The organism is Shewanella sp. GD03713, assembly GCF_029843705.1.
In the GTDB taxonomy this organism is placed as follows: domain Bacteria; phylum Pseudomonadota; class Gammaproteobacteria; order Enterobacterales; family Shewanellaceae; genus Shewanella.
In genome coordinates this window covers 2,650,214-2,707,884 of the sequence record NZ_JAOCIW010000001.1, presented here as the reverse complement: position 1 = coordinate 2,707,884, position 57,671 = coordinate 2,650,214, and the positions used below count along the sequence as shown (strand labels likewise).

Here is a 57,671-nt window from a genome sequence, read left to right as displayed (position 1 = left end):
TGCCTGAAACTCCTGTAAACGGTTGGCGGGATCGACCGCTAAATCGGGGTTTACGTTGTAATAATCTTTAACCGCATAGGGCGAACCGGCGCGGCCTTTAACCACATCTGGATCATCGTGACTTACGCCAATTGCGCTGTAATCGCCAATTAAGGCGTGGTGGGGCACACCCGTATACCACACATGGGTAACGCCTAAGTCTTTGATACTTTTGAGCGCTGTGTCATCAATATCATTAAATTTACCCACACCGTTTTCGCTAATCGTGCCCCAAGGTTTATTGGTGGTGTTTTTATTGCCATAGAGTCGGGTAAAAATTTGATAAACAACGGGCTTAAACTTGTCTGCTTGCTCGCCATTGTGACGGGCTGGCAGGATATCGCCTTCGGCCACATTTGGATTGGCTGCCATGGTTTTAGCCGCCACTGCTTGTAACGCCGTAGCTTGAGTGGTGATTGCTGGGGCGGCCATGGTGCAAAAGGTGCTAATGCTGCTGAGGGCTAATAGGGTTAATCCCTGTTGCCAGCGATAAGCGCGACGTTTGCTACTGTTAGATAATAGAAAATTCAACCTAGGTTCCTTTACTGACTTGGCGGCCAAACTATGGCTTGGCCGCGCTGTTAGCTAAGTATGTTTAGCTGTTTGATTGTGTATGGGTTATTGGCGATTAAGCTCAAGCAACATAACGCCAGCATGTGGCAGAGTAACTGATTGATTAAGCTTGAACTTATCCCCTGTGAAGACTGAGTTTGCCGAGCTATTGCTCGCCAATACCTTACGAAAGCGGCTTAACTCCAGCGTTTGTGCTTGGTCATTCTTGTTGTAAATCACCATCACTTTATCCGCATCGGCTTGGTAGCAGGCATTGCCCGCTGTGGCATGTTTAGCGACGCATCGAAATTGCACATAAATGCCGTTTTGCGGCACAAAGTGCAGTAAATCGCCCGTTTGCAGCGCGGCTGAATGTTTACGGTAATTGAGTAGGGTGCGTACAAACGCAAGCGCTTGTTGCTGTTTTGCGTTTAGCCCTTTACCGCTAAAACCGCTTACCTTGTTATTGGCAAAGCCACCCGGAAAATCGCTACGCACTACACCGTCGTGGCGGCCTTCGGTTGGGCTGGTCATCAATACTTCTGTGCCGTAAAACAGCTGTGGAATGCGTTTGGCCGTTAACACATAGGTGAGGGCCATTTGGTACAGCGGCAGGTTTTCTTTCAGCAGACTATAAATCCGATTGGTGTCGTGGTTGCCTTCAAAGAGGACTAACTGGCTTGGGTTAGCATACACCACATCATTCGCTAACATCTCGTAAAGCTTGATAAAACCAGTATCCCAGCCTTCGGGCTCGTTTAGGCTTTCAACCAGCTTTTCATAGAGCGGAAAGTCCATCAGGCTAGGTAAATCCGAGCGATAGCCATCGGCATTGATTTTGCCTTTTTGCCAATAGGAGACGGTAATGGGATTGGCGGTCCACTCTTCGCCGACAATATTAAAATGTGGGTATTCGGCCATTAAGGCCTTTGACCATTGGGCTAAAAAGGTTTTATCGGCGTAGGAATAGGTGTCTTCGCGAATACCCGAAAGCCCTGCGTATTCCACCCACCAAATGCTGTTTTGAATTAGATAAGTCGCAAGCTTAGGGTTGCGCTGATTGAGATCGGGCATCGAATCGACAAACCAACCGTCGACAAAGTCACTTTTATCCTGTGTGTCGGCGTAGGGATCTTGCACTGTGGTGCGTCTATGACTGGTAAAACTCGGGCTGGTAGAACTAGGGCTGGTAGAACTAGGGCTGGTAGAACTGGCAGCTTGAGCCGTATTAGCATCAGTGACATTGGGCTGCAGTGGGACATTGAGCCAATCACTGCTCGGTAAATCCTTTAACCACCAATGGTTTGAGCCAATATGGTTAAGCACTACGTCTTTAATCACCCCAAGACCATGCTGTTTGGCCTCTGTGACTAACTTTTGGTAATCCTGATTGCTGCCAAAACGCGGGTCGACCCGATACAGATTGGTTATGGCGTAACCATGGTAGGAGTATTGGGCTTGGTTATTTTCAAGTAGTGGGTTGATCCACAGCTGGGTGACACCTAATTTGGCTAAGTAATCTAAGTGCTGGCGTATACCTTCGATATCGCCGCCATGGCGACCATCGGAATTATCAGGCGCCGCATGCTCGAGCATATCGGCCTGATTATCATTGCTTGGGTTGCCATTGGCGAATCGGTCTGGGGTGATAAGGTAAATCACATCTTTATTGCTAAAGCCTTGGCGTTCGCGGCTGCCATCTGCCCGCGCAGCTAAAGTGTAGGGCAGTTGGAAGAGCTGCTTGTCGCCTGCGACAATGCGGATATCAAAGGTCTGCGGCTTGGCTTGGCGCAAATCTAAATTGATAAACAAATAATGGGGATTATCCGTCTGCTCAATCCCTTCAAACACCACATCTTGGCCAGTAATCTCAACCTTAAGTTGCGTAGCATCCGCGGGCAGTGCATTGCTGTGGAGCATCAGTTGCAGCTTAGGATTATGCATGCCCGCCCACCAAGAAAGTGGTTCGATTGTTAAAGGTGCCGTTGAGCTCTCTTCTGTAGGAATAAGGTTTGCTGATAATAAAGCTGCAGAACCAATAGTATCTGCTTGTGTATTCCAGCTAAATAGCAGACTAATGCTAAGTAAAAGATGTTGTCGTTTTAAGATCATAAGTGTTCCTTACTTCCTAACAAGTTGAGAATGCGTAGTACCCTTCAAGTAAATGTTAACCGTATGGCATTAAACCAACTGTGCGAGATATTGCTCATGAGTTGGCATTTTACTGACGCTATTATTTATTATTGCTCTGATATTACTAAAAAATTCAGCTAAGTCTTGTTGTTCAATCGTGTGAGCTAATGGATTAAAATCCTGGGGAATTATCCCTTGACCTAGCATGACTTGAGCCCAAGCCATTTCCGTGAAGAGTTCTTCTTTATGCCTGAAAATTGAGCCGGTTTGATTAAATAAGGTAATTTTTTGCTGCAAACTTTCAGGTACTTGCATCCGTTGACAGGCGTGCCAAAGAGAGTCTTGATTCGATACTGATCTTTGATTGAGATGATAGTGCAGGATAATAAAATCCCGGATTTGTTCGAATTCGAGTTGAGATTGGCGATTAAACTCATCCACATTGGCTTGCTCAACACCTTGGTGGGGAAAGAGTTTCGTTAATCGAATGATGGCCGATTGCACTAAATGAATACTTGTAGATTCAAGGGGTTCTAAAAAGCCACTCGATAGACCAATCGCTACACAATTATGTTGCCACTGCTTTAGCCTACGCCCAGGAATAAATGATATTTTTTTGGGTTCACAGAGTGGCTTGCCATCAAGCGTCGACAGTAACTTTGCCTTTGCTTCGTCATCACTCATGTAGCGACTAGAGTAGACAATGCCATTTCCCGTTCTATGTTGCAGTGGGATCCGCCATTGCCATCCCGCCTCATGGGCAATGGCTCGTGTGTAAGGGGGGATCTCAGCGACTTTTTCACTGGGTACCGCGAAAGCACTGTCACACAGTAGCCAATCTTGGTAACTCTCATAGCCAACATTAAGTGTTTTTCCAATCAAAAGGGCGGCAAAGCCTGAGCAATCGATAAAGAAGTCGCCCTGGACTTCTACGCCAGAGATTAGACTGAGGCTAGCGATATGGCCATTTTCACTGCGGTTGACAGTTTCAACTTTACCTTCAATACGTTTTACACCCGCTTTTTCACTATATTGTCGCAGTAATTGAGCGTAGCAAGCGGCATCAAAATGATACGCATGAGTTATCCCCGCTAAAGGTGAGTGGGGAATATGTTCAATAGCTTGAAATTTATGGTTTATTGCAGCCTGGTAATTGAGCGAGTAATCCCAAAATGCGGTGATAGTTTGGGGTTTTGTACTTAGCCAATAGTGGTGGAATTGAGTAAACCCTATGTCTTTGCCAAAGTTACCAAAGGCATGCATATAGCTATCACCCTGACTCCCCCAGTGCTCAAATTGAATACCGAGTTTAAAGGTGGCATGGGTTGCTTTGATAAATTCGTTTTCGGGGATCCCTAGAACACTGTTGAATAATTGCAGTGGTGGGATTGTGGCTTCACCAACCCCAATGGTGCCAATGTCAGCAGATTCTACAAGGGTAATATTGAGGGTTTGTTTAAATAACTTGGCGAGAAGTGCTGCCGTCATCCAACCCGAAGTACCGCCACCCACAATGACAATATCTTTGATTTGACCCATGGTTTAGCCCTTCGTTAATTAAGTAGGCTGATGATTTAATAGACATGAGAGGGTGTGACAAATATAAAAAGAAAAGCCTCTGCAATAATTGCTGAGGCTTTGCTGTCACTGTTAGAACTTATAGTTGGCGCCTAACATGAAGTTACGGCCATAGTTTTGGTAGTCACGTACTAAACGTTGGTCTGAACCTGTATAAGAGGTGAAAGGTTCATTGGTTAAGTTGTTGACTTGGAAAAGAACCGATAATCCGTATAGAGACTCTATGCCGCTCTCGCTGAAGTCATAGCTGACTTGAGCATCGACCACGGTTTCCGCTTTAATGTTCACGTTTTCACGTTGCAGACTGATCTTAGTCACTTCGCCGAGGAAGTCACTGCGGTAACGAGAGCTAATACGCGCTTCAAAGCCTGAGTTTTCATAATAAACGGTTGCGTTTAAGGTCTTTTCAGACAAACCAGGTAGAGTTGTTGGTGCACTGCTTGGTGTCTCTTTCACCTCACTGTCGTTGTATGAACCACTTAAGACTGTACCGAAACCACTTAGCACATCTGCAAACATGCCAAAGTCTAATGACACTGCAGCTTCAATCCCTTGAACATAACCACCTTCACCATTTTGTGGTTGGGTGATCACACCGATTGGATTACCTGGTACGCCTGGGAAGAGGGTACTGAAGTCGAAATCCACTTTTTGATCATAGACATAGTTTTCTAGGTCTTTGTAGAACACTGCGACAGAGAAGTAGCCTTGATCGCTAAAATAGTTTTCATAACTTAAGTCATACTGACGTGCTAACCAAGGACGAAGTTCTGGGTTACCCGCGTTACCTGTCCAGTTAACGCCATCATTTGGATTTTGGTTATAGCTGTAGTTCAAGTTGGCATTCATCTTATCCATACGTGAACGAGTCAAGGTACGCGCCGCGGCAAAACGTACGACTTGGCTATCTGCTACTTCAAAGCTTAAGTTTAAGCTTGGTAGCCATTCGACATAGGAATCACCTGCCGTGCGTGGTGTTAATTCAACAATCCCATCTTCGACTGTTGCAACTGTACCGTCTGATGATTGATCGGTATACACAGCTTGAAGGCCAGCATTACCAGTGAATGGAATACCAAATACTTCAGACTCTAGATTCGCTAAGACATAACCCGTTGTCACTTTTTCCTGTACTGCCCAAGAGTTAGTGGCACGAGATAAGTCTACATCGGCGACGTCGGTCTCGATATAGTTGCCGTCATTATAGAATGCTAATGAGTCATAGCTCAGTACATCACCCATACCAAAGAAGGCGAGGGATGTTGGATCGAGTAGGTATTTGTCAGGAACCGTCATCGTATAATCAGCTGAACCATCATAGCCTTTTAGCGTTAAATAGTAGCCTTTGTCGATTTTGGTTTTATCACGGTCGGTGCGGTTAACACCAAACTCAATGCTGCGAACCGCGCCACCATCGAGAATGTATTCAGCACTTAGACGGAAAGACTTTAGTTCATCTTCAATTTCGGGTTTGTTAATAAAACCGTCCTGAGTATTGGCGCCAAGTGGGCTACCCCAACCGAGAGGATCGCCAAGTTTGATAACGTTTTTATCTGCATAATCCAGGTTGTGATCAAAAACATATCCACCTTTGCCATTGTAGGCAAAGCTTAAATCATCCACTGCCCCTACACCTGTGCCGCGACCAGTACCTGAGTAGCTCTCCATACCAATGTCGGTACGATTGGCTTTAGACAGGGACAAGTCCGCTTCAAGGTTCCAGCTATCGTTGATGCTGAATTTGTTGTTCCAGCCGATAGACAAGGAATCTGCATCACGTTTATTTACGTCGTTACGCACAACGACTTCAGCACCTTTGATGACGCCTTCAGTCACTAAGCCATCGACAGTTGTCGTGGCAACCACTCCGCCGTTAGTTCCCCAAGCCGCGGGGATCTCAATACCACGTAGGCGTTGATCATCGACAAATTTTGAATAGTAAAGATCGAGAGTCGAGTGGAAACGATCGTTCGGAGCGTACTCTACGACGGCCAGTACGCCATCACGTTCTAATTCGCTAGAGCGGACAAAAGGTTTAGCTCCACCTAACACGCTATCGCCATTGGCATTTTCAGGATAACCCCAAGCTTGCCAACGTTCTTCTTGGTTAGGTGATACCATGCGCGCATAACCGACTGCCACACCTAAGGTATCATCGGCAAATTGGTCAATATAAGAAATGCTACCGCGATAGCCTTTATCGTCAGAGCCGCTGTTAAGGGCACCGAGATCGTTCATCTCGCCACGTACAGCGACAGCAATTGTTTGCTCACCATGTGCAAGAGGGCTAATCGTTTGCATATCGACGGTACCGCCGATGGCTTGCGCCATTACCGAAGCATCTGGAGTTTTATAAACAACTACGCGGTTTAATAATTCGGATGGATATTGGTCAAACTCTACACTACGGTTATCGTTAACTGAGGCTTGTTCACGGCCATTGAGTGTTGCGGTTGTAAAATCAGGTCCCATACCACGGATTGAAATCACGTTCGCACGACCATCTAAACGTTGTGCCGATACACCTGGTAGACGGGCAAGTGATTCTGCAATACTTACGTCGGGTAATTTACCAATGTCTTCTGCTGAAATCGCTTCAACAATAGAAGATGATGACATTTTTAAAGATTGAGATTCTTGCAGGCTACGGCGGATACCTGTTACTTGGATGACTTCAATATTGTCATCTTGTGCTGCGGTTGTTTGTGCAGTCGCATCATCTGCTGCGTAGGAGTGCATACTGGCGCCTGCAGCAACGAGTGCTAAGGTCAGCAAGCTGGGTTTAAATCGCATCATTTCTATCTTCCCCTTGAAGTCGCTTTTTACCGCTTATGTAGAGCGTTTTATCGTTATTACCGCATTGTTTTTGCGGCCTTTTTTTGGTATCTCGGCGCTTAATTGACTGCATAAGTGCTGCGTTTATGACCAAATTGTTATGCAACGGTGAAGATACTACTCCCGAGAATCTTGGCGTCACAATATTGTGCATACGTATTCAATAGGTCATTGGCCTGCCAAAACCGGCATTTCGGCCAAAAAAACTCCGATTTTATCTCCGGCTATTTCAACGCAACCTTATGTTAGTAAAGGGTTAATTTTATCTTAATAAGACAAGTCTAATGATAGTCCGTTTTGCATACGTATGCAGGCGTATTGAACCTTATTTCCCTGTTCACGTATGCTCGTTGCCACTAATACAAGCCGTAGCGCCTTTACTCCGCAGTAACATGATTGTAACTGCTCATGAGAGAGTTTTTGGGTTAGCGCGCTGAAGAATAAGGATAAAGGGGCAATATGAGTGAGTTAACTTGGTGGCGTGGAGCCGTGATCTATCAAATCTATCCACGTAGCCTTTTGGATACTAATGGTGATGGCGTTGGCGATCTGCGCGGTATTATCACCAAGTTGGACTATATTGCCAGCCTGAATGTGGATGCCATTTGGATTTCGCCGTTCTTTAAATCGCCCATGGACGATTTTGGTTACGATATCAGTGACTATCGTGAGGTCGATCCCTTATTTGGTTCAATGCAGGATTTCGATGAGCTGATTGAAAAAGCCCATCAACGCGGCATTAAAGTCATTATTGACCAAGTGCTAAGCCATACCTCAGATCAGCATGCTTGGTTTTGTGAGAGCCGCGAGAGCCGCACCAATCCTAAGGCCGATTGGTATGTGTGGGCCGATCCTAAGGAAGATGGAACGGCGCCAAACAACTGGTTAGCGATTTTCGGTGGTTGCGCCTGGGAGTGGGAACCGCGCAGACAACAATATTATCTGCACAACTTTTTACGCAGTCAGCCCGATATTAACTTCCATAATCCTGAAGTGCGTCAAGCCGTGTTAGATAATGTGGAGTTTTGGTTGAAGAAGGGCGTCGATGGTTTCCGCTTAGATGCGATTACCTTCTGTTATCACGATGAGCAGCTGCGGGATAATCCGGCCAAACCTAAGGATAAACGCCAAGGTCGCGGATTCAGTGAAGATAATCCCTATGCCTATCAGTACCATTACTACAATAATGATCGTCCGCAAACAATTCTATTTATTGAAGAATTGCGCCAACTGATTAATCGCTATCCGGGTGCTGTGACCTTAGGCGAAGTCTCCGCTGAGGATTCTCTCGCCGTGATGGCTGCCTATACCAAGGGTGAAGACCGCTTACATATGGCCTACAGTTTTGAGCTGCTGACCGATGACTATAGCGCCGCTTATATTCGCCAAACCGTCGAGGCACTCGAAGCGAGTATTGGTGATGGTTGGCCTTGCTGGGCGATTGGTAACCACGATGTGCAGCGCGTCGCCAGCCGTTGGGGACGGGGCAAGCAAACCCACGACATGGTGAAAATGCTTAATGCCATGCTCAGCTCACTTCGCGGTAGTGTTTGTAGTTACCAAGGGGAAGAGCTCGGCTTAACCGAGGCGCCAATTGAATACCATGAATTGCAGGATCCCTTCGGTAAAACCTTCTGGCCGATGTTTAAGGGCCGTGATGGTTGCCGCACTCCGATGCCGTGGGAACAACGCGCCGATTTTAGCGGCTTTAGCCAAGTGACACCTTGGTTGCCTGTGGCGAATGCACACAGAGCACTGGCGGTGGATGTGCAGGAGGCCGATCCCGCTTCAATGCTGCAGGGCTATCGTCAGTTCCTCGCGTGGCGCAAAGGCTATCCTATTTTAATCGAAGGGGAGATTGAGTTCCTCGACGCGCCAGAACCCTTATTGGTATTTGTGCGCACGCTCGGTGAGCAAAAGTTACTGGTGTGCTTCAATCTGTTAGATCAGGAAATTGAATGGTCACTGAAGGAGCTCAACCTACAGCAAGAAATTACCGGTCACGGGTTGAAAACTGCGCAAAGGGTCGCCGACACATTGACATTTTCGGCCTACGCCTGCTTTTATGCGCTGTTGAACTAGTTTTCAACCGCGCATAACATCACTTCGGATGGGCAGCACAAATTCATTGTGACTGCCTGTCGTGGAACGAAAACGCCTAAGGGACATTCCCTTTAGATAATAAAAACATGATTAGAGAGCACAACTATGGCGTCATCTATAAACACCAGCAGCCACACGAGCAGCGTGAGTGAGGCGGGAAACGGTAATTATCGTTTTGCGTTAGTCTCATTGACCTCACTGTTTTTTATGTGGGGCTTTATTACTTGTCTGAACGATATTCTGATCCCCCATCTTAAGGCGGTGTTTTCACTCAATTACACCCAAGCGATGTTGATCCAGTTCTGTTTCTTTGGCGCTTATTTTCTGGTGTCGATCCCTGCGGGGCAGCTGGTTAAACGACTCGGCTATCAAAAAGGCATAGTCACAGGGTTAGTGATTGCGAGTATCGGCTGTGGTTTGTTCTATCCCGCCGCGTCCTTTGCCACCTACGGATTGTTCCTCGGCGCACTGTTTGTCTTGGCCTCAGGGATAACGATTTTACAAGTAGCGGCTAACCCCTATGTTAACGCGCTAGGTAGCAGCCAGACGGCATCGAGCCGCTTAAACCTGACGCAAGCCTTTAACGCGCTAGGGACCACAGTTGCGCCATTTTTTGGCTCGATTTTGATTCTGTCCGTTGCAGCCACGGCATCCTCTGAATTAGCGCAAGCCAATGCCGAGGCGGAAGTGGTTAAGCTGCCTTATTTGCTGTTAGCGACCGCCCTTGCAGTACTGGCGGTGATTTTCGCTAAGCTCGATTTGCCGGTGATCCGTGAACACAGTGAAGCCGCTGCGGGCGAAGTACAAACCCATTTAGGCAAGACTAGCGCGCTGCAAAGCACCCATTTGGTGTTAGGTGCGGTGGGGATTTTTGTTTATGTGGGCGCAGAAGTGTCGATTGGTAGCTTCTTGGTTAACTTCCTCGGCGAATCACACATCGTCGGCATGCCAGAAGAGCAAGCGGCCCATTACATCGCCTATTACTGGGGCGGCGCTATGGTCGGGCGCTTTATCGGCTCGGCGGTAATGCAAAAAATTCCTGCTGGCACAGTGCTGGCTTTCAATGCCTTGATGGCGGCATTGTTGGTGCTGGTGGCGATCACCAGCAGCGGCACGTTGGCGATGTGGGCGATTTTGGGCGTGGGATTATTTAACTCCATTATGTTCCCCACTATTTTCAGCTTAGCGCTGCGTGACCTCGGTCCGCACACGTCGCAGGGTAGCGGTATTCTCTGTTTAGCCATTGTGGGTGGTGCGATTGTGCCATTGTTACAAGGCGTATTAGCCGATAACTTAGGCATTCAATTGGCCTTTATTCTGCCAGTGGTGTGCTACGGTTTTATCCTGTTCTATGGCGCGAAAGGCTCTAAGATGTAACGGCATTGGCCGATTCGATAAAAGCGATCCCCATGGATCGCTTTTTTATTGGACTTTTTTGCCTCTAAAAGGCGACTGGGCATCAGTTTACTTGCGTATTAGTGCCTGACCTCCTATGATCCCTCGGTTTTATTACTCACGGTGACCTGTAAATGTTGAATTCTCCGCTTTCTGCCAGCTCGAATGAATTAGTGATCAGTATCTTAGCTATGGTACTGAGCGAAGGAAAACCCTTAGACCGGGCCTATTCTCAGCATTTTTCGGGGTTAAAGTTAGTACCCGCCGAACAGGCGCGTATTGCCACTGTGACGGGCGATATTTTGCGCCGGTTAAATCTGTATTGTTTCTTAGCCGAAATTAAGCCGGAAGAAATGGAGCGTTTAGGCTCCAAGCTGCTTAATGTGTGGCATTTATTCCACAAGCTAGAACTGCCTAAGATGCAGTATTCCTTGCCAGTCGATGCCGAGCGTTTAGCCGAGCGTATCGAGCAGGCGCAGCGCCAACCCGTACTTTGGCACGGTTGCCCAGAATGGTTAGATGCTATGGGTCAAGCCCAACTTGGTGCATCTTGGGAGAAGGAGCGCGCCGCCTTAAGCACTCCGCCTAAACGTTTCCTGCGGGTCAATGGTCTTAAAGTGAGTCGTGATGAGCTCGCGCAAAAACTGGCGGCCGAGTTTGTCACCACCCAAGCGGTGGAAGGTGTAGATTCCGCCCTTGAAGTGACCTCTGATTCCGCGCTGTTTCGCACTAACAGCTTTAAAGACGGTCTATTTGAGCAGCAAGATGCGGGCTCACAACGTGTGGCCGCCGCGCTCGATGCCAAACCGGGAATGCGAGTGATCGATGCCTGTGCGGGAGCGGGTGGCAAGACCCTACATATCGCCGCGCAGATGCAGGGCAAAGGCCGTTTATTGGCGATGGATGTGGAGCAATGGAAACTCGACAACCTCAAGGAACGCGCCCGCCGTAATGGTGCCCACAATATCGAAACCCGATTAATTGTTGGCTCAAAAACAATTAAACGCTTAAAACTCAGCGCCGATCGTGTACTGCTCGATGTGCCTTGCTCTGGCCTTGGGGTTTTAAAGCGCAATCCCGATGCCAAATGGCGTGATACCGCCGAACGTTTGCCGGTACTGATGGAGCTGCAAAAGCATATCTTAAGCAGTTATAGCCGCATGGTGAAGGTTGGTGGCATTGTGGTGTACGCGACCTGCTCAATTTTCCCCTGTGAAAACCGCGGCCAAGTGGATGCTTTCTTAGCGGAAAATCCCAATTTCCGTTTACTCGAAGATGAAACCATCAGCCCCGCCGAGACGGGTTTCGATGGCTTTTATTTAGCAAAACTTGAGCGAATTCAAGAATAAACCCGCGTTTTATCCCGCCACTAAAGCACGTTTTCATCCATCATTGAAAAGTTGCTTTAGTGCGCCTAAATACCTAAAATTCACCCCTGATTTACAAAGATTGTTCATCTTAGTAAGGTCGTTAACTTAAGCGCTAAATGACTAAGGGATGTATGGACGAAGGAATTGCGGTTACGGGCAGTATCGGCGAGATTAATGCTCAATTTAATCAAAGCGTTAGCTTAGAATGCTATAACGGCATCTTGTCTATGCTGCTCAATGGTGCGCCATTAGCAGAAATCCTCCATGCTTTAGTGTTAAAAATTGAAGATCAGCGTTTAGGCACGCATGCCTCCGTATTGCTACTCAGCGAAGACGGCAAAAAGCTGCTCACGGGCGCAGCGCCCCATTTACCCGATAGTTATAACCAAGCCATTCATGGGGTCGAAATTGGTCCTGGGGTTGGCTCCTGCGGTACCGCGGCATTTACTGGTCAGCGGGTGATTGTCGATGACATTGAACACCATCCCTATTGGGCACTCTATAAAGAGTTTGCATTAACCCACGGGCTGAGGGCTTGTTGGTCTGAACCCATCAAAGATACTCAAGGCAAGGTTCTAGGTAGTTTTGCCATGTATTATGAGGAGGTTAAATCGCCGACTGCCGCGGATTTAACCTTGATTGCCGAGGCGGCGAGACTGGCGAGTTTAGCGGTAGAGCGCAGTCGGTCACTCGAGTTTCAGCGCCTTGCGGTGAAAATATTTGATCGCCTACCTCTGTCGTTAGTCATCACCAATGCCAGCCATTCCGTGCTCTATGCTAACGATGCGTTTACCCAGATGGTTTATCCTGAAACCACTGATATTCATGATTTTTGCCCCGAACACTTTTTCTCTCCCTCTGAGCCCCACGAAATCGATTCGCTGTTTCAACATCTGTCTGAGGGCAAAATGTGGCAGGGTGAGTTGATTGGCCTGCGCAATAACGGTGAAACCTTTTACCTCGATTTAACCGTGACCGTGTTTCGTGAGCCCCATAGCAACGAGAATGGTTTTGCTTGGCTATTTTCTGATATCAGTGAGCGTAAAAAGGCGGCTCAGTTAATTAAGTATCAAGCCAACAATGATTCCCTCACTGGGCTGGCAAACCGTAATGCCTTGTTTAGACAAATCCAAGAGCTGATCTCCGCCGACAGCTTAACCCCAGGTTTTAGCTTTATGCTGATGGATTTGGACAACTTTAAACAAGTGAACGATACCTACGGCCACGACAAAGGGGATGCGCTGCTGGTGCAGGTCGTGGAGCAGATTAAGACCTGTTTAAATGAGCATGCGGTATTTTCACGCCTAGGGGGCGATGAGTTTGCGCTGCTGCTGCCGGGCCTTGTGACACAAAGAGAATTGTCACAACTGGCGGAGAAAATTAACCAGCAGGTTTATCGCCGTTATGAGCTGTCCCAAGATAAAGGGGTGTATAGCTCTGTGAGTATTGGGATTGCGCGCTTTCCCGAGGATGCGCTGGATTTGGAACAGCTCTTAAACTGCGCCGATCAGGCCATGTATATCTCCAAGGCCAATGGCCGTAACCGCTACCATTTTTTCACCGAGCAAATGCAGCAGAATGCCGAGCGTATTGCGAATTTACATACACTGTTGAAACAAGCCTTAGAGCAAGAAGCCTTCGAGTTGTATTTTCAGCCGATTGTGGATGCGACAACTGGGCTGGTTTTGCGGGCCGAAGTGCTACTGCGTTGGCAGCACGAGGGGCAGTTTATTTCCCCCGATGAATTTATTCCTATCGCCGAGAACAGCGGTTTAATCGTTAATATTGGTCGCTATGTACGTAAAGCTGTGATGCAAACCATTATCGACATGCAAGCACTGGGGTGGCCAATCAATTTAGCGGTTAACGTGTCGACCTTTGAGTTTTGGTCCCACGAGTTGCAGGATGCGTTTTGCGACTCCTTCGCCGATATTATCGAAGAGCTGGGGTTAATTGAGTTTCCCTACGAGCTTATCACCTTAGAAATCACCGAATCGCTGCTGATGAAACAGCATGTGCATTTAATCCAAGTGCTGAACGAGTTACGCGGCCGAGGCATTAAAATCTCCCTCGATGATTTTGGTACTGGCTATTCCTCTTTATCCTATTTGGCGAATTTCCCGATCGATCAAATCAAAATCGATAAGAGTTTTATCGATAGGTTAGATGAAGGGGAGCGCCACCTCGCACTGATTGAGGCGATTGTACGCTTAAGTCATGCGCTGAATTTGAGTGTGACGGCAGAAGGGGTGGAAACCGATGCGCAGCTTAAGGTGATGATGGAAAACCATATTCAAGAAATTCAAGGCTATATCTTTTATAAGCCCATGCCCAAGGCGGCATTTTTTGAGTTACTTGCCGAGCAAGCTGCGGCACATCACCATTCCTGATGAGTTCAAACTAACCTCAAAAAAGAAGAGCGCCATAGGCGCTCTTTGTTTATCACTTAGCCGCTAACTGGCCGTTAATCACCAAACTTAAGTATTCGGTAAAATCATGCCCATGGTTTTGTAACATTTTAGGGAACATCGAAATCGGCGTCGAACCCGGGAAGGTATTGATTTCATTCAATAGGATTTCATTATCTTGGGTTAAGAAAAAGTCGATACGTGACAGATGGCGAAGCTTCATGCCCTTAAAGGCTTTAATTGCATAGGCGCGGATCTGCTCGCTGATGTCAGTTGGTACGTTTTGCGCGACCACATCGGTGCGGGCCTTACTGCTCTTGGCGTATTTTTCATCGAAGGTGTAGAAGGTATTGCTATCGCAGATGATTTCGCCCGGCAGAGTCGCAACCACTTCGCCTTGATACTCATAAACGGCGACTTCAAGCTCACGGGCCTTAATGGTTTTTTCGACAATCACATAGGGCGCATAACCGAAGGCATCTTTTAACACGCCAGCGACTTTGCTGCTGTCATCGACTTTATAGCAACCTACAGAAGAACCTTGAGATGCGGCTTTGACGAAAATCGAACCCCAGTTTTCGAGCGCGGCTTGGGTTTGGGCAATCGCTTCATCATCGTATTGATTTAAGAAGATATAAGGTGTGTTAGGGATGCCTAGAGCACTGAACCACATCTTAGCGGTGATCTTGTTAAAACAGTTGCTGCTGGCTTCGGACTCGCAACCAAAGTAGGGCAGTTGGATAAGATTGAAGTAAGACTGAATGTCGCCTGTCTCGCCCGGATAGCCGTGAATACAAGGGATCACATAATCCACAGGCCAAGGCGCCTTGGTCTCATCACGGAAGCGAATTTCGCGGTTATTGGTCAGCTCACAGTCATCGCCTGCGGCGGTTTGGTATTGGCCAAACTTGTCCAGTACCACACGCAGTACATTAAACTGCTCGGATTTTGCTAATGAGGTTTCAAAATAATTAGCCGACAGTAGGGAAATATCGTGTTCCGCACTTCCACCGCCGCACAGCAAAAGTAAATTGATTTTTGACATTGTGATTCCTCGATTGAGCAAAATGCTGTTGAGTTGCCTTTTGCAACTCGCTTACTAACGACGACTAGGTGACTTCCTGCCACAGGGCTTTTATCTGCGCTAAACACATAAGTTAGCCGCAGCCATCTTAGATTTCTTGCCCCCTAAAGTGCAAGGACTCAGGCAAAGGAGTTTGACCGAGTGATGAATTTTAACGCATTTTTACTGGGCAATAAAAAACGCGCCGAGGCGCGTTTTAAAGTATGTGTCTTTTAACGGACAAATTAGAAGTTCGCAGTACGTGGAGCGCGTGGGAATGGGATCACGTCACGGATGTTCGATACGCCCGTCACGTAAGACACTAAACGCTCGAAGCCCAGACCGAAACCTGCGTGTGGCACTGTGCCGTAACGGCGCAGATCGCGGTACCACCAGTAATCTTCTTTGTTCAGATCCATTTCTTCTAAACGCATATCCAGTACGTCTAAACGCTCTTCACGTTGCGAACCACCGATGATTTCACCTATGCCTGGGGCTAACACGTCCATCGCGGCAACGGTTTTACCGTCTTCGTTAAGGCGCATGTAGAAGGCTTTGATATCTTTTGGATAGTTCTTCACAACCACAGGGGCTTTGAAGTGCTCTTCGGCCAGATAACGCTCGTGCTCAGAGGATAAGTCGATACCCCAAGACACAGGGAATTCGAACTCACGACCACATTTTTGCAGGATCTCAACCGCATCGGTGTAATCCACTTGGGCGAAATCACTTGATACGAAAGACTGCAGACGCTCAATCACAGTTTTATCCACGTGCTGGGCGAAGAATTGTAAATCGTCCATACGTTCAGCTAATACGGCGTTAAAGGCGTATTTCAGCATGCCTTCGGCAAGGCTTGCGATATCGCTTAAGGTCGCGAACGCCACTTCAGGCTCAACCATCCAGAATTCCGCTAAGTGGCGGCTGGTGTTTGAGTTTTCAGCACGGAACGTCGGGCCAAAGGTATAGATTTTTGACAGGGCACAGGCGTAGGTTTCGCCGTTCAACTGGCCCGATACGGTTAAGAATGCCTCTTTACCGAAGAAGTCTTTGTCATAGTCTACTTTGCCATCGCTGGTGCGTGGCAGGTTTTCCATATCCAGTGTGGAGACTCGGAACATTTCACCCGCGCCTTCACAGTCTGATGCGGTGATCAGCGGTGTAGATACCCACACGAAACCATTTTCGTGGTAGAAACGGTGAATCGCTTGAGACAAACAGTTACGTACGCGGGCAACGGCACCAATGATGTTGGTACGTGGGCGTAAGTGGGCCAGTTCGCGTAAATGCTCGATTGAGTGACGCTTAGCCGCCATTGGGTAAGTGTCTGGATCTTCAACCCAGCCTGTCACTTCAACGTTTGTGACTTGTAGCTCATAGGCTTGGCCAGCGCCAGGAGATTCCACAATCTCACCGGTTACGATCACAGAGCAGCCAGCTGTCAGCTTTAACACTTCGTTGTCGTAATTTTCTAAGCTATTTGGCACAACACCTTGAATAGGATTAAAGCAGGAGCCGTCATAGACAGCTAAAAAAGAGATGCCAGCTTTCGAGTCACGACGGGTTCTGACCCAGCCACGGACTGTGACTGTCGAACCAACTGCGTACTCACCTTTAAATACAGAAGCGACCGATGCAATGCTCATTGTTGCTTAGTTCTCCAACGAAACGTTTTATATGAAAATTTTTGGAGGTTTATATTACCTTGCTGGTGGCTTTTCTCAAGCTGAAAAAGGTATCCTGAGGTTAATATTACTAATATTGAGTGATAGGGTGCCTTAAAACTTGGGAGGCGGTATGCGGAAAGTCAAAATATTTCAGATGATCCTCGCCACATTATCCATTCTGGGCTGGACCTTGGCGGTGTACGCGCTGATGGTGTTTGGCGAGGCTCGCCCCGAACGAGAGGTCGGATCCTACTTGAGTCGCGGTGAAACCTTCAGACACTATTGGGACCCAAGCGAAACCGAATTACTGCAATACATCATTTGGGGTTGCGGTGCGATAAGCCTGATAAGTCTGGCGTTTAATTACTATGTCGCCCACCACAGCAAACTGGGTTATTGGTTTAATATTCCCTTGCTGCTGCTAACCTCGTTAGCGGCGGGCTTATATGTGCATTTTGTGATTTGAATTATCCAAAAGAGCAATGCGGTTTACAGCATCTCCTCGGGAAGACTCAAATGCCGACAGAGGTGATCGATAATCGCCGCCGTCGCGCCCCAGATAAAACGTTGCTGATACGGGATAAAATGTACGCTGTAATAACGCCCTTGGCGTAAAAACTGTTTGCGGTGGCGATTTTGCGGTTCGATAAAAAAGCTTAAGGGCACGGTAAAGCAATCGGCGACTTCACCGGGATCGAGCCTTAAGGCAAAATCCTGCTTAATCATGCCCACCACTGGAGTTATTTCAAAACCGGTAAAGGTGTTATGGGCGGGGAAAGTGCCTATCACTTCAACATTTTCCCGGCAAAGACCAATTTCTTCTTCCGCTTCCCGCAGCGCGGCCGTAATGGCGCTACTATCACTGGGTTCAATCTTGCCGCCTGGAAAGCTAATTTGCCCAGGGTGCGCCCTAAGGTGCATCGGTCTTTGGGTTAAAATCAGACTGAGCTCGCCCTGGATTTCCTGCAAGGGAATAAGTACCGCAGCTTTACGCAACCCAAGGTGAGGGATAGCCGCCGGATCTTGCGTGGCTAAAGGATGCAGATTAAATCTGAGTCTAAATTCCGCTTGATCCATAGGCTTCCTATTCGTTTCCTGACGCTTATTGAGGGCTATCGAGTAAGGGTAAGATGCGGCTTATCTTATCGAAGCTTTCTTGGTACTCTGCATCGACATTGGAATCCGCGACAATACCGCCGCCCGCCCAGCAATAGAGTTTACCTTGCTCTGCCACGATTGTGCGGATGGTGATACTGGTGTCCATTTGCCCATCTTGGCTGATATACCCCATGGAGCCACAATACAGACTGCGGCGTGAGGGTTCCAGCTCTTCAATAATTTCCATGGCGCGGATTTTAGGCGCACCGGTTATTGAACCGCCGGGAAAGGCCGCCCGCAACAAGTCGCAGGCGTGGTAATGTGGGTCGAGTTTGGCCGTGACGGTACTGACTAAATGGTGCACCGCAGGAAAGCTTTCAACGGCAAATAGATGTGGCACTTGTACAGTGCCGGGCGCGGCGACTTTACCTATGTCATTGCGCAGTAAATCCACAATCATCACGTTTTCGGCGCGATCCTTGGGCGAATGGGCAAGGGCTTGCGCTGCTTGCTTATCTAGCATCGGGTCGCTATGGCGCGGTAGAGTGCCTTTAATCGGTTTGGTTTGAATGTCGTCACCGCGTAGCTGAATAAAACGCTCGGGCGAAATCGATAAAATCGCGTTGGCATCAAGCCGCATAAAGGCGGAGAAGGGGGCTTGATTGGCACTTCGTAGCTTGCAGTAGGCACGCCATTCATCGCCTTGATACTCTGCTTCAAAGCGCTGGGTCAAATTAATTTGATAGCAATCGCCGCTATGCAGATACGCCTGTACTTGATTAAATTTCGCGGCGTACTGAGCTTTGGTCAGCTGCGCTGACCAAGGGCTTGTGAGATGAAATTCGGCCTTTTTTGTGGTGTTGGCTATTTTAGATTCAATTATTTTCAATTGAGTATCGAGGGCGGCATCCCCCAAATAGTGCACCATAAACCAGCTTTGCTGCTGATAATCGAAAATCAATGCCCAGTCGTAAAAGCCAATATTCATCTCGCCGAGGTGAATATCCTGCGCCGCAGTGCTGGGGAGCTGCTCAATTCGGCGGCCTAAGTCATAACTAAAGCTGCCCATGGCGCCGCCACTAAAGGGTAAATCGCAGGCAAAAGAGTGTGGATACCAATGGCGCAGCAGCTGTTTGACCAGGGTAAAAGGGTCATCCTGCGGGCTGAGGTGAGTCGGTTTGGTTAATTCAGGCTGATGAACTTGAATGTCAGTCAGCTCGCCTTGGGTGATGAGGGTGGCGATGGGAACTGCGCAAATCATATCGAATTTAGCGTCCTGATGGGGCGCATTGGCCGAGTCGAGCAGTATCGCCCAAGGTTCAGCCGCAAAGTGTTCGAAGATTGCTGCTGTGCTGAAAGTCCAGTCAAGTTGGCGTACTGCCAGCGGTAATGCCGCCCTATTTGCCATCAATTAACCCTATCTAAAAATGTGATGTAGCCCAAAAAGATGGGAAAGAGTATCATATTGGCCCAGAAAGAATTACACAAAAAACAAGTAAGGCCCTAAAGGCTGCTGGAGCGCACCTACTATGTCATCTCACCATGAAACGTCTGAAAATGTAGTGATTAAACAAGCCGACTTTATTGAAAGTGTGGCCGATGCCCTGCAATACATTTCCTATTATCATCCCAAAGATTTTGTTGATGCCATGAGCGAAGCTTATGAGCGTGAGCAAAGTGCGGCGGCGAAGGATGCGATTGCGCAAATTTTGATTAACTCGCGTATGTCTGCCGAAGGTAAACGTCCACTGTGTCAAGACACGGGTATTGTGACCACCTTCGTTAAGATTGGTATGGGGGTTAAGTGGGACAAAACCGATATGACTGTGCAACAAATGGTCGATGAAGGTGTGCGTCGTGCTTATACCAATCCAGATAACCCACTGCGTGCATCGATTGTGGCCGATCCTGCGGGTAGCCGTAAAAACACCAAAGACAACACGCCATCCGTCGTGCATATCGATATGGTGCCAGGCAATCATATTGAAGTCGCTATCGCGGCCAAGGGCGGCGGCAGTGAAAACAAAGCCAAGATGGTGATGTTAAACCCATCTGACGATATCGCCGCTTGGGTTGAAAAAACGCTGCCAACTATGGGTGCGGGCTGGTGTCCTCCAGGTATGCTTGGCATCGGTATTGGCGGCACCGCTGAAAAAGCGGCCGTACTCGCGAAAGAAGCCCTGATGGAAAGCGTGGATATCCATGAGTTAATGGCGCGCGGTGCAGAAACCAGCGAAGAAAAACTGCGTTTAGACATTTTCGAGCGTGCTAACAACCTCGGTATTGGTGCGCAGGGTCTTGGCGGTTTAACCACAGTGTTAGACGTGAAAATCAAATCTGCACCTACTCATGCAGCATCAAAGCCTGTGGTGATGATCCCTAACTGCGCGGCAACTCGCCACGTACACTTCCATTTAGATGGTACTGGCCCTGCTGATCTTGCGCCGCCGACACTGAGCGACTGGCCAGAAATCACCCGCGAAGTGGGTAGCGATGTGCGCCGTGTTAACTTAGACACAGTTACTCAAGCCGATATCGAGCAGTGGAAGAGCGGTGAAACCATCCTGTTAAGCGGTAAAATGCTCACCGGCCGTGATGCTGCCCATAAGCGTATCCAAAGCCTGATTGAAAGCGGTGAAGGTTTACCAGAAGGCGTGGACTTTACTGGCAAGTTTATCTACTACGTGGGTCCAGTTGACCCAGTCGGTAACGAAGTTGTGGGTCCTGCTGGCCCAACTACCGCGACCCGTATGGACAAGTTCACCGATCTGATGCTGGATAAAACCGGACTGATGGGCATGATTGGTAAGGCTGAACGTGGTCCAGCGACCGTTGAGTCTATCAAGAAGCACAAAGCTGTGTACCTGATGGCTGTGGGCGGCGCGGCTTATTTAGTGTCGAAAGCCATTAAGAAATCCCGCGTAGTGGCGTTTGCCGACTTAGGTATGGAAGCGATTTACGAGTTTGACGTACAAGATATGCCAGTGACTGTGGCGGTAGACTCAAACGGCGTGAATGCCCATGAAACTGGCCCAGCGATTTGGAAAGTGAATATCGCTAACGCCAAAGCCTAAGCAAATGGCCTAAGCGAATGTCCTTCTTGCAAAAAAGTCGCTTTTTTGAGCGGGATTCGAGCGGGAAAGGGCGGCGAGTGGCACTCAATGACGCCATTCGATGCAGACTGACAATTTGTCACAAAAAAATACGCTCAAGTACGCCTTTTGGCTTGCTTGAGCGTTTTTGTTTCGTTAGTGTGGCAAACTTATCTTCACAAAGACGATTGATGATCGTTTTGACCGTTCATTCGGTACAACTACCGAATGTGTTTAACAAAAGATGGATATAACAATGAAAATAGCTCCTCTCCTATTGGCGCTTGGCGCGGCTGGTTTGGCCTGCTCAGCCCACGCGGCCGATCCTAAGCCTTTTACTGTGCAACAGCTGGTTAAACTCAACAAATTGCATTCAGCCGCGGTGTCCCACGATGGCACTAAATTGGTCTACGGTCTGAAAACCGTTAATGACAAGGGAGAGGCGAGCTCAGATTTATATATTCTCGATTTGACGCAAGCGGACGCTAAACCGATGCAGATCACTTCTGCTGCGGGTACTGAGCACGATGTCAGCTTCGCAAACGATGACAAATCGATTTATTTCCTCGCCAGCCGCAGTGGTTCAAGCCAACTGTTCCAACTGCCATTAACGGGCGGTGAAGCGCAGCAAGTTTCTGATCTGCCATTGGATATCGATGGTTACAAACTCTCTAACGATGGTAAGCAAATCGTGCTTAGCATGCGTGTATTCCCAGAGTGTAAAGACTTAGCTTGTTCAAAAGACAAATTTAAGGCCGAAGAAGAGCGTAAATCGACGGGTCGTGAATACAAGCAGTTGATGGTACGTCACTGGGATACATGGGAAGATCATGCCCGTAACCACTTATTTGTGGGTGTCCTTAACGGCGAGAAGCTGACCAAAGTGGTGGACATCACCCAAGGTTTAGACACAGAAACCCCACCTAAGCCATTCTCAGGTATGGAAGAAGTGACCTTCACTCCTGATGGCAAATATGTGGTGTACAGCGCCAAAGCGCCAAGCAAAGATCAAGCTTGGACGACAAACTACGATCTGTGGCAGGTGAGTGTAAACGGTGGCAAAGCCACTAACTTAACCGCCGATAACATTGCCTGGGACGCTCAACCAACATTCTCCAGCGATGGTCGCTACATGGCGTACCTCGCGATGACTAAACCCGGCTTCGAAGCTGACCGTTACCGCATCATGCTGCGTGATACTAGCACTGGACAGTCGAAGGAAGTGGCACCGCTGTGGGACAGAAGTCCAAGCTCACTGATGTTTGCACCGGACAATCGTACTCTGTATGTGACGGCACAAGACATTGGCCAAGTGTCTATTTTCAAAGTGAATACTCAGTTTGGTGATGTGCAGTCTGTCTACAGTGACGGCAGCAATAGCCTGATTGCGATCGCCGACGATCAACTGATCTTCGACAGCAAAACCTTAGTTGAGCCGGGCGATCTGTATCGTATCAACACCGACGGCCAAGGCCTGAAACGTCTGACTGAAGTCAACAAAGATAAACTGGCCGAAATCAAATTCGGTGAATTCCAACAATTTAGCTTTAAGGGTTGGAACAACGAAGATGTTTACGGTTACTGGATCAAACCTGCTAACTACCAAGAAGGCAAAAAGTATCCGATTGCATACCTAGTCCACGGTGGTCCACAAGGTTCATTTGGTAACGCCTTCAGTGGTCGTTGGAACGCCCAGTTATGGGCTGGCGCGGGTTATGGCGTTGTGATGGTGGACTTCCACGGTTCAACTGGTTATGGCCAAGCCTTTACCGATTCTATCAGCCAAGATTGGGGCGGTAAGCCATTAGAAGACTTACAAAAAGGTCTGGCAGCGGTGAGCCAACAACAAAAATGGCTCGATCCACAAAATGCCTGTGCCTTGGGTGGCTCTTACGGTGGCTACATGATGAACTGGATCCAAGGTAACTGGAACGATGGCTTTAAGTGCCTCGTTAACCACGCGGGTCTGTTCGATATGCGCTCTATGTACTATGTGACCGAAGAAGTATGGTTCCCAGAGCATGAGTTTGGCGGTACTTACTCAGATAACAAAGCCTTATATGAGAAGTTTAACCCAGTAAACTATGTGGAAAACTGGAAGACACCAATGCTGGTTATCCATGGCGAGAAAGACTTCCGTGTGCCTTATGGTCAAGGTTTAGCCTCATTCAGCTATATGCAACGCAAGGGTATTCCATCAGAGCTGCTGATTTTCCCTGATGAAAACCACTGGATTTTAAAGCCAGAAAACCTAGAGCAATGGTACGCGAACGTGTTCCGTTGGATGGACAGCTGGACGAAAAAGTAACCGAGGATGATGGACTTAAATCCACTGGGTATTAAGTCCAATTAACTTGTTGCCAAAGCCAGAACCCTGTTCTGGCTTTTTAATACTAGGATTGTGAATCTAAGTCAGTTAAACACTGGACTTATCAAGGAATGAAGATGCTGATCAGAGCGGCGACTACAACAGATATTGAGGCGATAAGCGCATTAATCACGCAGCTTACACAAGTTTATATTGCTCCCACCTGCACAGATGTGGGCGCTGAAACCTTAGTCAACGCCATGTCGGTTGAGTCGGTGGCTCATTATTTTGCCTTAGGTTATCAATATCATGTCGCAGTGAATGAGGCTGGCGAACTCGTCGGTGTGGTGGGGATGAAGGATAACAGTCATCTTTATCATCTATTTGTGGCGGATATTGCCAAGGGGCAAGGCCTGTCGCGTCAGCTGTGGGAGCTTGCCAAAGCTGAGTGTCTCGCCAAGGGGAATCCCGGCACTTTTACCGTTAACTCGGCGGTGAATGCGCTGCCTGTTTATCAGCACTTTGGCTTTGTTGCACAAAGTGATATTCGCGAGCGCGGTGGGATCCGCGATATTCCAATGCAACTCGTGCTTTGATCTATAACGATCTTTAACCATAAGACCAAAACATAAAATCAGAAGAAGAGAACCTATGGCGAATGTGAGTTTTTACCCAATCGGGACTGTCGGTGAAAAATGGGGCGATGCCGAAAAGGCCGCATGGTTTGGTAACACGCAAATTAAGCGTTCATACCAAGACAATGTTGTCACGCCATTAAAGGCGATGGAGTCACAACTGGCCGAAATAGGGCTGAGTGTGGTGCAATATGGCGCCTTATCGATTGATTCTGCGCGCTATCCCTTGTTTGCGGTTAAATCTGCTACGTTCGATCCGAACAAGAAAACCGTCTTAGTCACAGGTGGCGTACACGGCTACGAAACCAGCGGCGTGCATGGCGCCTTGGCTTTTTTGGCTAACAACGCGGTTTACTATGCTGAGCGCGTAAACTTAGTGGTGGCAGTGTGTGTAAGCCCTTGGGGTTATGAGACCATTAATCGCTGGAACCCGAAAGCTATCGATCCAAACCGCTCGTTTTATGCCAATAGCCCGGCAGAAGAGTCGGCAGCACTGATAGCACTTGTGGCAAGCGTTCCACAAGGTTTTGATGTGCATGTGGATTTACATGAAACCACCGACTCGGATGAAGATGAATTTCGCCCAGCCTTGGCCGCGCGTGATGGCAAAGACTTTATTCCCGGCACCATTCCAGATGGATTTTACGCCGTAGGCGATACCGAAAATCCGCAGGATGCCTTCCAAAAGGCGATTATCGACGGGGTGAGTAAAGTCACTCACATCGCGCCCGCAGATGAAAAGGGCGAGATTATCGGCTCGACAGTGGTGCAACACGGGGTGATCAATTACCCATTGAAAGCGCTAGGTTTATGTAGCAGTGTGACGGGCTGTATTTATAACACCACCACCGAAGTGTATCCCGACAGCCCATCGGCCACGCCCGCAGAGTGCAATCTAGCCCAAGTCGCAGCAATCACCAGTGCCATCGACTATGTGTTAGCGTTGAACTAGTGGAGTTTTTTGGTACTAGGCTTGAACAATCGTAACGCTTGCATGGCGTGAACAGTTGATTTTTCTTAAGTTTCATCCATAAAAAAGCCCTCAAACGAGGGCTTTTCTATTGTCATATCCAACCGCTGTAGCACTGTACTAATGGTTACTTTAGTGGATACATTTTTATCGTATATGTACCACCATATCCATTTCTAAATCTGGCAGATTCTTTTATTCGAGAGTAGTTTCTCCAATAAGTTGTACACTGAGCGGACAAAACATTTCGCTTTGGATTTATCGTACCGAGCAGATAATTCAAGGTGAGGATTGTTAAAATCATTCATCAACAGTAAGTTAGTGATACTTGATGGAGAGGTTTAAACGATTAATTGGCGTTAGTGGCGATTGCCAAACAGCGGTTCACATAAAGGAGTTATGATGAGAAAGATAAAACAAGTGGCGTTACTGAGTATACTCTTGTTGGGAGGCTGCGCCTCCTACACTACGCCCGGTGGCAGTGTGGCTATTGGTCGTTTGGCGGAATCGGATATTAATGCGCTGATGTCAGTTCAAGCGGCTGCTACATTCCCCGCGCATATTGCTGTTGCACGTATTCAGGCGCCGGGTTATGCATCCTATCGTTTAAGCAGTTTTGGTACTGGGCGTTACAGTGTGGTCACTACCCGTGAAGTCGAAACAGAAGCCGATTTTACTCAGCTAGCCAAAATGCCGCAGGTGGCAGGGATTGCACCGTTAAACCGTATTTTATTACCGGAGCAGTTAGACTCTATCAAATCACTGCGGGAAGCAGCGGCAAGGCTCAAGGCGGATATCTTACTGATTTATACCTTCGATACCTCTTTCCATGCGGGTGAGCAGCAATTTGCGCCGTTAAATGTGATTTCCCTTGGGCTGTTAAAGAATAAAGAAGTGAGTGTGACGACAACCGTATCGGCGGCTCTGTTTGATGTGCGCACCGAATATTTGTATGGATTAGCGGAGTCGACGGCTAAGGAGAGCCGCAACGCGTCGGTATGGAGCACCTCTGATGCAGTCGATGATTTGCGTAGGGTGACCGAAAAACAGGCGTTTGCGCAGCTTATTCCTGAAGTTGAAAAAACATGGGCAGGAGTGATTGCCGAATATGTGAATTCATCAATGAAGGCGACGAACTAAACTTTGATGCGTTTTCAGATAAACAAATGCCGCGCTTAATCGTTTAGGTTTGAACGGTTAAGTGCGGCATGACAGTGCTAAAGACTTAAGTTAATTAACAGCTTGAGTGGATTAACACTCGACAATGTTCACCGCAAGGCCGCCTTTGGCGGTTTCTTTGTATTTGCTGCGCATATCTTTACCTGTATCCATCATGGTTTTGATCACTTTATCCAGTGATACCTTGTGGTTACCGTCGCCGCGTAGCGCCATACGTGAGGCGTTAATGGCCTTGATTGCGCCCATTGCATTACGTTCAATACAAGGCACTTGTACTAGGCCGCCTACGGGGTCGCAGGTTAGGCCTAGGTTGTGTTCCATACCGATTTCGGCCGCGTTTTCAACATGTTCGACTGTGCCGCCCATAATTTCGGTTAAGGCGCCAGCCGCCATTGAGCAGGCTACGCCGACTTCACCTTGACAGCCAACTTCAGCGCCTGAGATCGAGGCATTTTTCTTATACAAGATACCAATTGCAGCGGCGGTTAACAGGTAACGGGCACACACGTCGATATCGACTTCTTGCACGAAGGTATCGTAGTAACAAAGCACGGCAGGAATGATGCCTGCGGCGCCGTTTGTTGGTGCAGTCACAACGCGATCGCCTGCTGCGTTTTGCTCGTTTACCGAGAGGGCGAATAAATCGACCCAATCCATTGCGGTTAATGGATCGACGTTGTTACGGCCTTCGGCTTTGAGGCGACGATAGAGTGCTGGCGCGCGGCGACGCAGCTTTAAGCCGCCAGGCAGAATACCCTCCTTCTGATAACCTCTTTCGATACAGGTTTTCATAGTTTGCCAGATATTCCACAGCTTGGCTTTGACCTCTTCTTCACTGGCAAGGCTAAGCTCGTTGGCCATCATTAAGGATGAAATGCTTAAGCCATGTTCAGTACAAAGTTCGAGTAATTGGGCGCTGCTGTTAAAATCATAAGGTGCTGATTCAATTTGCGATGCTGGTGAGGCATTACGTTGGTTGATTTCATCTTCATCTAAGATAAATCCGCCACCGACAGAGTAGTAAGTGCGCTCAAAAATACATTCGCCTTTGCTGTAGGCATACAGTGTCATGGCGTTCGCATGGGCGGGAAGGGTTTTTCGTCTGTGGTAGGTAATGCCGTCTTCACGGGTAAACTTGACTACTTTGCCGCAGCTGAGGGTAAGGGTCTCATTTTTAGACACTTGCTCAAGAATGCCATCGATGCTGTCGGTATCGACGGTTTCAGGATCTTCACCCATCAAGCCTAAGATGACCGCTTTACCTGTGCCGTGGCCTTTGCCGGTTTGGCCGAGGGAACCAAAGAGTTCGGCTCTTAATTCATCCACTTGGGCAATCTGGCCCGAATCAGCAAGGTGCTGCATAAAAATTTTGCCCGCTTTCATGGGGCCAACAGTGTGTGAACTCGAAGGGCCAATGCCGATCTTGAACATATCGAATACGCTAATCATGATTGAAGTCCTGTTGTGTCTCGATTTTTATTTTAGTGTGTGCGGATGAACTTTGCAGTTATCGTGTTAATACGCTGGTTTTTAGGGCATCAACTCTGGCAAACTGCAGGCATTATCCACGTAAAAATAGGCTTGTGTGATACGCTTATGTTCAGTATCCCATAAATCAGTATCAAGATTCACATTAGTTTTTTTTATTAGAAAGTCTTCGGATAAGCTGAGCTTAATTAGCGGATCATTAATGTCGATTTTATGGTCTACATTATCGGTTTTGGGCAAAATTTGACGGTGAATGGCTCGCTTTTTGGGGATTTTTGTGAACCCTGTAGCCAGTATCGCTATGGTTATTTTTTGAGTATGAATAAGAAATTTTAGGGAGAATTATGAGTTATCTAATGCTGGATCTGCTGTCTTTAGAGGTCAGTGAGGCTGAAGCTGAGATGCTGCGCCATCCGCAAGTGGGCGGTTTGATCCTGTTTTCCCGCAACTTTACTAGCCGTGAGCAATTAATTGCCTTAGTGCAGCAGATCCGCCAAATTCGTCCCGAGATTTTGATTGCCGTCGACCATGAGGGCGGACGAGTACAACGTTTTCGCGAAGGTTTTACGCTTATTCCGGCCATGGGGGATATTTTGCCAGCGGCTAAGGGCGAGATGGCATTGGCGAAACGTTGGGCCTGTGAGCTGGGTTTTTTAATGGCCATCGAGTTACTCGCCTGTGACATCGACTTAAGCTTTGCGCCTGTGCTCGATCTTAACGGCATTAGCCAAGTCATTGGCAAACGTAGTTTTAGTGCAAAGCCCGATGAAGTGATTGCGTTAGCGCAGAGTTTTATTGAGGGTATGGCCGAGGCGGGCATGGGTGCCGTGGGTAAGCATTTCCCAGGTCATGGCAGTGTGGCGGCAGATTCCCATATTGCGCAACCTATCGATGAACGTGAGGCTGAGGCGATTTTTAATCAAGATATTCTGCCGTTTAAGGAGTTGATCGCTCAAGGTAAATTATCAGGCATTATGCCTGCCCATGTGATCTACCCTAAAGTTGATCCCAATCCTGCGGGCTTTTCAACCTATTGGTTAAAGCAGATCCTTCGCCAAGATCTGGGTTTTAACGGGGTGATTTTCTCCGACGATCTGGGGATGAAGGGCGCATCTTTTGCGGGAGATTATATAGGCCGCGCTCAAGCTGCGTTGGATGCGGGTTGCGATATGATTTTGGTTTGTAATGATAATCCAGGTGTTATGTCACTCTTAAACGGTTTTGTATGGCCTTCTGCTGCACCGAAACATCCGGCGAGTTTACTTAAACCTAATGCGGCGCAGACTGCTATCGCATTAGAAAATAGTGCTCGTTGGGAAAATGCTAAGCAGCTGGCCGAGCAAATACAGCTCGCACAACAGGCAAAAGTTTGATGTAGCGCAAGGTTCTGCAATGAATATTTGCTAGGGTTAGTGGCATGCGCCGTGTTTGGCAGATTGTTAAAAGGTCTCAATATGATTTTTTATCTTCATGGATTCGATGCGACTAGCCCTGGTAATCACGAAAAAATGCGTCAGTTGCAGTTTATTGACCCAGATGTAAGGCTTATCAGCTACAGCACTTTGCATCCCAAGCATGATATGCAGCATTTATTGAAAGAGGTCGCCAAGCAAATGCAGTATAGCGACGATCCCACGCCGTTAATGGTGGGCGTCGGTTTGGGGGCGTATTGGGCTGAGCGAATTGGTTTTTTAAATGGGTTAAAGTCGGTGTTGATCAATCCCAATCTCCATCCAGAAGAGACAATGCAAGGGAAAATTGATCGCCCGGAAGAGTATGCCGACATCGCCAATAAGTGTGTTTCAGAGTTTAGGTTGAAGAATACCCACAGAGCCATGTGTATTTTGTCTCGTGTGGATGAAGTGCTCGACAGTGAGGCTACTGCCGAGGCGCTTAAGCCTTATTACACCATCGAATGGGATGAGACGCAGGCCCATAAATTCCCGCAGTTAGCCGCCCATTTACCTAAGATAAAAGCCTTTAAGTTGGGTTAAATCGTTATTCGCTTATCTTTTCGTTAAAAAGGCTTATCGCGGAATATTCTGGCGATAAGCGCTTTTGCATCTGTTCATGTTTTCCCCTTCAAGAAGCATGCTATTTTTCAAGCTGTTGGTGTTTGGCTACCTCGTATGAGTGAAGCCAGACCTGCGATGAAGTTATGCTATTATTTAGAATGCTAGACGGTATATATGGTTGGTTTAGCTGGTTATTTCAGCAAAAAGCATTAAATACACTCCGTTTGTATGGCTTTATCTATCATTTTGTTGAAATTAATCATGAATTGTGTAAAGTAGCCCCTCTTAATAGTTTGTTACAAAATGCTACAAACTTTTATGCCAATTTGTCCATTCATGGATAACCTTTTGCGTATGTCGCCCGACACAGCTAACAGCGGTCTCGTTAGCTGTTTTTTTATACTTGCTTTTTTACTCTTAAATCCATTACTTAGCAAAACTCTCCCTTATCGCAGCTGAAAACTCGGCTATGCTTAGGCTGGAATCGTTTTTACGTGAGCGACGCAAAGACGCATGATAATAGCCGCATGATAACAACCGCATGCTAATAACAAGGCTCACCTTACAGGGGAGGCGCAATGAAACGGGTGCTTATTCAATTAACGGGAAAAGTGCAGGGCGTGGGCTGCAGACATGCGACCCTAACAAAGGCTCGCACGCTTGGTGTCACAGGTTATGTGACTAACTGCGCCGATGGCAGTGTTGAAATTCTTGCCCAGGGCAGTGATCCTGCAGTGGATAGTCTTATCGCCTGGTGTGAGGTTGGAGTACCTTGTACCGATGGACTGAGGGTGACGGTGAATGAAGACCAAGGTGATGATATTTATTTGGATTTCTCGATAGTGCGCTAATTTTATTTTTATACTTTCGGCGTCGCCTGAATGGCTGTTCACCCCTTAGGCAATAAAAAACCTTAGGTTATAAAAAACCTTAGGCAATAAAAAAGCGGTATGCATTGCATGACCGCTTTTTATTCGATTAGGGCTAATAGGTTTTAAGCGTTAGGTTGCGCCATCTTACGGATTTGGATCACCATGCCCATTTCGGGATGATCGAGATAATGGATCTCATCACTTTTCACTCGACGATTTTGCTCCAACGGAATAGACATTAAATAAGGTGTCATCACTTTAGCTGGGGCTGCGGCGGTACTTGTTGCTGTGTTGATGCTCGCTTCATCGGCCGCCACAGGCATTAATTTGCGGCCTTCTTTACGCAAATTGAGCGCGGTTTCGATATACAGATAATGGCTAAGATAAATATTGAGCGTGCCATCGAGTTGCCACACGGGAGAGGGCTGTAAAGGCGCAGATGTTTCAGCCATCATGCCAGTCGTGCCGTTAGCGCCTTGCATTGAGGTGGCCATGGCTTGCTGCACAATTTGACGACCATCGAAGTGATAACTGGCGGAATAATCTTTACCCGCAAACAGGCGAATGGGCACTGAGCCACTCTTCCCCATCATAGGTTGTTGCCATGTCATATGCAGTAAGCTGCGGTTACCACGTTCTCTCGATAGGCTGTTGATGATGCTTGCAAATTGGCCTTGGCTGCTGGCGAGTAATACTGGGCCACTGCCTTGAGACGCATAGGCTTGGCTACCACTGCCGATTTCCGATGGGATCACACTCGGATAGCGATAGCTGGTCACCGCATTTGAGCTTGTAGTGCTTGGGCCTGAAATGGCTAAAGTACCGCCGTTACTCATCTCGGGAGTGGCGTCCGTATTCGTACCTGTGCTGGTGTTTTCAGCGCAATGGCTATTAGCATCGGCGTCATACACTAAGGTGCAGGGCGCGGATTCATTGCTCATGGAGAGCACAGCTTGACCCACAACCGGTGAGATCAGATCGATAGCGCGGTTGGTTTTAGTCTCAATTGGCGCCATCGGCCATTGTTCAGTCGACTGACTTTGGCGTTCAAAAATATAGACTTCGACCTCGAACCAAGCTTCAGCACGGGCAAGTGAACTGTGTGAAAGTGCAATAAGTGTAGCGATAGAGACCGCGAGTTGACGTAACACTATTTATCTCCAAGACGATGTTGCGATAGTTGTTCGAGCAAGAGTTTGACCAAAGCGAGCCTATCTTTTGCCGTTTCGGCATTGAGGATGAACTTTAACTTATTCGGCCCATCCATTCGATAAATTTGTGGCTGACTTTGCAGTAATCCGATGATAAAGCCGGGATCAATCACATGATCATTACTAAATTCGATGCTGCCGCCCTTGGCATGTACCTCAATTTTAGTCGCGCCCAGCCGAGTTGCCTGATGTTTATATAAAGTCATTTCCATCAGGTTTTTGGTGGCCTCGGGCAGCAGACCGAAGCGGTCGATAAGCTCAACCTTGAGTTCATCTAAGGCTTCTTCACTGTCACAACTGGCGATGCGCTTATAGAGTGACAGACGAATATTCACATCACCGACATAGTCTTCCGGCAATAGCGCAGGAATTCTTAGTTCCATCTCACATTGTTGATTGAGCATTTGCGCCAGCGATGGCTCTTTACCCTGTTTGAGCGCCTTGACCGCCGATTCCAACATTTCCATGTAGAGACTAAAGCCAATTTTAGAAATATGACCGCTCTGCTCATCGCCCAAGAGCTCGCCCGCGCCGCGAATTTCTAAGTCTTGAGTTGCGAGCATAAAGCCAGCGCCTAAATCCTCTAGGGCGTCGATGGCTTCGAGACGTTTGCGGGCATCACTGGTCATGCGTTTAGGATGCGGCGTCATCAAATACGCATAGGCTTGATGGTGAGAGCGTCCGACGCGGCCACGCAGTTGGTGCAACTGGGCTAAGCCGAAGGTGTCAGCACGTTCGATAATAATCGTATTCGCACTAGGGACGTCGATACCGGTTTCGATAATAGTGGTACAGACTAACACATTGAATCTTTGGTGATAAAAGTCCGACATCACCCGCTCAAGATCCCGCTCACGCATTTGACCATGGGCCACCACCACCCGCGCTTCGGGTAGCAGGGTACTAATATCTTGGGCGCATTTCTCAATGGTTTCGACATTGTTGTGCAAATAATACACTTGGCCACCACGGAGAATTTCACGCAGTATGGCCTCACGCACGGTAGCGGGATCGGATTCGCGCACAAAGGTCTTCACCGCCAAGCGTTTAGCGGGAGGAGTCGCAATAATCGATAAGTCGCGCATTCCCGACATCGCCATGTTTAAGGTGCGGGGGATCGGAGTGGCTGTGAGGGTCAAAATATCCACGTTGGCGCGCAGCGCCTTGATTTTCTCTTTTTGTCTTACGCCGAATCTGTGTTCTTCATCGATGATTAGCAGGCCTAAGTTTTCAAATTTTGCCTCGGATTGCAGCAGCTTATGGGTGCCAATCACTATATCGACTTTGCCTTCTTCGAGCAGTTTCAGCACTTGAGTCTGCTCTTTGGCGGTTCTAAAGCGTGACATCACCTCAATTACGACGGGCCAGTCGGCAAATCTGTCTTTAAAGTTTTCGTAGTGCTGCTGGGCGAGTAGCGTGGTAGGCACCAGCACAACTACTTGTTTACCCGCATTCACTGCCACAAAGGCGGCGCGCATCGCGACTTCAGTCTTACCAAAGCCCACGTCACCGCAGACAAGGCGGTCCATGGCGACGGGGGATTGCATATCGGCGAGCACGGCATGAATCGCGCTTTCTTGGTCGACGGTTTCTTCGAAGGGGAACCCCTGGGCGAATTGCGCATACTCTTCATCGTTGATTTCACAGCTTTCACCGGGGCGTGCTTGGCGGCGAGCGTAGACATCAAGCAGCTCGGCGGCCACATCGCGGATTTTCTCGATCGCTTTGTTTTTTGCTTTGGCCCAAGTGTCGTTACCGAGTTTATTAAGGTGAGCTTCACCATCGGCGCCGACGCTGTAGCGACTGATCATGTGCAGGTTGGACACGGGCACATAAAGTTTATCGCCGCCCGAGTATTCTAGCTGTAGGTATTCGGCCACTAATCCGCCGGTATCTAAGGTGACTAAGCCTTGATACAGCGCCACGCCGTGCTCTAAGTGCACAATTGGCTGGCCGACTTTAAGCTCGGCTAAGTTTTTGATCAGGGTATCGTTACTGATCTGGCGTTGTTTTTCGCGGCGGCGCTGCTGGGAGATGCGATGACCAAAGAGTTCGGTTTCGCAGATGATGCTGACGGCGGTTTGCTTTCCTAGCCCGAGTAAACAACCACGGGAGAGGGGAGATACGATTAAGCCCAGTTTGGCATCGCTTTGAATAAACTCATCAAAATGGCCGAATAGCGCCGGTTTTAACTGGATTTTAGCTAAGAGCTCGAGCAAGGCTTCGCGGCGACCTTCCGATTCGGCACTAAATAACATCCGCGACGCATGCTCGGCGTACTCTTGCAGCGCAATCAGCGGTTGCTTTAACTTGTGATTAGCGCTCACCTCGGGCAACACACAGGCATCAATCTGCACTGCACCTGCGACGGCATCGGGTTGCGGCACAATAAACTGATAGCGAGGCAGCGGCTTAAAGGCGGCAAATAATTCTTCAATCAGTAAATACAGCTCTTTAGGTGCCAACAGCGGCCGCAATGGGTCGACCCGTCTGTCTTCATAGCGGGTTTCCACCTCTTGCAAATGTGCACGGGCGGACTTTTCGATATCGCCTAAGGTGACTAACTGAGTGTCCTTCGGCAGATAATCGAACAGTGTCGCGACCTCATCGAAAAACAGGGGCAGATAGTTCTCAATGCCAGCGGGCATCAAATTGCGGCTCACCAGTTGATAAACTGATTCTGGTTCTTTAACGATCACCTCAAAGCGGCGGCGATAACGTTGCCTAAAACCTTCGATGGCGCTGCTGTCGGTGGGGAATTCCTTGGCGGGTAACAGGCGCACCGCATCGACAGGCGTGGACGAGCGCTGAGTCTCTGGGTCAAAATGGCGAATGGTCTCGACTTCATCATCGAACAGTTCGATACGCAGCGGCATATTCACGCCGGTGGGGAAGATATCGAGAATCGAGCCACGAATGGCAAACTCGCCATGTTCGTAAACCTGTTCAACCAAGTGATAACCCGTGTCGGTTAACTGCTGGCGCACATCATGGAGCTGATATTTATCGCCCTTTTTCAGCACAAACACATTGGAGCTTAAATAGGATTTTGGTGGCAAGCGCATCATCAGCGTTGTCACCGGCACTATCACTACGCTGTGTTCGGCTTGGGTGATTTGCGACAGGGTTTCTAAACGCTGGGAAATCAAATCCTGATGGGGCGAAAAACTGTCGTAGGGCAGGGTTTCACGGTCAGGGAACAGTCGCACCTTAATAGCGCTTTTAGCCAACAAGTAGTTGAGCTCTAACTCGATACTCAATGCCGTCGGCGTATCACTGGTCACAATCAGTGTTGTGCCCTTGTGTTGGCGAACTAGGCTGGCGAGGGTAACAGCTTGACCAACCCCGGCGAGACACGACAGGGTTTGCATTTGAGTTCCATTTTTGACAACGGGCGGTGTTAGGGCTGAAATTTGTGTCATTGGCGTGGGATAAACTGATTCATTCACAATAAGTTGCGTTCATTGTAGTGACTTGGGCGCTAGGGTGCCAGCAAAAACGCTAGCCTTTATTGACGCTCGTCACGGGCAAGTTTACGCAGTTTAAGTTGTTTTTGTTGCACATTGAGGCTCGCTTTGACCAGTTGCTCCACATCTGCATCCAGTATTTGACTAAATTCGAGGTCGACGAGATAGGGCGATGCGGCATTGTGCAGTGGTGCTTGCGGCCCATCGGATTGGCCTTCCTGCGAAACTAAGCAGGCCGTGACCTTGGCAAAACATAAAATGGCGACCAATTCTTCGTGGATAAATAAGGTCACCTTATATTGGCGGCCAAGGGGGAGGGCCTCATTGCTCATTAGGCGAATGCCGCTGCCACCGAACTGACAACCGCTAAATTTATCGCCCTCTTGCACTTCTTTTTCGAGGACATGCTGCAGGACTAAATCGACCTTGCGGGATTGGAGCTTGAGAAAGTCCACCACCACCTTGGCTTCGTTGTCTAAATGCCGCAGTTGCAACAGGCAACTAGCCTCGAGGGCTTTGACTTCGCTCAGTAGCTGGATCCCTAAGGATTGCATTGATCTTAAAGCCATTTCACTGGGTAGTGGCTGGTTTTCGTCCCAGAGGCTTAAGTAAGCGGTGAAGGGATGAGGCACACTAAAATACGGATTGGTGTCAGTGAACAAGGCTTGCCTCTTTATTTATAGGACCTAAACCCCTATTATCGTGCCCATCTTTATGATTTAGCAAGTTCAGCACACAGGACGCAGCCCTCTTTCAATGGATCTTCGATTTCCTCTCTACGTTGGTTACCGTTATTGGCGGGCCAGAAAAGCAAACGCCTTTGCTTCTTTTATTACCTTATTTGCCGTTTCGGGCATTTTTCTAGGGGTGGCGGCCTTAATCGTGGTCAGCTCGGTGATGAACGGCCTCGAAGGACAATTAAAGCAGCGCATTTTAGGCGCTGTACCTCAATTGACTGTGGTAACTGAGACGCCCTTAAGCGATTGGACCATTCCTGCGGACAAACTCAAAGCCTTACCGGGCGTGCAGGGCGTGACGCCTAGCGTGTCGACCCAAGCCATGGTGCAGTCGGCGGCGAATATCCGCGCCGTGCAAGTCTTTGGGGTGTTTCCTGAGCTTGCCGAAAAACTCTCTATGGTGGCGCAGCATACTTATTCTGGCGCATTCAACGAGTTAACCAGTGGCCAATATAAGGTCATTTTAGGCAGCGAGCTTGCCCGCCAATTAAAGGTGAACCCGGGTGATACTGTGCGTCTGTTAAGTGGCGATGGTGTGGTGTATTCGCCCCTCGGCCCAGTCCCTAGCCAACGCAAGTTTTTAGTGTCCGCCGTGTTTGAGATGGGCTCACAGGTGGATGCGGGCGTTGCATATATTCATTACCAAGATGCCAAGCGTTTAATGCGTCAACCCAGTGATGAAATCAATCAGTTAAGGCTCTATCTGAGCGACCCATTTATGGCGCCCGCACTGGCTAAGGATGTAAAGCAGGTGCTTACCCAGCAGGGGATTGAGGCGACAACCAGTGATTGGCGCGACACCTATGGTCATCTGTTTAGTGCCGTGAAGATGGAAAAAAACATGATGTCGCTGATGCTGAGCCTGATCGTGGCCGTGGCGGCGTTTAATATAGTGTCAGCGTTGGTGATGATGGTGGTGGATAAAACCACCGACGTCGCGGTACTCAAAACCCAAGGCTTACGTACCTCGGCGGTGATGGGCATTTTTGTGGTGCAAGGTTTATTGAATGCTGTCTTAGGTTTAGTGCTGGGGCTGGTGGTCGGCATTCTGCTCACCCTTAATTTAAATGGCATTATGGCGACCTTGGGGATTTCCATTTTAGGCACAGGACAAGTGCTGCCGGTTAAATTAGAACTGGGACAATTGTCGATGATTATTGTCGGCACCTTAGTTGTAACCTTAGTGGCGACCCTTTACCCCGCATTGCGAGCGGCGCGGGTGCAACCTGCCACGGCGCTGCGTTACGAATAGCTGCGATGTAACAAATTAAAGCGTCGCTCCCATGATGAGAGACGTGTTTGGACATGGGGTTATCCATGTCATTTAGAATCAATAGCGAGAATCTCAATGCAAGACGTGTTACTGCAAGTGCAGGCGGTGAGTAAGAGTTATCACGATGGCGATGTGACCACTCAGGTGTTGTCTGAGGTGGATTTACAGGTATTTAAGGGCGAGCAACTGGCGATTGTCGGTACCTCTGGCTCAGGCAAGAGTACGCTGCTGCATATTATGGGCACCTTAGATAAACCTTCTGCTGGCAAAGTATTGTTAGCGGGTGAGGATTTATATCAGGTGAGCAGTGCCCGTCAGGCGCAGATCCGCAACCAAGATTTAGGTTTTATCTATCAGTTCCATCACCTTTTGCCCGAATTTAGTGCACTGGAAAATGTGGCTATGCCAGCGTTTATTCAAGGCAGAGACCGCGCTCAGGCTCAGGCTGATGCCAAAGTGTTGCTCGAGAGAGTCGGCCTTGGGCACAGAATGCAGCATATTCCCGCCGAGCTTTCGGGCGGCGAGCGTCAACGGGTGGCAATTGCCCGGGCGCTGATCAACAAACCCAAACTCGTGCTGGCCGATGAACCGACGGGCAACCTCGATGCCAAGAGCGGCGAGGCGGTCTATGAGCTGATCCGCGAATTAGCCAATCAACTCGGAACGGCGTTTGTGGTGGTGACTCACGATCCTAAATTAGCGGCGCGGATGGACAGACAACTCACCATGAAGAATGGTTATCTGCAAGCTGTTGCGGAACATGCCCAATGAAAGGACCATTAGCCCTCTCCATTGGTTGGCGTTTTTATCGTGCGCGCCAATCCAATAGTTTTATTAGCTTTATCTCCTTTGCATCGACCGCTGGCATCGCGCTAGGGGTTGCAGTGCTGATTGTGGTGCTCTCGGCGATGAATGGCTTTGAGCGTGAGTTAGAGCAGCGTCTGTTAGGCGTGATCTCCCAAGCCGATGTGGTTGGCGTGAATGAGCCGATTGCCGACTGGCGTGCGGTTGAGCAAACCGCCATGCAGATTGAAGGCATTACGGCGGCTGCACCTTTTATTCGGATGCAAGGATTAGTGCAAAAGCCCGGTGGTTTTCAGGGGCTTGCCGTTGTGGGAATCGACCCTGAGCAGGAGGCAAAAGTCTCGACCCTCTCGCAATTTATGTCGAAAGAGACTTGGCAAGGCTTGAGCGAGGATGACAATCACATCGTCCTTGGCGAGAGTCTGCTGAAAAAGTTAGGCCTCGAGGTCGGCGATACCCTCGCTTTGTATGTGCAAGATCTTGACCCTGAACATGCCGGCAGTTTACGGGCTGCCAAGAGCCATCGTTTTGTGGTGTCGGGTGTGTACCGTTTAGGCGGCGAGCTTGAGTTAACCACGGCGTATATTCCGATGCGCTATGCGGCGAATATCCTAAATTTACATCAAGGTGTCACTGGGGTGCGGATCAGTGTGGCGCAGGTATTTGATGCGCCAGCGAAAATTCGTGAGTTGGGTTATGCCTTAAACCAGTCCGTTTATATCAGTGATTGGACGCGCACCCAAGGGCATTTATATCAAGATATTCAATTGGTTCGCACCATTATGTATCTCGTTTTGGTGTTAGTGATTGGCGTGGCCTGTTTCAACATTGTCTCAACGCTAGTGATGGCGGTGCGGGATAAAGCCAGTGAAATCGCCATTCTGATGACCATGGGCTTAAGCCGCCTGTCAGTGATGGGGATTTTTATGGTGCAGGGCGCGTTAAATGGCCTTGTGGGCTGTGCTCTTGGCGGCGTGATCGGGATTGCGACTGCGGTGAATCTCAGTGGTATTGCCCGTGGTATTGAGCAGCTGCTTGGTATTCAACTCCTGTCGGCCGATGTGTATTTTGTGGATTTCCTGCCGTCAGAGCTACATATGACGGATGCTGGTTTAGTGATTGCCACGGCGTTTGTGATGAGTCTTATCGCAACCCTGTATCCCGCGTGGAAGGCGAGCCAGATTGGCCCTGCGCAAGCATTGGCGGGTAGATAGAAAGTCTTTGAGCTGACATTAGCCAAAGCGCGGAATAGCTAAAACAGAATAACGAAAGCAGCAAACAAAAAGGCCAGTGAATTCACTGGCCTTTTTAATATGCGTTACGCTTGGAAGGGCGTGATTAACGCTTTAAACCTTCGTTCAGCAAAGGACGCATGGTTTTCACTAACTCAGTGGTCACCTTTGGTGAACCTGCAACGATGTTGCCAGAGATCAGGTAGTTATGACCGCCAGTAAAATCGGTGACTGTGCCACCCGCTTCGCGGCAGATTAAGTCGCCAGCGGCGATATCCCATGGCTTTAAACCGATTTCGAAGAAACCGTCTAAACGGCCAGCCGCTACATAGGCTAAGTCTAATGCAGCAGAACCTGCGCGGCGTAAGTCAGAACACTGACCGAACACTTCGCCAAAGATTGCCATGTAGCTTTCGGTGTGTTGACGGGCTTTGAATGGGAAACCTGTACCGATAATGGTTGGAGCCAGTTCAGTCACATTGGTTACGCGGATACGGAAATCGTTTAATTTGGCGCCTTTACCACGGATAGCGGTAAATAATTCTTCACGAACAGGATCGTACACAACGGCAACTTCAGTTTTGCCTTTGTGTTGCAGTGCGATAGAAACCGCGAAGTGGGGAATGCCTCTAACGAAGTTGTTAGTGCCATCCAGAGGATCGACTATCCATACATAGTCTTTGTTTTCGCCACGGTTTTCGCCTTTTTCTTCACCCACGATTGTGTGATCAGGGTAAGATTTGCGAATTTGATAGGTAATGGCGGCTTCTGCTTCCTTATCTACACTGGTAACAAAATCGTTGACACCTTTAGCACTGACTTCAACTCGGTCAAGTTCAGTGTAGGCGCGCATAATAGTTTGGCCGGCCGCGCGGGCAGCGCGAACAGCAATCGTCAGCATCGGATGCATTGCAATCCCCTGGATGTTAAAGAACGTTAAAAATAGCGGGCGGTATTATACTCGATTTGAATGTTATATCAAATACCGATTTTCATATAAGCATTCACGCACGCCTGTGATAGTATTCGCTCCCTGTGTTTTGTGAATTAAATTAAGTCGTTTCATGCTAAGTAATATTCGTGTGATTTTAGTGGGGACATCGCACCCCGGCAATATTGGCTCGACCGCCAGAGCGATGAAGACCATGGGGTTATCGACCCTGTATCTTGCCGAACCAAGATGTGAAGTGGATGGTCAATCCATCGCCTTGGCGGCCGGTGCGTCTGACATCTTAAAGCATTTGGTGAAAGTGGATTCTTTAGCAGAAGCCATCGCCGATTGCAGTTTAGTGATTGCCACCAGTGCTCGCAGTCGTACCTTAGATTGGCCAATGCTCGATCCGCGTGAAGCGGGGCAAAAGCTGGTCACTGAGGGATTATCAGGACCTGTCGCCATTGTCTTTGGCCGTGAAAATCATGGTTTGACCAATGAAGAATTACAGCAATGTACATATCATGTGGCTATTCCTGCTAACCCTGAATACAGCTCATTGAATTTAGCGCAAGCAGTGCAGATCATTTGTTATGAGACGCGTGTGGCACACTTAGCGCAAACTGAGGCGCCTCAAGTGGAGGAAGAGTATCCGCTTTCTGCCGATCTCGAGCGTTTCTTTGTGCACTTAGAAAGCACCTTATCATCGACAGGTTTTATTATTAAAAACCACCCCGGTCAAGTGATGACTAAGTTACGTCGTCTGTTTAGCCGTGCACGTATCGAAAGCCAAGAGATGAATATTCTTCGAGGCATTCTAACTTCGATAGATAAAGTGGTGGGTAACAAACAAAAATAGCCAAAGTACATTTGGCAAATAACGCTAATCGCGAAGGATTGAAGCATGGGTGTGATAGCTAGGCTAAAAGAAGACATTGAATCTATATATCACCGTGATCCCGCGGCGCGCAGCGCCTTTGAGATCTTGGTCAACTATCCTGGCATGCACGCCATTTGGCTGCACCGGATAAGCCATAAGTTATGGAAGCGTGATTGGCGCTTAATGGCCCGTTGTTTATCGACTTTTTCGCGCTGGCTGACGGGAGTGGAGATCCATCCGGGGGCCACCATTGGCGACCGTTTCTTTATCGACCATGGTATGGGCGTGGTGATCGGTGAAACCGCCGAGATTGGCGATGACTGTACTTTGTATCACGGCGTAACGCTCGGCGGCACCACTTGGCAGGCGGGTAAACGCCATCCAACACTGGGCAATAACGTGGTCGTGGGCGCAGGGGCTAAGATTTTAGGTCCTATCACTATGCATGATGGGGCGCGTGTCGGCTCTAACTCTGTGGTGGTAAAAGATGTGCCTAAGGATACGACTGTGGTCGGGATCCCTGGGCGCGTAGTGGCTACTCCCTCGCCGCAATCGAAAGAGAAGTCTGAGCGTCGCAGCGCCATGGCCAAGAAATATGGTTTCGATGCGTATGCTGTGTCTCCCGATAATCCGGATCCCGTCGCGAATGCTATCGGTCAAATGCTGGACCACATGCATTTAATGGACTCAAAAGTGCAGGAATTGTGTCAAGCCATTCAGCGTTTAGGTGGCGATGTATGTACCGAAAGATTGCCAGAGCTGAATGTGGGTGAGTTTAACGACGCCGAAAAAGCCGCCGCCGATAAGCGCCAGAGTGCACTCGACGAGTTTGACCCCAGCATTTAACTAAGGTGTGTGGCGTAGTGGCGTGTAGATATTAATCAACACGCTTTGCCACCGATGATTGCAGTTCAATTCCCTCTGTGGTTGCTCGGTTTTTAAACAGAGTGGACCTAGGTGGTTAGCTTTCATTCCAAGAGAGTGCGTTAGATCCCGATATGGGGGCGATTAGGACGATTAATTGCCCCTTTAGCATTGAATCTTAGGGCAGAAAAAGGTTAAATACCCCACCAAGATGAAAGGGTATTGGTTCACTGCACGCTTATATACTTGAGTGTTTTACTAGGTTTTATACTTGACTGAAATACTCGGGTATGTTGAAATAACCCCATACCTGTTTGGGAGCTATGGTAGTTATGAAACTTACATCTAAAGGTCGTTATGCAGTAACCGCAATGCTCGATGTGGCCATCCACTCGGCTTCGGGACCGGTTCCCTTAGCGGATATCTCTGAAAGACAAGGGATTTCGCTTTCCTATCTGGAACAACTCTTCGCAAAGTTACGCAAACATGGCCTAGTGGCCAGTGTCCGTGGTCCAGGTGGTGGTTATCGCTTAGGCCTCGAAGCTAATGATATTTCTGTTGGCATGGTTGTCCATGCCGTGGACGAGTCTGTCGACGCGACTCGTTGTCAAGGATTAGGCAATTGCCAGAGTGGAACTCGCTGCTTAACGCACTCGCTCTGGGGCGATTTAAGCAAACAAATTTCAGATTTTTTAGATGGTATCAGTCTTGCTGGCTTAATGCAGAAACGAGATGTGCAGTTTATCTCGCTTAAGCAAGACACTATGCAAAAGGAGCAAAGAGTCAGCTTGTAGGCTTTTTGTTATACGATAAAAATTATTTTTGTACGTTGTATGTAGCCTCGGCAGAGACTGCTAAGTACGGAGTGTGTTATGAAGCTTCCTATCTATTTAGATTATGCCGCCACCACGCCAGTTGATCCGCGAGTCGCGGAAAAAATGTTCCAATACATGACGATGGATGGCATCTTCGGTAACCCAGCATCACGTTCTCACCGTTATGGCTGGCAAGCGGAAGAAGCGGTGGATGTGGCTCGCAGCCAAGTGGCTGATTTGATCAATGCCGATCACCGTGAAATCGTGTTTACCTCAGGTGCAACCGAATCAAACAACCTGGCGATCAAAGGCGTAGCGCATTTCTACAATAAGAAAGGCAAGCACATCATCACCAGCAAGACTGAACATAAAGCGGTACTCGATACCTGCCGTCAGCTTGAGCGTGAAGGTTTTGAAGTCACTTACTTAGAGCCAGATGCCAACGGCATCATTCCGATGGAACGTTTAGAAGCGGCGATGCGCGACGACACCATTCTTGTCAGCATCATGCATGTGAATAACGAAATCGGTGTGATCCATGATGTAGATGCCATCGGCGAATTATGCCGCTCAAAAGGCATTATCTTCCATATGGATGCTGCACAAAGCGCGGGCAAATTACCTATCGATGTACAAACGACTAAGGTCGACCTGATCTCTATCTCTGGCCACAAAATGTATGGTCCAAAAGGGATTGGTGCTCTGTACGTTCGCCGTAAGCCACGTATTCGCTTAGAAGCCCAAATGCACGGCGGTGGTCATGAGCGTGGTATGCGCAGTGGTACACTGGCGACTCACCAAATCGTTGGTTTAGGTGAAGCGGCTGCGATTGCCAAAGCTGAAATGGCAACAGACAACGCCCGTATCGCTAAACTGCGTGACAAGTTATGGAATGGCATCAAGCACATCGAAGAGACGTATGTAAACGGCGACATGACTCACCGTGTGAGTGGTAGCCTGAACGTCAGCTTCAACTATGTTGAAGGTGAGTCGCTGATGATGGCATTAAAAGATTTAGCGGTTTCATCGGGTTCTGCCTGTACGTCAGCCAGTCTCGAGCCAAGCTACGTGTTACGTGCGCTCGGTTTAAATGATGAAATGGCGCATAGCTCAATTCGTTTCTCAATCGGTCGTTTTACCACCGAAGAAGAAATCGACCACGCTATCGAAACTATTACACAATCTATTGATAAATTAAGAGAAATGTCTCCATTGTGGGAGATGTTCAAAGATGGCATCGACCTGAATCAGGTGCAGTGGGCACATCATTAATTCGACCATTTACAATAGATAATTTTGGAGCAGTACCATGGCTTACAGTGAAAAAGTGATAGATCATTATGAGAACCCACGTAACGTTGGTTCTTTCGACAAGAACGATCCTTCGGTCGTGACCGGTATGGTGGGAGCACCTGCCTGTGGTGACGTGATGAAGTTACAGCTGAAAATCGGCGCTGACGGCATCATCGAAGACGCTAAGTTCAAAACCTACGGTTGTGGCAGCGCGATTGCGTCTAGCTCACTGGTAACCGAGTGGGTGAAAGGCAAGACTATCGAGCAAGCGGCGGCCATCAAAAACACCGATATCGCGGAAGAATTAGCCTTGCCACCAGTGAAAATCCACTGTTCCATTTTGGCAGAAGATGCCATTAAAGCGGCGATCGACGAGTACAAATCGAAACAAGCTAAGTAACATCTGGAGTTAAGATGGCGATTACAATGACCCCAGCGGCAACTGAGCGTGTCAGATCTTTCTTAGCGAATCGAGGCAAGGGCATCGGCCTGCGCCTCGGCTTAAAGACCTCTGGCTGTTCCGGTATGGCTTATGTGCTTGAGTTTGTTGATGCGCTGAATGATGACGATGAAGTGTATGATATTGATGGTGTTAAAATCATTATCGATGCGAAAAGCTTCATCTATCTACAGGGCATTGAGTTGGATTTTGTTAAAGAAGGCCTGAACGAAGGTTTCCAATTTAACAATCCTAACGCAAAAGGTGAGTGCGGTTGCGGTGAGAGTTTCACTGTTTAATTGCCGAATTGACGCATGAATTATTTCGAGCTGTTTAAGTTTTCCCCTGCCTTCGATATTGACACCGCTGTGCTTGCAGAACGCTACCGCGAACTGCAACGGGCGGTGCATCCCGATAAGTTTGCCAACGATACCGAGCAACAACGCTTATTGTCGGTGCAACGCACTGCGCAAGTGAATGACGGTTATCAAACCCTAAAAGATCCTATCCGCCGTGCCGAGCATATGCTGTCGCTACGTGGTATCGATTTAAGCCACGAAACCACAACAGTGAAAGACACTGCATTTTTGATGCAGCAGATGGAATGGCGTGAGGCGTTAGAAGACATTCGCGATAGCGCCGATCCTCAAGAAAGCATTGATGAGTTATACGACTCTTTCGCGGCATACCGGACAAAGCTGACGAAATTGCTCACCGCACAGCTAAGCAGTGACAGCGAAGAAGATGCCTTGTTAGCGGCAGATCAAGTACGCAAGCTTAAATTTATGGCAAAATTACACGATGAGCTGACGCGTATCGAAGACGCGTTGCTCGATTAATTTTCCCTATTGCAGTTATTTAGCCGATTCGGACGGGTCTGAGTCGGCGCTACTAAATTGGATACATATGGCCCTTTTGCAGATTGCAGAGCCCGGACAAAGTGCCGCGCCGCACCAACATAGACTTGCCGTTGGCATCGATTTAGGTACCACTAATTCCCTCGTGGCCGCAGTTCGCAGCGGCGTAACGGCGACCTTACCCGATGAAAATGGGCAGCACTCTTTACCTTCTATCGTCCGTTACACTCAAGATGGCATTGAAGTCGGACATGTGGCGGCGTTAAGTTCTGCGCAGGATCCTAAAAATACTATCGTATCGGTCAAACGCTTTATGGGCCGCAGCCTTACGGATATTCAATCTGGTGAGCAAGCGTTCCCATACCAGTTTGAAGCCAGTGAAAACGGTTTACCGCTGTTTGTTACGCCTCAAGGGCAAGTGAATCCGGTGCAAGTGTCAGCGGAGATTTTACGTCCTCTGGTTGAACGCGCCGAGAAAACCCTTGGTGGCGAGCTGCAGGGTGTCGTGATCACTGTGCCAGCGTATTTCGATGATGCACAGCGTCAAGGGACAAAAGATGCCGCGTCTTTGCTCGGTGTTAAAGTATTGCGCCTGCTAAACGAGCCTACTGCGGCGGCAATCGCCTACGGGTTAGATTCTAAGCAAGAAGGTGTGATCGCGATTTACGATCTCGGCGGCGGTACCTTTGATATCTCTATTCTGCGTTTAAATCGCGGCGTTTTTGAAGTGCTGGCCACGGGCGGCGATTCGGCGCTGGGCGGCGATGACTTTGACCATCTGTTGCAGGCGCATATGCAGCAAGTATGGCAATTGACGAACCTTGATCCGCAGCTAAGCCGTCAGTTATTGATTGAAGCGCGCCGTGTGAAAGAAGCCTTAACCGATGCGAGTGACGTCGAAGCGAACCTGGCACTTGCCGATGGCACTGTGCTCAAGCAAGTCGTGACCAAAGCTGAATTTGATAACTTAATCAGCGCATTAGTGAAGAAAACCATCGCCAGCTGTCGTCGCACCCTACGTGATGCGGGCGTAACGGCTGATGAAGTGTTAGAAACCGTGATGGTAGGTGGTTCAACCCGCGTGCCATTAGTGCGTGAACAGGTTGAAGCCTTTTTCGGTAAGGCGCCATTAACCTCTATCGACCCAGATCGCGTCGTTGCGATTGGCGCGGCGATTCAGGCCGATATTCTGGTCGGTAACAAACCCGAGTCTGAATTATTACTGCTCGATGTGATCCCTTTGTCATTAGGGATTGAGACCATGGGCGGTTTAGTGGAGAAAGTGGTTTCTCGTAACACCACGATTCCAGTGGCCCGCGCCCAAGAGTTTACCACCTTTAAGGATGGTCAAACGGCGATGGCCTTCCATGTGGTGCAGGGCGAGCGTGAGTTAGTCGATGATTGTCGCTCACTCGCACGCTTTACGCTTAAAGGTATTCCCCCGTTAGCGGCGGGCGCTGCCCATATTCGTGTGACCTTCCAAGTCGATGCCGATGGGTTGCTTAGCGTTACCGCGATGGAGAAATCCACCGGTGTGCAATCGAGTATTCAAGTAAAACCTTCGTTTGGTTTATCGGATACTGAAATCGCTACTATGCTCAAGGACTCGATGAAGCATGCGAAGGAAGACATTAGTCGTCGTATGCTGGCCGAGCAGCAAGTGGAGGCGGCAAGGGTACTTGAGTCGTTAAATGCGGCGCTTGCAAAAGATGGCGACCTGCTGACAAGCGATGAGCGTCAGCAGATTGATTCAGTCATGGCGCAGCTTGCCGAAATTGCCCGTGGTGATGATGCCGATGCGATTAAGCAAGCGATTGAAGTCCTCGATGAACATACTCAGGATTTCGCCGCGAAGCGTATGGACAATTCTATTCGAGTGGCCTTTAAGGGTCAGTCAATTGACAACATATAGGTGATGTGATGCCCCAGTTAGTCTTTCTTCCCCATGCTGAGTTATGTCCCGATGGCGCAGTGTTGGAAGCCAAAGTAGGTGAAACGATTCTCGATGTGGCGCTGCGTAACGGCATCAATATTGAGCATGCCTGTGAAAAATCCTGTGCCTGCACCACATGCCATTGCATCGTGCGTGAAGGTTTTGATGAGTTAGAGCCAAGCGATGAGCTTGAAGATGATATGCTCGATAAGGCATGGGGACTTGAGCCTGAGAGCCGCTTGTCTTGCCAAGCCAAAGTTGTCGATAGCGATCTGGTGATTGAAATTCCGAAGTACACTGTGAATATGGTGAGCGAAGGTTAATCAACCCGATGCGATGATATCGTCAAAAACCAGTCCATGTGACTGGTTTTTGGCTTCTGGCGCCCAGCATTTGCGCAAGCAATAATTGCCATGATTGATTTATCCTAATCCGAGCGTATGATGCGCTCAAAATGAAATGGTTGTCGGAGACCAAAATGAGAATCGCGATCCTATCGCAAGGGCCTGAGCTATATTCCACAAAGCGACTCGTTGAGGCTGCGACATTACGTGGTCACGAAGTCAAAGTGATCAATCCGCTCGAATGTTATATGAACATCAATATGCGTCAGTCGAGCATCCATATTGGTGGGGAAGAATTGCCGCCTTTTGATGCGGTGATCCCGCGTATTGGTGCATCTATTACTTTTTATGGCTCAGCTGTGCTGCGCCAGTTTGAGATGATGGGCGTGTATGCGCTCAATGATTCCGTCGGCATTTCGCGCTCCCGCGATAAGTTACGTTCGATGCAGTTGATGTCACGCCGTGGTATCGGCTTGCCGATCACCGGCTTTGCCAATAAGCCGAGCGATATTCCAGATCTTATCGACATGGTGGGCGGCGCGCCGTTAGTGATCAAGTTGCTTGAGGGCACGCAGGGCATTGGGGTGGTGTTAGCCGAAACTCGCAAAGCGGCTGAGAGCGTGATTGAAGCTTTTATGGGATTGAAAGCCAACATCATGGTGCAGGAATACATTAAAGAAGCCAATGGCGCCGACATTCGCTGCTTTGTACTGGGCGATAAAGTGATTGCTGCGATGAAACGCCAAGCCATGCCTGGGGAGTTTCGTTCAAACCTACACCGTGGCGGAACCGCAAGTTTAGTTAAACTGACGCCTGAAGAGCGTTCAGTTGCAATCCGTGCGGCCAAGACCATGGGGCTCAATGTGGCGGGTGTCGATTTATTGCGTTCAAATCATGGCCCTGTGGTGATGGAAGTAAACTCCTCGCCAGGCCTTGAAGGGATTGAAGGCGCTACCGCAAAAGATGTTGCTGGTGCCATTATTGAGTTTGTTGAAAAGAACGCCCTCAAAGCAAAAAAGCCCACTCAAGCGTAGAGTTAACGCGTTCTTAAGCTACACTCAGGAGAGCAAGGTTTAGCTGCAGATGGCACAAGGGGGAGCGGATGTCGTTAAAGTGGATTGACTCATTAGATATCGCCTTAGAATTGCTGGAGAAGCATTCTGAGGTTGACCCCCACAAGCTGCATTTTACTCAGTTATATGAGTGGGTATTAGCCCTCGATGATTTTGATGACGATCCTAAGCATTGTAATGAGCGGATATTAGAAGCCATTCAGCAATGCTGGATTGAAGAGAAATAACCATCGCCCTGATGGGGCATCTTGTCCCGCAAAAACCGTACTTACGTGACAATTGTCACGTTTAGTGATCCCTAAAAGGGGATTTTTGTAGGAGTTTGATCGGCATCAAATTCATTTTAAGTGAATGACGTACCTTGTTATGTATCAGTTAAGTGGTTAAGCGCTTAATGTTATTCTGGCTACGCAAGGATGTTCACATGAAACTTTTGTTTGCTTTGTTATTCACACTGTTACCCGCCTTGGCATGGGCTCATCCTGGTCATGGTGGCGTTGGTATCTTCCATCATTTGCTCGATTTAGCCCCTGCCATTATTTTGGTCGCCTTGATTGCGTGGGCGAGCATTTGGGCAAAAAATAAAAAATAACCCCTGAGTCTTTGGCAAATATGCCAATTTAGTTGTGTTGTTATCCTTTCGCCAGTCCAGTCGAATGACAGGTCTGGCGTTTTTGTGTGATCAATCTGGTTACAAATCCAGCCAATGTGCGCAATATCTCAGACTTATTTGCTTTAAAGATAGGATTTGTTTTTTAAATTTCGTATAATCCGCGCGAATTTTTCAAACTTGCTGACAAAGGAAGCTTGTTATGGCGATCGAACGCACATTTTCTATCATTAAGCCTGATGCAGTTGCTAAAAACCACATCGGTGCAATCTACAACCGTTTTGAAACTGCTGGTCTGAAGATCGTTGCAGCTAAAATGTTACACCTGACTAAAGAACAAGCTGAAGGTTTCTATGCTGAGCATAGCGAGCGTGGCTTCTTCGGTGCTCTGGTTGCTTTCATGACTTCTGGCCCAATCATGGTTCAAGTATTAGAAGGCGAAAACGCTGTTTTAGCTCACCGCGAAATTTTAGGTGCAACTAACCCAGCTCAAGCGGCTCCTGGTACTATCCGTGCTGATTTCGCTCAAAGCATCGACGAAAACGCAGCTCACGGTTCTGATTCTTTAGAATCAGCAGCACGTGAAATTGCTTATTTCTTCAGTGCTGAAGAACTGTGTCCACGTACTCGTTAATCTGAGTGCGAGACCGAAGAAGGGAGCCTAAGGGCTCCTTTTTTATTGGCGGCATTTTGCTCATTACGGCAAAGATAAAGTGTTTAATGCTAGTAACAGATTATTTTTATTCAGTTTTTAAAAAATTTTAAAAACCTTACTTGAAATCCGCTTTCCTATCCTTATATCTATTGCAGGATCGCTCGATGAGGATCCCAATCGATTCTGTGCCGCTAGGACAGAAGTTAATTTAGGCGAGGTAAATGCGTTTTCAATTGAAAAACGTTCGCCACTTTCCATATTGCTTAAGACAAGGATATGAATATGCGTACTTATGATTTAACTCCTCTTTACCGTAGTGCTATTGGTTTTGATCGTTTAGCCCAGATGGCAGAACATGCTGCCGCGAATAATGGCAACTCAGGTTATCCTCCCTATAACATTGAACTCCTTGGCGAAAATCGTTATCGCATTACTATGGCCGTGGCCGGGTTCTCGATGGAAGAGCTTGAGATCAGTAGCGAAGGTGAGAAATTGCTGGTGAAAGGCAATAAGGCCGAAAGCCAAACCGAGCGTAAATACTTATACCAAGGTATTGCCGAGCGCGGGTTTGAACGTACCTTCCAACTGGCGGATTATGTGACCGTATTGGGTGCCAGTTTAGAGAATGGTTTATTGAACATTGATTTAGTGCGTGAAATTCCAGAAGCGTTAAAACCACGCAAGATTGAAATCACCACTTCGCGCCTATTAGATGGTCAATCCTAATCCTGCATATCGCGTATAAAGAAGGGGAGCTTAATGCTCCCCTTATTGTTATCCCACCAATTAAAATCCCATGTGGTCTATGTCAAAGCCTTGCGATGGCAAGCTCACATAGGGTTAATGGGGATTTCAGCGCTATGCTCTCATCGCTTTCTCGCCGCGGGCCAGACCCACAACGCCCGAGCGCGATACTTCAACTACCTTGGTCACTTCACCCATGGAGTGAATAAAGGCATCGAGTTTCTCGGTCGTGCCCACCAATTGAATGGTGTAGAGATTGGCGGTGACATCGACAATTTGCCCACGGAAGATATCGGCGGTGCGCTTAATTTCTTCCCGTAACTCCCCTTGGGCGCGGACTTTAACCAGTGCCAACTCCCGCTCGATATAAGCCGATTCGGTGACATTCGACACCTTAAGCACATCGACTAACTTATGCAGCTGTTTCTCGATTTGCTCTAGCACTTTCTCGTCGGCCACTACGGTAATATTGAGGCGCGATAAGGTGTTATCATCGGTTGGTGCCACAGTTAAACTTTCGATGTTGTAACCGCGCTGGGAAAACAGACCGACAACACGGGATAGGGCGCCGGATTGGTTTTCGAGTAATACAGATATAATTCGACGCATTAGCATTTCTCCGTTTTGCTTAACCACATTTCATTCATCGCGCCGCCGCGGATAAGCATGGGATACACGTGCTCAGTCTCATCCACCATAATGTCGATAAATACCAGTCTGTCTTTCATGGCAAGGGCTTCGGCCATCTTAGACTCAAGCTCAGCAGGATCGCTAATTGTCATGCCAACATGGCCATAGGCTTCGGCAATTTTGGCAAAGTTAGGGACCGAATCCATATAGGAATGGGAATGGCGACCCGAGTAGATCATATCCTGCCACTGTTTCACCATGCCAAGGAAACGGTTGTTTAAGTTGATAATTTTAACCGGCGTATCGTATTGCAGGGCGGTTGAAAGTTCTTGAATATTCATCTGAATCGAACCATCGCCCGTGACGCACACAACGGTTTCGTCCGGCATTGCCATTTTGACTCCCATGGCAGCGGGTAAGCCAAAGCCCATGGTGCCAAGGCCGCCGGAGTTAATCCAATGACGAGGTTTATCAAAGGGATAATAGAGCGCGGCAAACATTTGATGCTGGCCCACATCCGAGGCGACATAAGCCTCACCATTAGTGAGTTTGTAAAGAGTTTCAATCACTTGCTGTGGTTTGATCCGATGGCTTTCCTTATCGTATGCCAAGCAGTTGCGGTTACGCCACACAGTGATTTCTTGCCACCATTGATTAATTGCCTCGCTATCGTTGCTCTCCTTCGACTCCTCGAGCAGGGCTAGCATGCTGTCTAATACGATATCGGCCGAGCCAACGATGGGGATATCCACTCGTACGGTTTTTGAAATCGATGAAGGGTCGATATCAATATGTAAGATGGTGGCATTAGGGCAGTATTTTTCGATGTTGTTGGTGGTTCTGTCATCGAAACGCACGCCAATCCCGAAGATAAGATCGCAGTTATGCATGGTCATGTTGGCTTCATAGCGACCATGCATCCCCAGCATTCCTAAGCTGTTTTTATGGGTGCCAGGGAAGGCGCCAAGGCCCATCAAGGTGCTGACAACGGGGATATTTAATTTTTCCGCTAGGGCTAAGATTTGCTTTTCACTGCTTGAGATAATGGCGCCGCCACCCACATAAAGCACAGGTTTTTTCGCGGCGAGTAATGCCTGTAATCCACGGCGAATTTGACCTTTATGGCCCGATGTCGTTGGATTATAGGAGCGCATTTTAATGCTCTCGGGGTAAATATAGTCGTGCAGTAATGCTGGATTGAGGCAATCCTTTGGCAAGTCGACAACCACGGGGCCGGGGCGACCCGTGGAGGCAATATAAAAGGCTTTTTTAATGATCTCAGGAATTTGAGTGGGATCTTGTACTAAAAAGCTGTGTTTGACGACTGGGCGTGAAATCCCAATCATGTCGCATTCTTGGAACGCATCGTTACCGATTAAATTGCTCGGTACTTGGCCAGATAACACCACTAATGGAATTGAATCCATATAGGCGGTTGCTATGCCGGTAATAGCATTGGTGGCACCTGGGCCTGAGGTCACGAGTACCACGCCCACTTTACCCGTGGCACGGGCATAACCATCGGCCATATGCACGGCGGCTTGTTCGTGACGAACCAGAATATGTTCAATACCGGGGATAAGGTGCAGGGCGTCGTAGATATCTAACACTGAGCCGCCAGGGTAACCAAATATGTGCTTTACACCTTCATCGATAAGGGATCGCACAATCATGCTGGCGCCGGATAACTTCTCCATGTGAAACTCCTATTGCATAGTACCGTTACGGTAAACAGTATCTTGTTACAGCGACGGTAATCGCTCTAAAAATAAGCCTGAAGGGTAATTCAGACTCCGATTGCTGAACTTGAAATCATCGATTTCAAGCGCTCATCCCTTTGGATGCAGCAGCTGTTGCAATGAACAGAATTTCATCATATTCAAAAAAGAACACATTTCAAGGCTTTTATGTAAAAAATAACCAACTTGAAACAATTTCATGTTTAGGCGCGATAAACGCTTATGAAACGGGAGTTTTTGTGTTGGGGCATTTAATTTAATTACTTTAATTAGAATGGGTTAGCTGATTTACAATGAAAAACGGCACCCAAAGTACTATATATCACCTAAGTGCCGTTTATTTAGAAAACGCTTAATTTGTTACAAATCAACTACAAAAGAGAGGCAAACCATAATTGCTTGGTTTAGGTGGCATAAAGATGCCATCACTCCTTCGGCTTGGGTTGATGAGCCGAACGGTTAAATTGACAGAATCCCACCAACAATACCGCCGTCAGCATTAATGCCGAGAAGGGCACTGCGGTGCCATTATAAAACAGCGCGAGTAATGGGCCTGCTAAGGCGCCGCAGCCAAATCTTAAGGTGCCAATTACCGCCGTGGCCGTCCCCGTTTCCTGCTTAAACTTCATCAGAACAATAGCATCGGCGTTGACCGACATAATACCAAGACTGCCCATAAGTGGGATAAGCATCAACACGGTGAAGTGATAACTGAGCCCCAGTAAATTCACCCCCAGTAAACCGACCGCCGCCAACGCACCGAAAAAGGTCGATACGTGCAGCATTCTTAACGAGCCATAGCGGCCCACAATTCGGGTATTGATAATATTTGCCAGCATCAGCGCGCCCACATTGGTACTAAAGAGTAGGGCAAATAAGGATTTATCTAAGGAAAAAACCTCCATATAGACAAAGGGCGATGCGGTTAAATAACAGAAAAACGCAAAGGAGGTGAGTACACCGCTGGCAATATTCAATTTAACGCCGGGACGTGAAAACACCGTCGCATAAGCCCCTAAAAAGGATTTTTGACTCCGGCTACTCTGATCTTTATCGCTGGGCATTCTCAACAGCGCAATGACCAACAACAGCAACAACATGGCATAGGCCGATTGGATAAAGAAGATCAAATGCCATTCACCAAGCTCGAGGATAAGGCTGCCGATGCTTGGGGCTAATAATGGCGCTAACATCATGATTAAACTGACATAAGACATGCCTTTAGCCGTGTTTTCACCATAGACTTCTTTGATATACCCAGGGACAACCACAGTGGCCGCAGCGCCGATAAAGGCTTGTAAAAAGCGCAGGCCTAAAAACACTTCAATCTGTTCGGCTAAGCCGAGCAATAGGCTGACTAACATAAAGCCTGAGAGGCCCATTATTACCAAAGGGCGACGGCCAATACGGTCGGCAAGGGGGCCAAAACACAGCATGCCGAGGGCATAGCCTCCTAAGTAAACACTCAAGGATTGTTGGACTAGAGTGATATCGGTATGAAAACTCTGGGCAAGTGTTGCCATAGCGGGCAAATACATGTCGATCGCGAGCGGCGTGATCGCGACAATGGCGGCGAGCATAGGGATCAGCAGTGCCAAGTGGGGAATGCTGCTCGGTTTAGTCGGATAGCTTGACGGTTGTGGGTCCACAGTTACCTCGGGTGGCGAAAGAAGGCGATATTATGTGTTATGTCACTCGAAACCAAAATTGTAGGGTAACAATTTTGCCTAATGGCGACTCATTTTGCCTCAATTACCATAGCGTAATTTCGCCATGAAGATTGGAGGAGTATAGGGAAGAAATGAGTGGCCGGCGAAGAGTCTCTCAACCGTCATAGGCACAGTTGATTTAAGTCCTCGGCTTTGTATCGAGTCTAAGGATATTAAGCCATAACATAGTAAAACGCTCAGGCAAATAAGCCAATCTCGATGACGATATCTTTACACTTAAATTGTAACCAAAATGGATTTTATGTCCTTGTATTGCATTGATGTGCTCAGGCACGCCTTAGCGTCATTCATTCGACTGAGATTGTCACTCCAGTGTCATCTGTATGTCATCTAACCGTCTTGAATGCGGATTAGTTTAATGGGCTTTAGCTTAACCCTACGACTAATAACAACACATTCAGGAATGATGCAATGAACACAAAACGACTGCCGCTGGCGGGTGCGATACTGGCAAGTTTACTCCTTGGTGCCTGTAATGATGACGGTACCAATGGTGAGCAGGGGGAGAACGGCTTAAATTCATTAGTGAACGTGACTGCACTCGCCATAGGTGATGTGAACTGTCCTGCCGGTGGTCAACGCATCGATACAGGGCTTGATGCGAATCGTAATGGCCAGTTGGAAGAAACTGAAATCGATGCGGCGCAAACCCAATTTATTTGCCAACCCCAATCTGCGGGAGTGTCGGCGGAGCTGATCGGCCGTCATCAAACAGGCACTTATGGCCTGAGCGCTGCTGAAATTGTTGAATACCACAGTGCTTCTCAGCGAATTTTTGTTGTTAATGCGAAAAGCGGTAAGGTCGACATTATCGACGCTAACTTGCTCAGCAACGCGGCTAAGGCAACTGCGCCATTAGCCTTGAATAATCTTGATAAGCTAGCAGAGCTGGATGTCGCCAAAGATGTAGGCTTAAGTTTTATGGGCAGCGTTAACAGTGTCAGTATTTCTGGTAACTTGTTAGCGGCGGCCATTGAGCGCGGCGATGCAGCAGGCAATAAGACTCAAGCCAATGGCTATGTGGCTTTCTACCAACTCAATGGCAATGAGACACCGCAGTATCTCAGCGCGGTTGAAGTTGGTGCATTACCGGATAACGTCGTCTTTAGTCATGATGGCAAAACGGTACTCGTTGCGAACGAAGGCGAACCAAATCAAGACTATAGTATCGACCCAGAGGGCAGTGTGGCGATTATCGCCATTGCGGATGGTAAACCCTCAGCGACGGCGACGCTAGTGACATTCACCGAGTTTAATCAGGGCAATGCTCGCTATAATGAAATCACCAAGGACATTAAAATCAATGGCCCTATGGCCACTGTCGCGCAGGACTTAGAGCCTGAGTATATCAGTGTCAGCCCCGATAACAGCCGTGCTTTTGTGAGTCTGCAGGAGAACAATGCCATCGCGATGATTGATATCGCCAATGCCAAAGTAGCGAAGATTTTACCCTTAGGACTGAAGGATTACGGTCTTGATGTGAATAAAATTGATGCAAGTGACAAGGACGATATGGTCAACCTTCAGGCCTATGCGGGTGTGTATGGCATGTATCAACCCGATACTGTAGCGAGTTACCGTTGGAATAATACTGACTTTATTGTCACCGCTAACGAAGGGGATTCCCGCGATTATGCTGGGTTTTCGGAGGAAGCCCGCGCCGGTGACTTAACCTTAGATCCTAATCATCCACAATTTGCCGCCGCAAAAGATAAGACCCAATTAGCCCGTTTGAAAGTGACTAAGAGTATGGGTGATGACGATAACGACGGCGATTACGACAAAATCGTGAGCTTCGGCGCGCGTTCTTTCTCAATCTGGACAGCCGATGGTCAACAGGTGTTTGACAGTGGTAGTGATTTTGAGCGGATCACCGCAGCCTTGTTAGGCAATAACTTCAACAATAACAATGAAGAAAACAAAGGCGATAGTCGCAGTGACGATAAAGGCCCTGAGCCAGAAGCCTTAGCTTTAGGCAAAATTGGTCAAAAACTCTATGCCTTTATCGGGCTTGAACGTACCTCTGGCTTTATGATTTACGACGTGACGAATCCCTTCGACGTGCATTTTGTGGATTATGTGGTAAACCGTGATTTTGAGGCAGATTTCAGCATAGATACGGACACAGGCGAAGTGAAAGGCGATGCCAGTTTAGCGGGAGATTTAGGGCCAGAAGGCATGAAGTTTGTGAGTGCCGAGAAGAGTCCTAATGGTCAGCCTCTGTTGATCATTGGTAATGAAGTCAGTGGCACAACCAGCGTGTACCAAATCAAGGTGCAATAGCCATAGCTTGATTCAAGGTGCCATAACGTTAAATTTCAACGCCAGAAATGCTTGTGATTAAGCAAGCTTAAAACGCCAGAGCATCACTCTGGCGTTTCTTATTGGCCGCTTTCTAACGCGAAAATGAACTGCTATACGACCGAATAGGCATGTTGCTTGAGTGCGTTAAAGGTGGATTCGATGCACTCGAGCGCAAGCTGGAATTGGGTATCGTTTTCGGCGCCACCTAAACTTAAACGGATAAAGTTGTCATGGCAGTTAAAGTCATCCCCATTACGGATCAGCACGCCTTTTGCCGCTAAGGCGGTCACCAGATGATGGGCTTTA

48 protein-coding genes (2 of these 48 running past the window's edge) are annotated in these 57,671 nt (G+C 48.2%); 31 read left to right on the top strand and 17 right to left on the bottom strand.

The genetic code is table 11. The annotated features are described in order from the left end of the window. The 4 genes from N5E87_RS11945 to N5E87_RS11930 all read right to left on the bottom strand — a co-directional run. Nucleotides 1–570: the beginning of an alpha-amylase family protein gene (locus N5E87_RS11945; RefSeq protein WP_089067672.1), read on the bottom strand. Its footprint begins 1,560 nt before the window's first position; only the first 570 of its 2,130 coding nucleotides appear in the window; the start codon lies at nt 568–570; its stop codon lies beyond the left edge, outside the window. 87 nt (nt 571–657) lie between these two features. Beyond that, entirely contained in the window at nt 658–2,703 is a 2,046-nt protein-coding gene (locus tag N5E87_RS11940; RefSeq protein ID WP_086903981.1) for a glycoside hydrolase family 13 protein, read from the bottom strand. Nucleotides 2,704–2,772: 69 nt separating this feature from the next. Continuing rightward, the gene (locus tag N5E87_RS11935) at nt 2,773–4,263 is read right to left on the bottom strand and encodes a tryptophan halogenase family protein (protein ID WP_086903980.1); all 1,491 of its coding nucleotides are present in this window, start codon (nt 4,261–4,263) and stop codon (nt 2,773–2,775) included. 111 nt (nt 4,264–4,374) lie between these two features. Next, nucleotides 4,375–7,098, bottom strand: a complete 2,724-nt coding sequence (locus N5E87_RS11930) for a TonB-dependent receptor (protein ID WP_089067673.1) — start codon at nt 7,096–7,098, stop codon at nt 4,375–4,377. A 498-nt stretch (nt 7,099–7,596) separates the two neighbouring features. Between N5E87_RS11930 and N5E87_RS11925 the strand changes: the two genes are divergently transcribed. From N5E87_RS11925 to N5E87_RS11910, 4 genes are all read left to right on the top strand, one after another. After that, nucleotides 7,597–9,219 carry an alpha-glucosidase gene (locus tag N5E87_RS11925; RefSeq protein ID WP_086903251.1) on the top strand — a complete coding sequence of 541 codons (1,623 nt, stop codon included), beginning with the start codon at nt 7,597–7,599 and terminating at the stop codon, nt 9,217–9,219. Between the two features lie 126 nt (nt 9,220–9,345). Further along, the gene (locus N5E87_RS11920; protein ID WP_086903252.1) at nt 9,346–10,617 is read left to right on the top strand and encodes a sugar MFS transporter; all 1,272 of its coding nucleotides are present in this window, start codon (nt 9,346–9,348) and stop codon (nt 10,615–10,617) included. A 152-nt stretch (nt 10,618–10,769) separates the two neighbouring features. Further along, nucleotides 10,770–11,984: an RsmB/NOP family class I SAM-dependent RNA methyltransferase gene (locus N5E87_RS11915; protein ID WP_086903253.1), complete on the top strand. Its 1,215-nt coding sequence runs from the start codon at nt 10,770–10,772 to the stop codon at nt 11,982–11,984. Between the two features lie 152 nt (nt 11,985–12,136). Beyond that, nucleotides 12,137–14,395 carry an EAL domain-containing protein gene (locus N5E87_RS11910; RefSeq protein WP_086903254.1) on the top strand — a complete coding sequence of 753 codons (2,259 nt, stop codon included), beginning with the start codon at nt 12,137–12,139 and terminating at the stop codon, nt 14,393–14,395. 52 nt (nt 14,396–14,447) lie between these two features. On the opposite strand, the gene N5E87_RS11905 is transcribed toward N5E87_RS11910, so the two are convergent. Then, nucleotides 14,448–15,458: a D-alanine--D-alanine ligase gene (locus N5E87_RS11905; protein ID WP_011622892.1), complete on the bottom strand. Its 1,011-nt coding sequence runs from the start codon at nt 15,456–15,458 to the stop codon at nt 14,448–14,450. A gap of 263 nt (nt 15,459–15,721) precedes the next feature. Continuing rightward, entirely contained in the window at nt 15,722–17,122 is a 1,401-nt protein-coding gene (gene asnS / locus N5E87_RS11900) for an asparagine--tRNA ligase (RefSeq protein WP_086903255.1), read from the bottom strand. A gap of 151 nt (nt 17,123–17,273) precedes the next feature. On the opposite strand from asnS, the gene N5E87_RS11895 reads away from it, so the two are divergent. Then, a complete protein-coding gene (locus N5E87_RS11895; protein WP_088211276.1) occupies nt 17,274–17,609 on the top strand; it encodes a hypothetical protein in 336 nt (111 codons plus the stop codon). A 23-nt stretch (nt 17,610–17,632) separates the two neighbouring features. Here N5E87_RS11895 and N5E87_RS11890 read toward each other — a convergent pair whose 3' ends face one another. Then, entirely contained in the window at nt 17,633–18,220 is a 588-nt protein-coding gene (locus N5E87_RS11890; protein WP_011717237.1) for a CoA pyrophosphatase, read from the bottom strand. Nucleotides 18,221–18,245: 25 nt separating this feature from the next. Beyond that, a complete protein-coding gene (pabB, locus tag N5E87_RS11885) occupies nt 18,246–19,649 on the bottom strand; it encodes an aminodeoxychorismate synthase component I (protein ID WP_086903257.1) in 1,404 nt (467 codons plus the stop codon). A gap of 121 nt (nt 19,650–19,770) precedes the next feature. On the opposite strand from pabB, the gene N5E87_RS11880 reads away from it, so the two are divergent. The 5 genes from N5E87_RS11880 to N5E87_RS11860 all read left to right on the top strand — a co-directional run bounded on the left by N5E87_RS11880 (nt 19,771) and on the right by N5E87_RS11860 (nt 26,386). Beyond that, a complete protein-coding gene (locus N5E87_RS11880; RefSeq protein WP_011622887.1) occupies nt 19,771–21,315 on the top strand; it encodes a fumarate hydratase in 1,545 nt (514 codons plus the stop codon). Nucleotides 21,316–21,589: 274 nt separating this feature from the next. Further along, on the top strand, nt 21,590–23,641 hold the full coding sequence (locus N5E87_RS11875; protein WP_176370314.1) for a S9 family peptidase: 2,052 nt from the start codon (nt 21,590–21,592) through the stop codon (nt 23,639–23,641). A gap of 137 nt (nt 23,642–23,778) precedes the next feature. Next, a complete protein-coding gene (locus N5E87_RS11870) occupies nt 23,779–24,237 on the top strand; it encodes a GNAT family N-acetyltransferase (protein WP_086903259.1) in 459 nt (152 codons plus the stop codon). A gap of 55 nt (nt 24,238–24,292) precedes the next feature. Continuing rightward, on the top strand, nt 24,293–25,228 hold the full coding sequence (locus N5E87_RS11865; protein WP_086903260.1) for a M14 family metallocarboxypeptidase: 936 nt from the start codon (nt 24,293–24,295) through the stop codon (nt 25,226–25,228). 417 nt (nt 25,229–25,645) lie between these two features. Next, nucleotides 25,646–26,386, top strand: coding sequence for a hypothetical protein (locus tag N5E87_RS11860; protein ID WP_279775345.1), 741 nt, complete (start codon nt 25,646–25,648; stop codon nt 26,384–26,386). Between the two features lie 111 nt (nt 26,387–26,497). Here N5E87_RS11860 and N5E87_RS11855 read toward each other — a convergent pair whose 3' ends face one another. After that, entirely contained in the window at nt 26,498–27,874 is a 1,377-nt protein-coding gene (locus N5E87_RS11855) for an L-serine ammonia-lyase (protein ID WP_037429797.1), read from the bottom strand. A 383-nt stretch (nt 27,875–28,257) separates the two neighbouring features. Between N5E87_RS11855 and nagZ the strand changes: the two genes are divergently transcribed. The 3 genes from nagZ to N5E87_RS11840 all read left to right on the top strand — a co-directional run bounded on the left by nagZ (nt 28,258) and on the right by N5E87_RS11840 (nt 30,779). Then, the gene (gene nagZ / locus N5E87_RS11850; protein WP_086903263.1) at nt 28,258–29,286 is read left to right on the top strand and encodes a beta-N-acetylhexosaminidase; all 1,029 of its coding nucleotides are present in this window, start codon (nt 28,258–28,260) and stop codon (nt 29,284–29,286) included. An 81-nt stretch (nt 29,287–29,367) separates the two neighbouring features. Continuing rightward, on the top strand, nt 29,368–29,907 hold the full coding sequence (gene ycfP, locus N5E87_RS11845) for an alpha/beta hydrolase YcfP (protein WP_086903294.1): 540 nt from the start codon (nt 29,368–29,370) through the stop codon (nt 29,905–29,907). A gap of 599 nt (nt 29,908–30,506) precedes the next feature. After that, a complete protein-coding gene (locus tag N5E87_RS11840) occupies nt 30,507–30,779 on the top strand; it encodes an acylphosphatase (RefSeq protein WP_011622502.1) in 273 nt (90 codons plus the stop codon). A 143-nt stretch (nt 30,780–30,922) separates the two neighbouring features. Here the strand turns inward: N5E87_RS11840 and N5E87_RS11835 are convergent, their stop codons facing one another. From N5E87_RS11835 to N5E87_RS11825, 3 genes are all read right to left on the bottom strand, one after another. Then, on the bottom strand, nt 30,923–31,951 hold the full coding sequence (locus N5E87_RS11835; protein ID WP_086903264.1) for a peptidoglycan binding protein CsiV: 1,029 nt from the start codon (nt 31,949–31,951) through the stop codon (nt 30,923–30,925). Further along, nucleotides 31,951–35,433, bottom strand: coding sequence for a transcription-repair coupling factor (gene mfd, locus N5E87_RS11830; protein ID WP_086903265.1), 3,483 nt, complete (start codon nt 35,431–35,433; stop codon nt 31,951–31,953). Before mfd ends, N5E87_RS11835 begins: the two co-directional genes overlap by 1 nt. An 86-nt stretch (nt 35,434–35,519) precedes the next feature. Further along, nucleotides 35,520–36,140 (bottom strand): hypothetical protein, encoded by a 621-nt coding sequence (locus N5E87_RS11825; RefSeq protein ID WP_086903266.1) that lies wholly within the window; start codon nt 36,138–36,140, stop codon nt 35,520–35,522. Nucleotides 36,141–36,234: 94 nt separating this feature from the next. Here N5E87_RS11825 and N5E87_RS11820 point away from each other — a divergent pair, with 94 nt between their 5' ends. The 3 genes from N5E87_RS11820 (at nt 36,235) to lolE (ending at nt 39,506) form a co-directional block, all read left to right on the top strand. Continuing rightward, nucleotides 36,235–37,467, top strand: a complete 1,233-nt coding sequence (locus tag N5E87_RS11820) for a lipoprotein-releasing ABC transporter permease subunit (RefSeq protein ID WP_086903267.1) — start codon at nt 36,235–36,237, stop codon at nt 37,465–37,467. 96 nt (nt 37,468–37,563) lie between these two features. Further along, nucleotides 37,564–38,259 (top strand): lipoprotein-releasing ABC transporter ATP-binding protein LolD, encoded by a 696-nt coding sequence (lolD, locus tag N5E87_RS11815; RefSeq protein ID WP_086903268.1) that lies wholly within the window; start codon nt 37,564–37,566, stop codon nt 38,257–38,259. Beyond that, entirely contained in the window at nt 38,256–39,506 is a 1,251-nt protein-coding gene (lolE, locus tag N5E87_RS11810; RefSeq protein WP_086903269.1) for a lipoprotein-releasing ABC transporter permease subunit LolE, read from the top strand. Before lolD ends, lolE begins: the two co-directional genes overlap by 4 nt. Nucleotides 39,507–39,630: 124 nt before the next feature. On the opposite strand, the gene suhB is transcribed toward lolE, so the two are convergent. Further along, nucleotides 39,631–40,434: an inositol-1-monophosphatase gene (gene suhB / locus N5E87_RS11805; RefSeq protein WP_011622509.1), complete on the bottom strand. Its 804-nt coding sequence runs from the start codon at nt 40,432–40,434 to the stop codon at nt 39,631–39,633. Nucleotides 40,435–40,588: 154 nt separating this feature from the next. On the opposite strand from suhB, the gene trmJ reads away from it, so the two are divergent. The 14 genes from trmJ (at nt 40,589) to N5E87_RS11735 (ending at nt 50,944) form a co-directional block, all read left to right on the top strand. Continuing rightward, a complete protein-coding gene (gene trmJ, locus N5E87_RS11800) occupies nt 40,589–41,314 on the top strand; it encodes a tRNA (cytosine(32)/uridine(32)-2'-O)-methyltransferase TrmJ (RefSeq protein ID WP_086903270.1) in 726 nt (241 codons plus the stop codon). Nucleotides 41,315–41,359: 45 nt separating this feature from the next. Then, nucleotides 41,360–42,181 carry a serine O-acetyltransferase gene (gene cysE, locus N5E87_RS11795; protein WP_011626050.1) on the top strand — a complete coding sequence of 274 codons (822 nt, stop codon included), beginning with the start codon at nt 41,360–41,362 and terminating at the stop codon, nt 42,179–42,181. A 350-nt stretch (nt 42,182–42,531) separates the two neighbouring features. Continuing rightward, on the top strand, nt 42,532–42,993 hold the full coding sequence (iscR, locus tag N5E87_RS11790; protein WP_006081858.1) for a Fe-S cluster assembly transcriptional regulator IscR: 462 nt from the start codon (nt 42,532–42,534) through the stop codon (nt 42,991–42,993). 78 nt (nt 42,994–43,071) lie between these two features. Beyond that, on the top strand, nt 43,072–44,286 hold the full coding sequence (locus N5E87_RS11785) for an IscS subfamily cysteine desulfurase (RefSeq protein WP_086903271.1): 1,215 nt from the start codon (nt 43,072–43,074) through the stop codon (nt 44,284–44,286). Nucleotides 44,287–44,323: 37 nt separating this feature from the next. Further along, nucleotides 44,324–44,707, top strand: a complete 384-nt coding sequence (gene iscU, locus N5E87_RS11780) for a Fe-S cluster assembly scaffold IscU (protein WP_011072277.1) — start codon at nt 44,324–44,326, stop codon at nt 44,705–44,707. A gap of 14 nt (nt 44,708–44,721) precedes the next feature. Then, complete coding sequence (iscA, locus tag N5E87_RS11775; protein ID WP_011072278.1) at nt 44,722–45,045, top strand: iron-sulfur cluster assembly protein IscA; 324 nt, start codon at nt 44,722–44,724, stop codon at nt 45,043–45,045. 15 nt (nt 45,046–45,060) lie between these two features. Beyond that, nucleotides 45,061–45,585 (top strand): co-chaperone HscB, encoded by a 525-nt coding sequence (gene hscB, locus N5E87_RS11770; RefSeq protein WP_086903272.1) that lies wholly within the window; start codon nt 45,061–45,063, stop codon nt 45,583–45,585. 67 nt (nt 45,586–45,652) lie between these two features. After that, complete coding sequence (gene hscA / locus N5E87_RS11765) at nt 45,653–47,515, top strand: Fe-S protein assembly chaperone HscA (protein ID WP_086903273.1); 1,863 nt, start codon at nt 45,653–45,655, stop codon at nt 47,513–47,515. An 8-nt stretch (nt 47,516–47,523) separates the two neighbouring features. Then, nucleotides 47,524–47,859, top strand: coding sequence for an ISC system 2Fe-2S type ferredoxin (fdx, locus tag N5E87_RS11760; RefSeq protein WP_011622515.1), 336 nt, complete (start codon nt 47,524–47,526; stop codon nt 47,857–47,859). Between the two features lie 155 nt (nt 47,860–48,014). After that, entirely contained in the window at nt 48,015–48,914 is a 900-nt protein-coding gene (gene rimK / locus N5E87_RS11755; RefSeq protein WP_011622516.1) for a 30S ribosomal protein S6--L-glutamate ligase, read from the top strand. Between the two features lie 68 nt (nt 48,915–48,982). After that, a complete protein-coding gene (iscX, locus tag N5E87_RS11750; RefSeq protein WP_011622517.1) occupies nt 48,983–49,180 on the top strand; it encodes a Fe-S cluster assembly protein IscX in 198 nt (65 codons plus the stop codon). Nucleotides 49,181–49,377: 197 nt separating this feature from the next. Further along, nucleotides 49,378–49,545 (top strand): hypothetical protein, encoded by a 168-nt coding sequence (locus N5E87_RS11745; protein ID WP_041408760.1) that lies wholly within the window; start codon nt 49,378–49,380, stop codon nt 49,543–49,545. Nucleotides 49,546–49,765: 220 nt separating this feature from the next. Next, nucleotides 49,766–50,197: a nucleoside-diphosphate kinase gene (gene ndk, locus N5E87_RS11740; RefSeq protein WP_011622518.1), complete on the top strand. Its 432-nt coding sequence runs from the start codon at nt 49,766–49,768 to the stop codon at nt 50,195–50,197. Between the two features lie 303 nt (nt 50,198–50,500). After that, nucleotides 50,501–50,944, top strand: coding sequence for an Hsp20 family protein (locus N5E87_RS11735; RefSeq protein ID WP_011622519.1), 444 nt, complete (start codon nt 50,501–50,503; stop codon nt 50,942–50,944). A gap of 132 nt (nt 50,945–51,076) precedes the next feature. On the opposite strand, the gene ilvN is transcribed toward N5E87_RS11735, so the two are convergent. The 3 genes from ilvN to N5E87_RS11720 all read right to left on the bottom strand — a co-directional run bounded on the left by ilvN (nt 51,077) and on the right by N5E87_RS11720 (nt 54,911). Further along, entirely contained in the window at nt 51,077–51,571 is a 495-nt protein-coding gene (gene ilvN / locus N5E87_RS11730) for an acetolactate synthase small subunit (RefSeq protein ID WP_011622520.1), read from the bottom strand. Then, complete coding sequence (locus tag N5E87_RS11725) at nt 51,571–53,289, bottom strand: acetolactate synthase 3 large subunit (protein ID WP_011622521.1); 1,719 nt, start codon at nt 53,287–53,289, stop codon at nt 51,571–51,573. The genes ilvN and N5E87_RS11725 overlap by 1 nt, the downstream gene beginning before the upstream one ends. A gap of 467 nt (nt 53,290–53,756) precedes the next feature. After that, nucleotides 53,757–54,911 carry a multidrug effflux MFS transporter gene (locus tag N5E87_RS11720; protein ID WP_232015367.1) on the bottom strand — a complete coding sequence of 385 codons (1,155 nt, stop codon included), beginning with the start codon at nt 54,909–54,911 and terminating at the stop codon, nt 53,757–53,759. Nucleotides 54,912–55,472: 561 nt separating this feature from the next. Here N5E87_RS11720 and N5E87_RS11715 point away from each other — a divergent pair. Beyond that, a complete protein-coding gene (locus N5E87_RS11715) occupies nt 55,473–57,344 on the top strand; it encodes a choice-of-anchor I family protein (RefSeq protein ID WP_086903274.1) in 1,872 nt (623 codons plus the stop codon). Nucleotides 57,345–57,475: 131 nt separating this feature from the next. On the opposite strand, the gene N5E87_RS11710 is transcribed toward N5E87_RS11715, so the two are convergent. Continuing rightward, nucleotides 57,476–57,671 carry the end of a PLP-dependent aminotransferase family protein gene (locus tag N5E87_RS11710; RefSeq protein WP_086903295.1) on the bottom strand. 1,163 nt of this gene lie beyond the right edge of the window, so only the last 196 of its 1,359 coding nucleotides appear in the window; its start codon lies off the right edge, out of view — the gene reads right to left on this strand; it ends in the stop codon at nt 57,476–57,478.

What these genes read in the sequence shown, in the direction of transcription:
- N5E87_RS11940 (WP_086903981.1), bottom strand. Translation starts at nt 2,703, where the DNA reads ATGATCTTAAAACGACAACATCTTTTACTTAGCATTAGTCTGCTATTT.
- N5E87_RS11935 (WP_086903980.1), bottom strand. Translation starts at nt 4,263, where the DNA reads ATGGGTCAAATCAAAGATATTGTCATTGTGGGTGGCGGTACTTCGGGT.
- N5E87_RS11930 (WP_089067673.1), bottom strand. Translation starts at nt 7,098, where the DNA reads ATGATGCGATTTAAACCCAGCTTGCTGACCTTAGCACTCGTTGCTGCA.
- N5E87_RS11925 (WP_086903251.1), top strand. Translation starts at nt 7,597, where the DNA reads ATGAGTGAGTTAACTTGGTGGCGTGGAGCCGTGATCTATCAAATCTAT.
- N5E87_RS11920 (WP_086903252.1), top strand. Translation starts at nt 9,346, where the DNA reads ATGGCGTCATCTATAAACACCAGCAGCCACACGAGCAGCGTGAGTGAG.
- N5E87_RS11915 (WP_086903253.1), top strand. Translation starts at nt 10,770, where the DNA reads ATGTTGAATTCTCCGCTTTCTGCCAGCTCGAATGAATTAGTGATCAGT.
- N5E87_RS11910 (WP_086903254.1), top strand. Translation starts at nt 12,137, where the DNA reads ATGGACGAAGGAATTGCGGTTACGGGCAGTATCGGCGAGATTAATGCT.
- N5E87_RS11905 (WP_011622892.1), bottom strand. Translation starts at nt 15,458, where the DNA reads ATGTCAAAAATCAATTTACTTTTGCTGTGCGGCGGTGGAAGTGCGGAA.
- asnS (WP_086903255.1), bottom strand. Translation starts at nt 17,122, where the DNA reads ATGAGCATTGCATCGGTCGCTTCTGTATTTAAAGGTGAGTACGCAGTT.
- N5E87_RS11895 (WP_088211276.1), top strand. Translation starts at nt 17,274, where the DNA reads ATGCGGAAAGTCAAAATATTTCAGATGATCCTCGCCACATTATCCATT.
- N5E87_RS11890 (WP_011717237.1), bottom strand. Translation starts at nt 18,220, where the DNA reads ATGGATCAAGCGGAATTTAGACTCAGATTTAATCTGCATCCTTTAGCC.
- pabB (WP_086903257.1), bottom strand. Translation starts at nt 19,649, where the DNA reads ATGGCAAATAGGGCGGCATTACCGCTGGCAGTACGCCAACTTGACTGG.
- N5E87_RS11880 (WP_011622887.1), top strand. Translation starts at nt 19,771, where the DNA reads ATGTCATCTCACCATGAAACGTCTGAAAATGTAGTGATTAAACAAGCC.
- N5E87_RS11875 (WP_176370314.1), top strand. Translation starts at nt 21,590, where the DNA reads ATGAAAATAGCTCCTCTCCTATTGGCGCTTGGCGCGGCTGGTTTGGCC.
- N5E87_RS11870 (WP_086903259.1), top strand. Translation starts at nt 23,779, where the DNA reads ATGCTGATCAGAGCGGCGACTACAACAGATATTGAGGCGATAAGCGCA.
- N5E87_RS11865 (WP_086903260.1), top strand. Translation starts at nt 24,293, where the DNA reads ATGGCGAATGTGAGTTTTTACCCAATCGGGACTGTCGGTGAAAAATGG.
- N5E87_RS11860 (WP_279775345.1), top strand. Translation starts at nt 25,646, where the DNA reads ATGATGAGAAAGATAAAACAAGTGGCGTTACTGAGTATACTCTTGTTG.
- N5E87_RS11855 (WP_037429797.1), bottom strand. Translation starts at nt 27,874, where the DNA reads ATGATTAGCGTATTCGATATGTTCAAGATCGGCATTGGCCCTTCGAGT.
- nagZ (WP_086903263.1), top strand. Translation starts at nt 28,258, where the DNA reads ATGAGTTATCTAATGCTGGATCTGCTGTCTTTAGAGGTCAGTGAGGCT.
- ycfP (WP_086903294.1), top strand. Translation starts at nt 29,368, where the DNA reads ATGATTTTTTATCTTCATGGATTCGATGCGACTAGCCCTGGTAATCAC.
- N5E87_RS11840 (WP_011622502.1), top strand. Translation starts at nt 30,507, where the DNA reads ATGAAACGGGTGCTTATTCAATTAACGGGAAAAGTGCAGGGCGTGGGC.
- mfd (WP_086903265.1), bottom strand. Translation starts at nt 35,433, where the DNA reads ATGACACAAATTTCAGCCCTAACACCGCCCGTTGTCAAAAATGGAACT.
- N5E87_RS11820 (WP_086903267.1), top strand. Translation starts at nt 36,235, where the DNA reads ATGGATCTTCGATTTCCTCTCTACGTTGGTTACCGTTATTGGCGGGCC.
- lolD (WP_086903268.1), top strand. Translation starts at nt 37,564, where the DNA reads ATGCAAGACGTGTTACTGCAAGTGCAGGCGGTGAGTAAGAGTTATCAC.
- lolE (WP_086903269.1), top strand. Translation starts at nt 38,256, where the DNA reads ATGAAAGGACCATTAGCCCTCTCCATTGGTTGGCGTTTTTATCGTGCG.
- suhB (WP_011622509.1), bottom strand. Translation starts at nt 40,434, where the DNA reads ATGCATCCGATGCTGACGATTGCTGTTCGCGCTGCCCGCGCGGCCGGC.
- trmJ (WP_086903270.1), top strand. Translation starts at nt 40,589, where the DNA reads ATGCTAAGTAATATTCGTGTGATTTTAGTGGGGACATCGCACCCCGGC.
- cysE (WP_011626050.1), top strand. Translation starts at nt 41,360, where the DNA reads ATGGGTGTGATAGCTAGGCTAAAAGAAGACATTGAATCTATATATCAC.
- iscR (WP_006081858.1), top strand. Translation starts at nt 42,532, where the DNA reads ATGAAACTTACATCTAAAGGTCGTTATGCAGTAACCGCAATGCTCGAT.
- N5E87_RS11785 (WP_086903271.1), top strand. Translation starts at nt 43,072, where the DNA reads ATGAAGCTTCCTATCTATTTAGATTATGCCGCCACCACGCCAGTTGAT.
- iscU (WP_011072277.1), top strand. Translation starts at nt 44,324, where the DNA reads ATGGCTTACAGTGAAAAAGTGATAGATCATTATGAGAACCCACGTAAC.
- iscA (WP_011072278.1), top strand. Translation starts at nt 44,722, where the DNA reads ATGGCGATTACAATGACCCCAGCGGCAACTGAGCGTGTCAGATCTTTC.
- hscB (WP_086903272.1), top strand. Translation starts at nt 45,061, where the DNA reads ATGAATTATTTCGAGCTGTTTAAGTTTTCCCCTGCCTTCGATATTGAC.
- hscA (WP_086903273.1), top strand. Translation starts at nt 45,653, where the DNA reads ATGGCCCTTTTGCAGATTGCAGAGCCCGGACAAAGTGCCGCGCCGCAC.
- fdx (WP_011622515.1), top strand. Translation starts at nt 47,524, where the DNA reads ATGCCCCAGTTAGTCTTTCTTCCCCATGCTGAGTTATGTCCCGATGGC.
- rimK (WP_011622516.1), top strand. Translation starts at nt 48,015, where the DNA reads ATGAGAATCGCGATCCTATCGCAAGGGCCTGAGCTATATTCCACAAAG.
- iscX (WP_011622517.1), top strand. Translation starts at nt 48,983, where the DNA reads ATGTCGTTAAAGTGGATTGACTCATTAGATATCGCCTTAGAATTGCTG.
- N5E87_RS11745 (WP_041408760.1), top strand. Translation starts at nt 49,378, where the DNA reads ATGAAACTTTTGTTTGCTTTGTTATTCACACTGTTACCCGCCTTGGCA.
- ndk (WP_011622518.1), top strand. Translation starts at nt 49,766, where the DNA reads ATGGCGATCGAACGCACATTTTCTATCATTAAGCCTGATGCAGTTGCT.
- N5E87_RS11735 (WP_011622519.1), top strand. Translation starts at nt 50,501, where the DNA reads ATGCGTACTTATGATTTAACTCCTCTTTACCGTAGTGCTATTGGTTTT.
- ilvN (WP_011622520.1), bottom strand. Translation starts at nt 51,571, where the DNA reads ATGCGTCGAATTATATCTGTATTACTCGAAAACCAATCCGGCGCCCTA.
- N5E87_RS11725 (WP_011622521.1), bottom strand. Translation starts at nt 53,289, where the DNA reads ATGGAGAAGTTATCCGGCGCCAGCATGATTGTGCGATCCCTTATCGAT.
- N5E87_RS11720 (WP_232015367.1), bottom strand. Translation starts at nt 54,911, where the DNA reads ATGCTCGCCGCCATTGTCGCGATCACGCCGCTCGCGATCGACATGTAT.
- N5E87_RS11715 (WP_086903274.1), top strand. Translation starts at nt 55,473, where the DNA reads ATGAACACAAAACGACTGCCGCTGGCGGGTGCGATACTGGCAAGTTTA.